Source organism: Erythrobacter sp. JB3-1, assembly GCF_057364995.1.
The window spans coordinates 2692344-2749208 of sequence record NZ_CP200289.1 but is presented as its reverse complement, the minus strand read 5'-3'; the positions used below and the strand labels follow the sequence as shown (position 1 = coordinate 2749208).

Genomic DNA, 56865 nt, shown 5'->3' with positions numbered 1-56865 from the left:
AGATCATTGATATACATCTTGTTGATCTGCGGCGGGACGGTCAGCTGCGGAATTTCATGCACTTCATCGGTGGTTGGGGCGTAATGCACCAGCTCCATCATCTCTGTGCGAAGCACGACGGAACCTTTTGAAGTCGCGATGTTTTCGCCAAGCTTAAAGGGGCGCTTATCAACCTGGCTGACCATGCCCTTATTGTTGACCAAGTCATTGTAAGCGTTCTGCAAACCCTTGATCAGCGACAGGCCGCCTGAGTTGATCAACTGCTTTTGCGCGATCGGATTTCCGATCAACGAATTGGTCGGCGCAAGGCCGTCTAGAATGATGTTGGAGATGAAATTGGCGCGGTTGCGTTCGAGTTCGTCAAGCTCCAATTCTTCAAGCCAGCTACGCATCCCTTTTTGCACTGCCAGATAATATTGCGCGCCCGCCTTAAAAAACGGATTGAACTGCCATGCGGGGTCCATGAATCGCTTGTCTTTTGGGTCTGGCGCCAGCTCGCTCTTGCCGGTCATGATCTTGACCATGTCTTCGCTCATGTTTTGAGCATGCTTCATCAGACGTTTTGGATCAGAGGCGGTCTCGCGCAGCAATAGAGCAACCGCACCAACAAAATCTTCGCGCGCGACGCCGATCAAGGGGCCCAAGGCATTGGTTGATTGCGCCGCTTCGTTCTCAAGCTTTACCGTGCTGTCTGGCATCTCATCCCCTTTATTGGCTTCTAAAGAGCCTTTGGTATGGTATTATCACTATATTCCGCTGCACTCTAACCCAATGTTTAGCGTGGGCAAGAGCGGGCCTTAGTAACTGCCATTAGCGTGAATGCAGAGCGGCTTAGAAGAATTTCAACCATTCTGGGTTAGCTCCCGGCCCCTAAGCGAATTTACGCAAACTGCGTGCATGTTCAAAAGGGGCAGTCACTCCAGTGGCCGGATTGTTTTTCAAGCTTACAAAATCGGCAGAAGTGTCAGAGCAAGAGGTGCCAGAACCGGCACCTTTGCGGCCGATCAGCGCGAGTGATTTGGAACGCCGTGTCGAACTGCTCGATAGCTTGGAAAGCGCTGGTCTCGGGTGGTTTTGGGCAAGCGATTCCAAGGGGCGGCTAATCTACCTCTCCGACGCAGCGACGCAGCAGCTTGGCCTTGAAGAAGGGCAGAGCGCCATCGGCATGCCGTTGGCAGAGCTGTTTTTGCCTGATAATGATCAAGCAGCCGAAAGCTCTGAACGTCCACTCAAATTTGTGCTCGCCGCGAAAAACTCGATTAGTCCAATGACCGTTCGGCTTGCCGGGACGCAGGGCGAGGTTTGGTGGGAAATTGCGGCCAAGCCGCAGTTCGACGAGAACGATCATTTTACCGGCTATCGCGGCAGTGCCAAAGATATCAGTGCGACCCACCAAAACCGGCGTGACGCAGAAAAACTCTCGAAATTTGACTCGCTAACGGGCTTGGCTAACCGCTACCGGATGACGAAGCAGCCGACTTCGACACTCACCGCCTTCCGTTCTGCGAAGCGCAGTGTAGCGCTCATGATGCTGGACCTTGATCGGTTTAAACAGGTCAATGACACGATGGGCCATCCCGCTGGCGATGAGCTTCTGAAACAGGTGGCTGCGCGGCTTAAGCGCTTGATTGGTGATCGCGGTGAAATAGGCCGTTTGGGCGGGGACGAATTTCAGGTCATCCTGCCCGACATTGATGATCGCGGCGTCTTGGGCGACCTGGGACAGCGTGTGATCCAGATGCTGTCGCAGCCTTACTCAATCAACGGCATGCGCGCGGTTATTGGTTCGTCGATGGGCATTGCAATCGCGCCCTATGATGGCATTGATGCAGACGAATTGGTGAAGGCTGCTGACTTGGCGCTGTACTCAGCAAAAGGGGAAGGGCGCGGGCAGTACCGGTTTTACTCCAGCGATCTTAAAGAGGGCGTGAAGCACCGCCACCGGATCGAAGAGGATCTGCGCGACGCAATCGCCAAAAACGAACTGCAAATGCACTACCAGCCGATAGTCACCGCCGAAAAGCACCGGGTCGAGTGCATGGAAGCACTGATGCGCTGGGAACATAGCGAACGTGGTATGATTTCTCCCGGTGAATTCATCCCCGTTGCTGAGGATGTCGGGATCATTCGAGAGCTGGGCGAATGGGCGCTGAACGAGGTGTGCAATCAGGTCAAACTGTGGCCTTCGTCGGTGCGAGCTGCTGTGAATGTTTCGGCGGTGCAGTTTGCTTCTGACGACTTCGTCAAGATTGTTCGTCAGGCGCTCCTCGCTTCTGGCGTCAATCCTGCGCAAATTGAGTTGGAAATCACCGAGAGCGTGTTCGTGGGCGATCTGGAACGGACTTTCCGCCTGTTCCGCGAACTGAAAGAGCTTGGCGTGAAATTGGCGCTTGATGATTTTGGAACGGGGTATTCCTCGCTTAGCTATTTGCGCGATGCACCGTTTGATAAAATCAAGATAGATCAGAGCTTTGTTCGGGGTTGCTCAGCCGATGATAACAACAATGCTGCGATTATTGCGGCCATTGTGAGCCTCGCAGAAGCGCTCAATATGGAGACGGTCGCGGAAGGCGTTGAGAACAAAGACGAGCTCGCGATGGTGCAAAAACGCGGTGCCAGTCACCTACAGGGCATCTTGTTTTCCCGTGCTGTACCAGCACAAAGTGTTTTGAACCGGTTTGAACGTGGTGAATTTGAATATGAACCTCAGGGGCCAGAAAAGTACCGACCGGATCGCCGGACGGAATTCCGCCGAATTGGTCTGATCCACGATGATCACCGTTACAAAGTGATGCTTCGTAACCTATCGAAAACCGGCGCGAAGATTGAAGGCTTGCTGGACGTGCCGCTCGACACGCAGGTCGTGCTCGATTTTGGCGGTGGGCAGCTTGCTGTGGCTACTGTTCGGCGTTCCGAGGGCTTTAGCCAAGGGGTCGAGTTTGAGACCCCGCTTATCAATGATGGCGCGGATGGCCTGTGCACGCGGCACCGCGTTTCACCGTATCAAATCGAGGCGGTAGGGCGGCCACTCACTTCGCTAGCCAAAGATGCGTATGCCGCCTTGGCTGGCAATGTGACAGGGTCGAGCAAGGCCTTCATCGAGGTCGATATTAGCGGGACCTCGGGCGTCGCAGCCTAACAGGCCATTAAAATCGCACGACTGATTGCAGACCTTTTCGATCATAGTTTGCCGGAATTAACCATGAAACCCAGCGTTTACCCGTAGCCGCCTTTTCATGACCCCGAAGCCTTGGTTAAAGCGGACTAAACTGGAGCGGAAAATCACTCCTTGAATTAACTGTTTCCTAAACGCCTACCCCCCAATCCCGGCCTATGAATGCGCCGGTGAAACCACTGTATTTGGAGTCTGAGGAGCAGGGCGATGATCGTCCGCATTCCGTGCGTGGTGATAAACCTAATCGCACTAGTGATGACCGGCGCGGGCTAGAGCGCGTGCGGACCTCGATTGCGCCAGCGACAGTGCGTGAAGAGGCAGCCGCCAACACTGAGCACAGCTATTACCTACCACCTCGGCCGCGCGCGATGGCAGGTTTTCTACTGATTGCGTACATTATTGCAGCAGCCATCGCAGGCGCGGTTCCGCTTGGACCTTGGGCGATTGTTGGCGCGATTGTTTCGATTGGTTGCTTCGCCGTCGGGGGCGCTCTTTCCGCATTCGAACGGCGCGATGAAACGCCTTACTCCATGCGGCTTGGGGTGTTGCTGATGGGAGTCGCCATTCCAATGCTGAGCGCGGGAACGGTGCTTGGCCTGTGGGTTCTCGAAGGGCTTGCGTGGCAATGGGCGGTCGGCACGATCGTCTGCATCCATGCGGCCTGCGCCGCACTGTTCGGGATGCGGATCGTCTCATTGTTCACCGCGAAGTTCGGCGTTTGGGCTGGTTTCGCCTTGATCGATCCAAGCCCGTTGACATTCTCGGCATTGGCTGGCGCGGCCATCGTTTTGATGCTGGTGGCGCGGTTTGAATGGCTAAGCGCCCATCGCCGGCAGGTTGCGAGAGAAGCGCGGGAGCGCCTCGCCTCAAGGGCCGAGGATATCCTGCGCAGTTTTGAAGAAACTGGCCAAGGGTGGTTTTGGGAAACCGACAGGCGCGGCCTGATCAGCTATATCTCGCCATCCGCTGCAGACATTATCCAAAAGCCGGTTGAAGATATTCTGGGCCGTCCGCTCAGCGCGATTGTCGATATGACCTCAGGGCCGACGGGAGCAGAGCGGACCCTGTCTTTCCACCTGTCTGCGCGCTCCCCTTTTAACGAGGTGGAGCTGCGCGCAGCAGGGATAGCGCCGGAGCGCTGGTGGGCGTTAACCGGTCGGCCAGTCTACGACAGTTTCAAGAACTTTTGCGGTTTTCGCGGCCACGGCTCTGACCTAACCGAGCAGCGTCGCAGCGAGCAGCAAGTTTCGCGCTTGGCGCATTATGATAGCCTCACGGGCCTCGCCAATCGGATGCAAATGTCCCAGACGTTGGAGCGGATCCTGGGTTCGCCGCGGGAACGTGATCGGGCGTGTGCGCTTTTGATGCTTGATCTCGATCGCTTCAAGCAAGTCAACGACACCTTGGGCCATCCCGCGGGCGACGCATTGCTGAAACAAGTGGCCCTGCGCCTAGAGCGCACGGTGGGCAGCAAAGGGCGCTGCGGCCGATTGGGCGGTGACGAGTTTCAAGTTATTATTCCGGGCCACAACTCACGCGAATTACTGGGTGACCTCGCCACACAGATTATCGAGGCACTCTCTCAGCCATACTCGGTCGAAGGCCAGAGTGTGGTCATTGGAGCCTCCGTCGGGGTCGCAATTTCACCTGAGCACGGCTTCTCTAACGAAGAGTTGATCCGCAATGTCGACTTGGCTCTCTATGCGGCGAAAGACGCGGGGCGGGGCACGTTCCGTTTCTACGCGGCTGATCTGCATTCCGCCGCCGAGGCGCGCGCGCAATTGGAGAAAGACCTGCGCGAAGCGATTGCGCAGGGGCAATTGCAATTGTTCTATCAGCCGGTCGTGTTTGCCGGGAATGAGAAGATCACCGGCTTTGAGGCCCTGCTACGTTGGCACCATCCAACCAAAGGCTGGCAATCTCCCGGAAAGTTCATCCCAATCGCAGAGGACGCGGGCCTGATCGACCAGATCGGAGCGTGGGCGCTGCGCACAGCCTGCGCTGACCTAGCGCGCTGGCCTGATAGCATTCGCTGCGCCGTCAATGTCTCTCCGCTGCAATTCTCAAACCCCGAATTGCCGACGATTGTCGCCAATGCATTGGCGCATAGCGGCATCGAGCCATCACGGCTTGAGCTGGAGATTACCGAGAGCGTTTTCCTCAACGACAGCGCAGGCACGGAAGCAATGTTCGCGAGCCTTAAACGGGTCGGCGTGCGACTGGCGTTGGATGATTTTGGCACCGGCTACTCGTCGCTCGGCTACCTGAAAAAAGCCCCGTTCGATAAGATCAAAATCGACCAGAGCTTCGTTCGCGGCGCCACCGAAAAGGGCAGCCGCAACGGCGCAATTATTGCCTCCATCACCAGCCTGGCCGAAGCCCTGCGGATGGACACAACGGCAGAGGGCGTTGAAACATTGGACGAGCTTGAACTCGTCAGGCAACTTGGTTGCAGCCATGTGCAAGGGAACATCTATCACAAGGCTCTGAACGCGAATGACGCGGGGGAGCTGGTGGCCGGCGATCTTGCAATCAAGGCGGAGGGACCGCGCGCTGCCCGTGCCCCTCGCAAGGTTTTGCTGCGCCGAATTCTGGTCAGCTATGATGGGAACCGCATCCCGGCGACACTGCGTTCAATTTCTGAGGGCGGGGCGATGATCGATGGGGTCTGGAACGTGCCAGAGGGAACACTGATCAAGATCGACTTTTCCAAGGACCGTTCAGTTAAGGCGCAGGTGCGCTGGGCCAGAGAAAGCAAGATCGGCGTGGAGTTCGCGTCACAATTACAGCGCGCGCTGGATGGCAGTTTTGATGTACTGCGCGAGGGTTGATTGGTTGGCAAGCACACCGGGGAACATGCGCCTGCCTGTTAGGGCTATAGTAACTATCACGGTTTACACCTTAGTTAGCAGATAGTGTTTGCCGTTCGAGCAAATTGAAGAGGAATGCAAAAGTGGCCCTGAAGGGTTTCTTGTCATCGATGGGGGGAACTGGCTCGGCGCGCAGCAAGCGTGAACGTGTGGTTTCTGCGCTTTCCGATGACGAAAAACTGGCGATGCTCGAGGACTTGGAACATTCCGGATTGGGTTGGTTCTGGGCTAGTGATGCGGATGGCAACCTAACCTATCTCAGCGGCGCTTTGGCCGATTGTATTGATGTTCCGCTGGAAGAGCTGATTGGGCAGCCGCTGGCGAGCGTCTTCAATCCGCGCGACGGGGATGGGCGGACAAAATCGCTTCCCCTTGTGCTTGGCGCGCGCAAATCGTTTTCTGGTTTTGTCGTCGAAGCGGCCAGCGGAAAGACCAATGCCGTGCTGCGTTTGGCTGGCAGGCCCGTCGAAGATGATCGGGGGCGGTTTACCGGCTTTCGCGGAACCGGCGCGGATATCACGCAAGAATTTCACCACGAGGAAGAGACCTCACGGCTCGCCAAATTCGATTCTCTAACAGGCCTCGCAAACCGCCACCGGATGGCGCATATCATCGAGTCCACGCTGACGGCGTTCCAGGCAGCTAAGCGCAATTGCGCCATACTGATGCTCGACCTTGATCGCTTTAAGCACGTCAACGACACGCTCGGCCATGCGGCGGGTGATGAATTGCTGAGGCAGGTTTCGGCGCGGCTCCAACGCTCGATTGATCACGAGTGCGAGATTGGCCGATTAGGCGGGGACGAATTCCAAGTCCTGCTACCTGACATGGATGATCGCGGCATCTTGGGCGAGGTCGCAATGAAGATCATTGCGATGCTCAAGCAGCCCTATTCTCTCGAAGAAGGGCGCTGCGTCATCGGGGCGTCGGTGGGCATCGCCATCGCGCCGCATGACGGCGTGACCCGCGAAGAGGTGGTCCGCGCAGCAGATCTTGCTCTCTATGCAGCCAAGAACGGTGGGCGCGGCCAATACCGCTTTTTCTCAGGCGAACTTGAAAACGAAGCCATCTTCCGCCGCCGCCTTGAAGAGGGTCTTGGCGAGGCGGTGCGCGAAGAACAGCTCTTCCTCAAATACGAACCGATCGTTGCAGCCCAAGGCATGAACGTGGAGTCGCTAGAGGCGCATATCTGCTGGAATCATGCGCAGCGCGGCGAGATCGACCAAGATGAGTTTGCCGGGATCCTTGAGGGCTCCAGCCAGAATGTAGAAGTGGGCCGCTGGGCGATTGAGCAGGCTGCACGCGATGCTGCAAACTGGCCCGAAACTGTGCGTGTTTCGGTCAATGTACCGGTGCAATTGTTCAATTCAGAGGGCTTTGTCGATGGCGTCGCCGATGCTCTGAAAGGGGCGGACATTGCGGCCGCTCGGCTTGAGCTGGAAATACCCGAGGCGGTTTTCTTCGGGGACACGGATGGTGTCGACCGGACCTTGGCCGCTTTGTTTAAGCTAGGTGTCCAGCCGACGCTTGATGAATTCGGCAGCGGCTATTCTTCACTGGCCTACCTGCGCCGCGCGCCTTTCGATACGATCAAGATAGACGAACGCTTAATCGCAGAAGCCTCGGATAAAGATGGCCGAGAGCTGGGCCTGGTGAAGGCGATTGTCGCGCTGGCTGGTGCGCTGGACATGAACACTGTCGCCAACGGCATTGAGTCTATGGAGCTGCACCGGGTGCTGGGTGAATGCGGTATTTCCTATCTGCAGGGGCCGATTTACTCCGATCCGATCGCGATCGATGCTGTGTTTGATGCGTTGACTGATGAAGCGTGGAATATCGAACCTGACAGCGACCGGACCAAGCGTGCGCGCCGCCGCACGGTCTTCCGCAAGATCCAAGTGATCCACGATGATCACTCCTATGAAGTCACCTTGCGCAATCTGTCCAAGACCGGCGCTTTGATTCAGGGGCTGGCAGAGGTTCCTAAAGGCACGCAATTCGTCGTCGATCTAGGCGGCGGCCAATTGGCCGTGGCGACCGTGATCCGCTCAAATGCTGACACCCAAGGGCTCGAATTTGAACAACCACTGATCGACGATGGCTCGGGCGGGCTGTGCACGCGCAACCGGGTCTCTCCCTATGCGTTGGCCTCTGCCGGTGCGCCCTTGGCTGCGCTCTCGCAAGGGAGCTATAAAGGCATGGAAGGCGGGATGCTTGGCCAAGGCGGCGCAAGTGTGCCGCAGTTCGGCTATGCCAACACACCGAGGCCAGAAGTGGCCTAAAACCTGCGGGTTTTGCACGCTCTTTTGGGAGTGTTGCGATTTTCGCGAATGACATGGGCAGCGCGGCCCGCTAATTGGCACAGCCAATGACTGACCTTTCAAAAATCCGCAATTTCTCAATTATCGCTCATATCGATCACGGGAAGTCGACTCTGGCCGACCGCTTGATCCAATTCACGGGCGGGCTGACGGCGCGCGAGATGTCTGAGCAAGTCCTTGATAACATGGACATTGAGAAGGAGCGCGGGATCACCATTAAGGCCCAGACCGTGCGCCTTAATTACAAGGCGAAGGACGGCGAGACCTATCAGCTCAACCTGATGGACACGCCGGGCCATGTCGATTTCGCGTACGAAGTGAGCCGCAGCCTGGCCGCGTGCGAAGGCGCCTTGCTGGTCGTGGACGCCGCGCAGGGGGTGGAGGCGCAAACCCTCGCGAATGTCTATCAATCGATCGAGCATGATCACGAGATCGTGCCCGTCATCAACAAGGTCGACCTGCCCGCCGCAGAGCCAGAACGCGTGCGTGAGGAAATCGAAGAAGTCATCGGCCTTGATGCCTCCGAAGCGGTCATGTCCAGCGCGAAGACCGGCATCGGGATCGAAGACGTGCTGGAGGCCGTCGTCGCCAAAATCCCGCCGCCCACCGGAGAGCGTGACAAGCCGCTGAAGGCGAGCCTCGTCGACAGCCGGTACGACCCCTATCTTGGCGTGGTCATCCTGGTTCGCGTGATCGAGGGCTTCCTCAAAAAGGGCCAGAACATCACCTTTATGCAAGGCGGCACGCAGCACCTTGTCGACCGCGTCGGCTGCTTCACCCCGAAGCGTGAGGATCTGGAGGATCTGGGCCCGGGCGAGATCGGTTTCATCACCGCGCAGATCAAAGAGGTGGAGCAGGCCCGCGTGGGTGACACGATCACCACGGTGAAGGGCGGGGCGAGCGAGGCGCTGCCCGGCTATAAAGAAGTGCAGCCGGTGGTGTTCTGCGGCCTGTTCCCGGTCGATGCGGCGGATTTTGAGAAGCTGCGCGAGAGCATCGGCAAGCTTCGCCTCAATGACGCCAGCTTTAGTTTCGAGATGGAAAGCTCCGCCGCATTGGGCTTTGGCTTTCGCGCGGGCTTCCTTGGCCTGCTGCACCTGGAGATCATCCAGGAACGCCTCAGCCGCGAGTATGACCTTGATCTGATCACCACCGCGCCGTCGGTCGTTTACCGCCTGCAATTGGGCAAGACGAAGAACGAGGACGCGAAGGAAATCATGCTGCACAATCCCGCCGATTGGCCGGATGTGAACCGCATTGAAATGATCGAAGAGCCGTGGATCAAGGCGGTGATTTACACCCCGGATGAGTACCTCGGGGCGATCCTGAAACTGTGCCAGGACCGGCGCGGGGTTCAAACCGATCTGACCTATGTCGGTGGGCGCGCGCAGGTGACCTATGAGTTGCCGCTAAATGAGGTGGTGTTTGATTTTTACGACCGTCTCAAATCAATCTCGCGCGGCTATGCGAGCTTTGATTACGAGCAGATTGGCCTGCGCGAAGGCGACCTCGTGAAGATGAACATTCTGGTCAATAATGAGCCGGTTGATGCCCTGTCCCTGATCGTACACTCCGGCGTCGCGGAAGAGCGCGGCCGCGGGATGTGTGAACGCCTGAAAGACCTGATCCCGCGCCACTTGTTCAAGATCCCGGTGCAGGCCGCGATCGGCGGCAAGATCATCGCCCGCGAGACGATTTCGGCGATGCGCAAAGACGTGACCGCGAAATGCTATGGCGGCGATATTTCCCGCAAGAAGAAGCTGCTAGAAAAGCAGAAAAAAGGCAAAGCCAAGATGCGCGAGTACGGCAATGTGAGCATTCCGCAGGAGGCGTTTATCGCTGCGCTGCGGATGGGGGAAGAATAGCGAAGGCGCCTAACGCCGGAGCTTTCGTTGAAAGCGACAAGTTAGAAGCCGGTGCGCGTTAGCGCATCGCGTATTCCGGCCGACCTCGGCGCGCAGCGTCGAGGATCGACGGGGCGGGCCAGCGGAGCATTTGGCCTTAGGGCAAATGCGAAGCCGGGCCGCGACGGAGAAGGCGAAGCCCCGCGCCATCCGTCATCCCGAACTTGTTTCGGGATAACCTTCTCAGCAAGGCGCCACCCGATGTTATCCTGAAACGAGTTCAGGATGACGTTTATTATTGATTGGGCTGTCATGCCTGTCCGAGACGGAGAAGGCGCGTGAGCTTAGACAATTGACCTACTTAGTTTCCGTTCGCCCTGAGCCTGTCGAAGGGCTGTTTTTACTTTTGTTGCGCTCAGCCAGAAGAAGTGCAGTGCTTCGACAAGCTCAGCACAGACGGTTTTGTGTTGGTCGCTGATCGATCAACATCAAACGCGTAACGGCGCGTGACTAAGTAAATGACAAGCGTCTGGCGCAATAGTTAGCTAAAACTGTGGATTGAGTATTGTTGGCACTTGAAGAACGAGAGTGCCAATGCAATCCAATCTATAGACGTGAATTGGGGATCGAGCGGTAACTCGACCCCCGTTTCACCCACCGGTTTCCTGAGCGGTTGCGGTGGATGGTGTCCCGTGTTCGGGATGTCTTGCCTTTGGCAACGACACTGACAGCCAGTCAAGCGACCGCTTGTTTTACACAAGGTTGTACACATGGCTAACTACAGAATTACCCACAGTCGTAAAGATGGAGCTGACGCTGACCGGCGCATGGATGGCTTTATGATTGAGGGACAGGGCTACTTTGAGATTGATGACGTAATTCGATTTGTGAAAAATCCGGAAAATCGCTTTACCGTGACCGCCTTTGGAAGGGTTGTGCGGGTTGAAGTCCGGCGCCATACGAACTCAGGGCGGGAATTTCTCACAACTGAGGGCGATGGTTTTCCGCCGAACAACCTTCTTATGCTTCCTGATTGTTGAGGGGCTTGAACATGAAATTCACTCACTATGATCTTGGCCAACAAGATCGAGGAACGACTGTTGAAGTGACGTTGACGGCAGGAGCAAATGTTCGATTGATGGATTCAGCTAACTTAGCGAAATACAAGCGAGGCAAAGCACACCGCTATGCTGGCGGTTTGGTCAAGCGGTCACCACTTAGACTGACAATTCCTCGTTCAGGTCGTTGGCATGTGACGGTTGATCTTGCCGGTCTTCGTAACAACACGCGTTCATCAATAAGGATTTTGCCAGGAGCGTTACCGACTGCAAATGAGGCTCCACTTTCTAGCGTACCAGGCCTTCTCAGAGAAGAGCCTATGCTGGCTGGTAAAGAAAACAGGGCGTATGACGTCTTTATTTCACATGCTTCCGAGGATAAAGAAGAGGTTGTAAGACCTTCGGCTCATGCCCTTCGCGAAGCTGGTTTAAGTGTTTGGTATGATGAATTCGAGCTCAAGATCGGCGATAGTTTGCGTCAAAAAATCGACCAAGGTCTGGTTGCCAGCCGGTTTGGGGTGGTGGTTTTATCGCCTCGATTCTTGGCCAAAGGTTGGACCAACTACGAACTTGATGGGATTGTCACACGGAGCGTCGACGGGCAGCAAGTTATGTTGCCAATCTGGCATGAGATCACAAAGAAGGAGGTTATCGACTTTAGCCCATCATTGGGTGACAAGGTGGCAAGAAACACTGCTACGTTTACTGTCGAAGAAATAGCAGATGAAATCGCTGACTTTGTTCTGTCAGATCAAACGGATTCAGAAAATTCGGCTTAAGACGCCCGCTCAATCAGCTCCAGCGCCGCCTTTGGATCAGCATCTACCATTCCCAACAGCGTCCGAGCAGGCGCATCGGGTGAACGGCGGTTTTGCTCCCAATCGCGCAAAGTCGCGACGGGCACGCGCAGTTTGTCGGCGAACTTCACTTGGCTAAGTTTGGTCTTGGCCCTGATAGCCTTCACATCTGGGCCAGCGGCAACGCGGCCCTTGGTGGTGTCGCCTTGAACGAAGGCGATTGCGTCCTTCAGACCGGCGGCAATTCCGGCAAAATCTTCGTCCTTCATGTCCTCAACTCCTTCTTGAGCCTTGTGGTCAGCGCCTTAAACAGTTTTTCCTGTTCATCGGTCAGCGTGTCGTCATCCTTTTTGTCGAGCACCCACAGCAGGAAGACCGGGTTGTCGCGGTCGGCGAAAAAGCTGAACACGCGATAGCCGCCGCTCTTACCAGAGCCATACTTCGCAACCCGACCTTTGCGCAGTCCGCCGGTCTTTCTGATGACCTTTCCATAATCCGGCGTGCGGGCATATTCGTCATAGATTGCAGCCAGTTCCTGCGGTGAAAGGCCCAGCTTTTTCACGCGTGCGGTGAAGGCCGCTGTTTCGACCACCGTATGGATTGGTGCTACGCTCATGATGAGAGCTATACGGCCATGCCGTAGCTATTTCAAGACAAAAGTATACGGCATTGCCGTATTAGCGCCTTGGCCTTTTTGGTACGCCCTTCGACAGGCTCAGGGCGAACGGGAGTGTGTGTCTGTTGCGGGCGCCCGGTCGGGCTTGTGGTCTGCGAAACGCGGAGCGATCAGCGCTATCCAACACTCAGGCCGCTTTGATATCGCGCAGCTGCGCTCTCATTTTCCTACTCCCACGCAGGGCGCTATGGCGCGGGTATGCGCTTGCATCTCAACCTGGATCGGAAAAAGCGATTAGTCAGCCGCGTTGTGATCGATTGGAATTTTGGCCTAAGACTGTGTTCCAGCCGTTCCAAGTGTGGCTCACGTGCGGTGAGCCGAGGCCCATGCGGATATGCGAGAGATGTGCATGAAGTGTGGTCTGCGGCGTCAACTTCACTTGGCGTTCACGTAAGGCGCGGTTATAGGGTGGGATATGACTAACGCCCCTGATAGCGCTCGCTCTTTCGCCCGTATCCTCCGCAAGTCTGCCATGTTGGCGGGTATTGCCGGTGCCACCCTGTTTACCACGGCGTGTGGCGGCGGCTCTGCCAATGAAGACGTGGCCTATGTCGCGCGGGATGTGGAATCGCTCTATGGCGAGGCGAAGCGGCGTATGGATAGCGGCAACACGCTGCTCGCCGCGGCGCTGTTTGACGAGGTTGAGCGGCAGCACCCCTATTCGCCATGGGCGCGGCGGGCGCAATTGATGAGCGCTTTCAGCTACTACGTGGCGCGGGATTACAACAAGGCGATCCAGAGCTCGCAGCGGTTCCTGTCGATCCACCCGGGCAATAAGGATGCGCCCTATGCGTATTACCTGATTGCGCTGTCCTATTACGAGCAAATCAGCGATGTGAACCGCGATCAGAAGATCACCGAGCAGGCGAAGACGGCCCTGCGTGAGGTCAACCGGCGTTTCCCGGCGAGTGAATATGCGGCCGATGCGCGGTTGAAGCTGGACCTGGTGGATGATCACTTGGCCGGCAAAGAGATGGAAATTGGGCGGTACTACTCGCGCTCTGGCCGATGGCTGGCGGCGAATCTGCGGTTCCGCAATGTGCTGGAGAACTTCGATACGACCAGCCATGCGCCGGAGGCTTTGTACCGCCTGACGGAAAGCAGCCTGGCGCTGGGCGTGCCGAATGAAGCGGTGAAGTATGCGGCTGTGTTGGGGGCGAACTATCCTGGTGATGAGTGGTATGAGAAGGCCTATGAGCTGGTTCAAGACCACGCAGCGGGCGTTTCGCCAAGCTGATCGGTCGGCAGGTGCGGGCTCGGGGCAATCCCTTAGGTCGCTGCTAGCTTAGCATTAACCAAATGTCATCCGCTGTGCGTTAGAGCGCGCGGCCATGAGACGTTCGTTTTGCTTGAACCTATTCGCGCCGCTGTTTGCTTGTCTGGCAACTGCCGGCTTTGCTGCGCCTGCCGCCGCGCACCCTGATCACGGATTGGTCGGCGGGGCTGAGGCTGGTCCAGGCGAAATCCTCATCGGAGGAATGCTAGATGGGCGCCGCGACGGCGTGAAGTTTGATGGCATTGCAGTAACGATCAACGGCGCACCCACGGAACTGGCCAAAGATGGACATTTCACCGCCGCCGTGCCGATCGCGCCCTATTACCGTGTCGACATCAAAGGCGAGCGCATTTTCACCATGGTGCAAACCTTCGGCAATGCAGAGCTGCGCGATGTGCGCTGTGAGTGCCTGTCGATCCCGCCGATTGAGCTGGTCGCGCGCAAGAAGGGCCGCATTGAGCTGTTCTTTGGCGGCGATAGCATGGCGGGAAGGCGCTATTTCTCCGCCCCGCGCGGTGAGAAAGCTGTGCTCGATAAGGTCACGCTCGACAGCGATCTCGATCAGCTGTTCACCGCCATCAAGCCCTATCTTGAGACCAGCGATCTCGCCTCTATCAATTTGGAATCTGTTGTCGCGGACGAGCAACCTGGACCTCCCGCACCGAAAAAGTATCTGTTCTTCTCGCCGAAGGGTTTGACGCATGCTCTGGCGCGCGCAGGGATCGATCACGTATCGCTCGGCAACAATCACACCGCCGATTACCGCGATGCCGGGCTGAAAACGACGATTGATGCCTTGGACGCCGCCGGTGTCGCATGGTCTGGGGCGGGGATGGATGTGACCGAGGCAGAACGCGCCTCTCGCTTCGATCTCGCTGAGCACCAGCCGGGCATTTATGGCTTTGTCGGATGGCGCGGCACATGGACGCCAAACCAGACGGCGACCGAGACCAAAGGCGGTGCGGCCTGGGGTAAGCGCAGCGATGTTGAGCGCGTGACTAAACGTGAGCGACGTGCTGGATATGTCCCGATCATGCATTTCCACGGCAATCTGGAATATGCCGACCGGCCATCAGAACTGTCGCTCCCACGCTTTCGCGCTGCGATTGAAAAGGGCTCTCCGCTGGTCATCGGCCATCACCCGCACGTGACCCATGGGCTGGAGATTTATCGCGGCGGCCTCATCGCGCATTCGCTCGGCAACTTCCTGTTCGATCAGGAGCATCCGCATACCCAGGTCACCTATGCGTTGAAAGTCTGGCTGGAAAAGGGCGAGTTCCTGCGCGCAGAGGCAATCCCGCTCAACATGCTGGACTACCGCCCCGTTCCGGCGACCGGCGGCATGCGGCAAGCGGTGCTGACCCGGCTGCACTGGCTGTCAGAAGAGATGGGCACGGTGCTGGCGCAGACCGGTGGTCATTCCGCGGTTTGGGCCGAGCGTAGGGGCATTGAGCGCCCGCAATGCCGTTTCCCCAAAGAGTTCAATCTAGTGCATTTCGCGCCTGCCTGTATGAGCGACCGGGGCAGTTATGGCCGCAATATGATCCCGCGCGGGGACTTTGAAAACACCCAGTTTGAGCTGGCCGGTGACCGCTTCTGGATGTCGCGCAATGCCGCGATTGATTTCCGCACCCGCGCTAATGGCGAGGGCTATATGGCGCTGCTCCCTGATGGCGGGCCGAAGCTGCCTTATCTCTATTCACGCTCTTACATTCGCGATGTCTATGCGACCCGTTTTACTCTGCAGAGCAAGATCAAATTGCCGCGCGATGCCGAGGTGGAATTGATCGTGAAAGAACGCCCACAAGAAGGGGCTGCGCCATCATCCTCTATTCGCGGCGTGTCTCTTGGCATGCTGGAAGTCAGTGGCGGTGATTGGCGTGATTTGAAGTTCGATTTCAACCGACCAGAAGAAGCCAATGGCGCAGCGCGCGCATTCCGCGTGATCCTGAAAATCCGATTCAAGGATAAGCGGGCTGCTGGCGACAAGACCATTGAACTTGATGATTTCGAGCTGATCGAATGGCCTGACGAAAACAGTCAGAAAGATCCAGCGCAGGCGTGGCGGTGGACCCATTATCAGCCCAATATTTCACGCGCTGAGAGCGTCACGGCTAGCCCGTCTGCTGGCGAGTAAAACTCAGCCAAGAACCTCGGTCAACGCACGCAGCGCAAAACAAGCTGTTCGTTGTCTCAGCTCAGCAGGTGACGCGCGGCATTTGAGCGGTTAGAAAACCCGCTGAAATGCTGACCCGTCTGTCCATCCGCAATATCGTGCTTATCGAGGCGCTTGACCTAGAGTTCACGCGCGGCCTTGGCGTGCTCACGGGCGAGACGGGCGCGGGTAAGTCGATCTTGCTCGATGCCCTCGGCCTCGTGCTGGGCGACCGGGCAGAGACCTCTTTGGTGCGTGCGGGCGAAGCCAAGGCCAGCGTCACGGCCAGCTTTGAATTTGGCGCGTTCCCTGCTGCTATCGCGGCCATTCTGGATGAGGCTGATATAGAACTGGAGCCCGGCGAGCCGCTGATTATTCGCCGTCAGGTTAAGGCCGATGGCGGTTCCAAAGCCTTCATCAATGATCAGCCCGCTGGCGTTGCTTTACTGCGTGAACTTTCTGCATCTCTGGTGGAACTGCACGGCCAGCATGATGATCGCGGTCTGGTAAACCCGCGCGGGCACCGCGCTTTGCTAGATCGCTATGCCGGGACGGATCTCACTGGGCTGGAGCGCGCATGGCAGGCATGGGCCAAGGCAGAGGCGCAATTGGCCGAGGCGCGCGGATCGGTGGAACAGGCCGCTGCTGATCAAGAATTGCTGCTCGCCCATTTGGCCGAACTGGCCGAGATTGAACCGCAGGCGGGCGAAGAGGTTCGCCTCGCAGAAACTCGCGCTGCCATGCAAAAGGGCGAGAAACTGTCCGGCGATTTGGAAGAGCTGCGCCATATTTGGGAAGGCTCAGATTCGCCGCTCGCATCTTTGCGGGTGGCCGCCCGCAAGCTGGACCGGATCGCTGGCGAGCACCCCTTGCTGACCGAGGCTTTGGCGGCGCTCGACCGCGCAGTGATCGAGGCCGGTGAGGCGGAAGACCGGATGATGGAGGCGGGCAATGCTCTGGTCCATGATCCGCAAGCTCTGGACGACGCTGAGACGCGTCTGTTTGAGCTGAGGGCGATCGCGCGCAAGCACCGATGCGACGTGGACGACCTGCCAGGGCTGATGCGCGATATGCGGGCACAGCTAGATGCGATCGAAGGCGGTGAGGCGCAATTGGACGCGCTGGAAACGGCGGCCCGCGAGGCGCGTGAGGCTTATCTAACCAAAGCGGAAAAGGCGCATGCTGCGCGGCTCAAAGCGGCCAAGAAACTGGACAAGGCCGTGGCAGCAGAGCTCGCCCCGTTAAAACTGGATGCGGCGCGTTTCCTAACGGCGGTTGGCAAATTGCCCGAGGAAAAATGGGGTGCGGCCGGAATGGACAGCGCCGAATTCCTGATCGCGACCAATCCGGGCGCCGATTTTGCGCCGCTCAACAAGATCGCATCGGGCGGCGAATTGTCGCGCTTCATCCTCGCGTTGAAAGTGGCCTTGGCCGAGCAGGGCGGGGCCGCAACGGTGATCTTTGACGAGATTGATCGCGGCGTTGGCGGCGCGGTGGCGAGCGCGATTGGAGAGCGGCTCGCAAGGCTGGCCGACGACGAGGGGCAATTGCTGGCCGTGACGCACTCACCGCAAGTCGCCGCACGCGGCGGGCAGCATTATATGATTGCGAAAGCCTCCAACGGCACCGTCACCAAGACGTCGGTCTCGAAACTGAGTTCAGAGGAAAGAAAGGAAGAGATCGCAAGGATGCTGTCAGGCGCGGAAGTGACCCCAGAGGCCCGCGCGCAAGCAGACCGTTTGTTGGAGAACGCATGATGGAAGGCGTGAAACCTAAAATGAGCGGCCTGCAAATCGTGGTATTGGTAGCGGGTGTTGTAGCGATCTTGGGTGCGACAGTGTCTTGGCTCGTGGTGACCATGGTCAACTCGCACTACAATCCCATCGATGCGAATACTTGGCCGACTTATGCGATAACGACCGCGATGTGGCTTGGCTTTTCCGGTGTTGTGGGATGGCTGATGCTGCGGCTCGCTCGCGGATATGCGTCGGCTAAAGGCTGGGCTATCGCAGGCTGCTTTGGTGCGGCGCTCTTGATATTGTCGATGTTTGTTCTGGTTGATTGAGTCTTGCAGTGAGCCCTGACACTTTCCAATACGATGGAGTTGCGTGATGCAGCGGCGTGAATTTGCAGGCCTTGCTGCATTGTCCTTGTTGGGCGGGTGCTCAACCAAACTTTTAGGAGCTCAACACTTGGAAGAAATGTATGGCTTGATTGCCCAAATGAAAACCGCCGACGGTAGGCGTGAAGAAGTCATTGCGGCCTTACTCGAAGGCACACGCGATATGCCAGGCAGCATCGTCTATATGATCGCCGAAGACCTCGACGATCCCAACTCAATTTGGATCACCGAAGTTTGGCAGACAAAGACGGATCATGCGAACAGCCTCCGGCTGCCTTCAGTCCAGGCCGCAATCGGCAAGGCGCGCCCGCACATTGCCGGTTTCGGAACGCGGGTAGAGACAAAGCCTGTCATAGGAGCCTGAATTGGCCAACCTCTCCGAAGCCGATGCAGCCAATGAGCTGATGCGCTTGGCGCGCCTGATCGCGAAGCATGACAAGCTTTATCATGCGCAGGACAATCCTGAGATCACCGATCAGGAATATGATGCGCTGGTGCGGCGCAATGCGGACTTGGAAGCGGCGTTTCCGCATCTGATCCGCGACGATAGCCCGTCCAAAAATGTTGGCCACCAAATTGCTGCCTCACCGCTAAGTAAGGTGACGCATGAGGTCCGCATGATGAGCCTCGACAATGGTTTTTCGCGCGAAGAGATCGAAGAATGGACCGCGCGGGTGCGGCGTTTCCTGTCGCTCGATGACTCCGAAATCATGGGCTTTACTGCAGAGGACAAGATCGACGGCCTGTCATGCAGCCTGCGCTATGAGGGCGGAAAATTGGTGCGCGCGGCAACTCGCGGTGACGGGCAAGTGGGCGAAGATGTGACCGCCAATGTGCAGCATATCGCCGATATTCCGCAGGAACTGAGCGGCGATGATGTGCCAGATGTGTTCGAAGTGCGCGGCGAAGTCTACATGGAAAAGCAAGCCTTTGCTGCGCTCAATGCTGCGCAGCAAGAGGCAGGTGGTAAGCTGTTCGCGAACCCGCGCAACGCTGCTGCTGGCTCGCTGCGTCAGAAGGATGCGAGCGTTACCGCGAAGCGCGTTTTGCGGTTCTGGGCGCATGGCTGGGGCGCGGCTTCAGCAGTTCCGGGCTCAACGCAAAGTGAGGTGGTGGAAATCTTGCGCCGCTGGGGCTTTCCGATATCGCCGCTGTTCAGGCGGGTTGAAAGCACGGATGCTTTGATCGCGCATTATGAGAAGATTGGCGCGGCGCGTCCGGACCTCGATTACGAGATCGATGGCGTCGTCTACAAAGTCGACCGGCTCGATTGGCAGGGCCGGCTTGGCTTTGTCGCCAAGGCTCCGCGCTGGGCTCTCGCGCATAAGTTCCCGGCGGAGCAAGCGCAGACCACTTTGGAGGCGATCGACATTCAAGTCGGGCGCACTGGCAAGCTGACCCCTGTTGGCAGGCTGGCCCCGGTTCTGGTCGGCGGGGTGACGGTCACCAATGTGACGCTGCACAACCGCGATGAGATTGCGCGTCTCGGTGTGCGACCGGGCGACCGCATTGTGGTCCAGCGCGCCGGTGATGTGATTCCGCAAGTGGTCGAAAATCTGACCCGCGATGCGGAGCGCGCCCCCTTCAATTTTCCCGATGTGTGCCCGGAGTGTGGCAGCGAGGCCGCGCGTGAAGAGGGCGAGGTTGATATGCGCTGCACCGGCGGCCTCATCTGCCCGGCTCAGCGTACACAACGGCTCGAACATTTCGTTAGCCGCAAGGCGATGGATATTGATGGGCTAGGCGAGAAGACGATCGCGCAGTTTTTTGATCTGGGATGGCTCGAAAGTCCGGCTGACATTTTCCGTCTAAAGGATCGCCGTGACGACATACTTGCGTTGGAAGGCTGGCAGGAGAAGTCGGTCGATAACCTCATCGCATCCATTGGGGCGAAGCGCGAACCCGATGCAGCAAAACTGCTGTTTGGTCTTGGTATTAGGCATGTCGGTGAGGTTACTGCGCGTGACTTGATGAAGGCCTTGGGTGACATCAATATGCTGCGAAATGCTGCGCAGCAATTTGCAACATACCGCAGCGAAAATCCGCTGGAAGAGGACGAGAAACCATCCCCCTTCAAGGCCCGAATGGATAACGCAGCGAAAGACATTTTCGGCGTCAGCGACGGGTTCGGCGCGACGGTCGCGCATTCGCTCGCAGACTTCTTTCACGAGCCGCACAATGTCGCGGTTTGGGAGGATATGCTGAGCGAGGTTTCACCGCCGCCCTATGTTGTCGAAACCCTCGACAGCCCAGTTGCGGGGAAGACCGTGGTCTTCACGGGCAAGCTAGAAACAATGAGCCGTGATGAAGCCAAGGCGCAGGCCGAACGGCTCGGCGCGAAGGCCAGCGGTTCGGTGAGCGCAAAGACCGATATTCTGGTCGCGGGACCAGGCGCGGGATCGAAGCTGAAGAAGGCGCAGGAGCTTGGCATCGAAGTGATGGACGAGGCGGGCTGGGCCGCGATTGTGGCGGCAGCGGAATAATGGATATTTGCAACTTCACATTTGTAAAACGAATGGTCTTTGGCTTCGGGGCGCTGTTCATCGCATTCTCCAGCGCTGCTATTGCTCAATCGCAGGTCCAAGCCGACGACAGTCCTGAGGTTTTGGTTATTCCATTCGAACCGACTCTTAATGAGCCGCTCGCCTATACCGTTGTGATTGAGAAGCGTCGCCGGCGTGGAGATAGTTCCCTTACATTTGAGCAAGAGCTCATGTTTGAGCGATTGGGAGAAGGATACTTAGCCCATATCGATGTCTTGGCTCTATCAGTAAACGGAACGAGGCTCGATCTCGCAGTGGATCAAGCGCTCGATCAGTTACCGCCTGCCATTCGACCTTTCATCATGTCGGTAAAAATGGAACTCGATGAGTTTGGTGAACCAATCCGGTTGAGAAATTGGGAGGAGTTCAAATCTCTTCTCGTTCAATTACCTGATTTTGCAATGAAAGAGGCGGGGGTGAAAGAACGAGAGGCTGCAGAACTAGCAAATGAACTCATATTCGGTCCGATCGTGTCAGCTTCGGCTGAGGATGCCCCAGCAATCATCGTGCAAGGTTGGCCAGAAATCTTAGGTTATGGCGGTACCGAGCTGGAAGGCGGTGAAATCTACGAAACGGATACTGCGATTGAAGGAGGCCTGTTGTCTGTTCCGGTTGCCGCAACGGCTCAGTTGTCGATGCGCCTTACCGATAATGGTCATATCCGGTTTGAGCAAACCGTTAGGCCAGACCCAGATCAGCTGAAGGATGCTATCACTGGAATCAGGTCTAAATTTGAAGTTTTGGCTGACACCGCAGAGAATGACTCCATCGAAAAACTAGAAATGGTCGATGAGTTGGAGGTTGTTTTTGACGCCCTCACTGGGGTGCCTATTCGCGCTGTAATAAATCGAGAAACGGTCATCGATGAAACCATCGTTTCTGGCGATACCATTACGATAAGTCAGATTGAGAAATGACAGACTTCCTAACTCAAGCGCACCCGCAAGCTCTCCGCATCGCTGAGCAACTCCGCGAGCGCGGTGAACGTATCGCCGTTGCGGATGGTGCGACCGGCGGGCTGATGTCGGCCAGTATGCTTAGCGTGCCGGGCGCGCTTGATTACTTTGTTGGCGGCGGGGTTGTCTATTCCTTCCGCGCTCGCGACGTCCTGTTCGATCTTCCGCGCGACGCATACAAAGGTATGCGCGGAGCGAGCGAGGAATATGCTCTGCTTCAGGCGCGCGCCATTCGAGACAATCTAGGCGCAGATTGGGGGATCGCGGAAAGTGGCTCTGTCGGTGGCAGCAAGCACCCTAGCGGCGCGCCATCGGGGCGCAGCTGCGCAGCGTTAGTTGGACCGGATAGCGAGCACACTCTTGTGCTGGAAACTGGCAGCGAAAACCGAATTGAAAACATGCAGGCCTTCACCCGTAATGCGCTCAATCTGCTGGAACAAACGCTCGCCGCGTAAAACTTTTTCGCGCAGTCTGTCGAATCTGACTTGCCAGTTTCGTCTTCTCATCAGAGCCTCGCCGCAGTGGTGCGGGCCGCAAAGGAGAAGACCCCATGCAATATATGTTGATGATCGCCGAAGATGAGAGCTTCTATCAAGGTGATGACGCCGAAAAGCGGATGGAGGAAACCATCGGTAAACACATGGCCCTGATCGAGGAAATGGAAAAGGCGGGCGCCTATATCGGTGGTCACCGTTTACAGGATGCGGGCACCGCGACGACGATTAAATACACATCGGGCGAGGGCGTATTGCATGATGGCCCGTTCGCCGAAACGCACGAAGAGCTGGGCGGCTATTACATCATCGAGGCGGCCGACCTGGACCGCGCGATTGAATGGGCGCGCAAGATACCCGTGCCCGGCAATGGTGCAGTCGAGGTTCGCCCTATTTGGCAGGATTGATTTGCCGGATACGCGCAGCAGTATCGGTGCCGAGATAGCAGGCGCGCGGCCAAGGGTGATTGCCGCCCTGGTCGGGCAATTTCGCGATATCGATCTGGCAGAAGATACCTTTGCCGAGGCTGCTGCGACGTTTCTGGAAAAAGGAGTGTCGGCGGACAATGTGCCAGCGTGGCTGTTCACCGCGGCGAAGCGTAAGGCGCTGGACGCACTGCGCAAACGTGCGGCGCAGGCAAAGCATGCTGCCGATGAGGCGCAGGTGAGCGAGATGAGCAATGTGATCCAACTGCCCGAGGCGATACCGGACGAACGGCTGAGGTTGATCTTCATTTGCTGCCACCCAGCGATTGCTTTGGAGGCGCGCACGGCGCTGGCGCTGAAGGTGATTTGCAGATTGCCGGTGCCCGAAATTGCGCGAGTTTTTGTCAGCAGTGAAACGGCAATGTTTCAACGCATCACGCGCGCGAAGGCGAAGATCCACAAAGCGGGCATTGCATTTGAATTGCCGCCGCGAAAGGCTTGGGGGGAGCGGCTTGATCCAGTGCTGCTGACTTTGGAGCTCGCTTATACTGTCGCTTATCAGGATGCTGCGGCGGAGCGTGACGGAGAACTGGCGGGCGAGGTTGTTCGGCTCGTCAACATGGTGGCCGAATTGCTCCCACAGGAACCGGAGGCCTTGGGGCTTGCGGCGCTGGTTGCGTTGGCACGATCGCGAGAAGCGGCGAGGGTGGATGACGCTGGGGCGATGATCCCCCTGTCTCAGCAGGATTGTAGGCTGTGGGGCGGCGCGCTGATCGAACATGCGCGCGGTTTGCTCGATCGCGCATCCGAGTATGCGCGGACCGGGCCCTACCAAGTGATGGCCGCCATTCAGTTGTGCCATGCGCGGCGTAGCGTGGATGGGAAAACCGATTGGGCGGCGATTGTGAAGCTGTATGATGCGCTGATGATGATGCGTCCGGGCGCGGTTGTAGCGCTCAATCGGGCGGTTGCATTGTCGCAAGTGGAAGGCGCAGCCGCAGGGCTGGCTGCGTTAGAGGAACTTCCGAGAGATAAGCTCCAGTTATTGAGGCCCTATCATGCGGCGCGGGCGGATATGATGATCCGATTGGGACGTGATGAAGAGGCGAGGACGTCTCTAAGCGCAGCATTGAAGCTCGATCCGCCCAGCGCTGAGCGGCAATTTCTGGAGCAACGCTTGGCGACGCTCCGCTAGAGTTTAGCGCTCGCCCAGTTCCGTGCGGTGCACCGGGAGCCATTTCATCACTCCGCCAGACATCGGCGTCCAAAGCCCTGTGCGAATGCCTGCCATCGCGAGCCGGTTGCTGGTCCATTGGTTGCACGTCTGCTTGAAGTTGTAGCGTGGGATCGCGGTGTAATAGGCATCCTGGCTGAACGTGTCGCGCTCATAGTCGCGAAAGGGATCGGCACCCAACGGCGGCAGGTCCGCTTCGATAGCTTCGACCAAGGCTTTGTATTGTTCGCCCGACACCCGAATCGCGCGGCGTTCTTTATCGAGGGGTGGATTGTTATAGCGGCTGACGCGGATCACGCCGGGCCCGCCAACCGTTGCAATCCTGAGCGCACTGGAAACCGACAGGTCAGAGATTTGCGGTATCTCCATCATCGCTTGCCTGTCGCCAAATCCAATCGCGACATGGGTCGGCTCGCCCGTGCCCAGCCATTCATTCGCGTTCGGAAAGGTCTCGCGCCAATCCTTATGCGCATTGGCAATCGGCAGCACGAATTGGGTGTGTACGCCATTGGTCTCGACCATGATGGTGACCGGGTCGGCGATGGGTTCCTCGGCCGGCACGCCGCGCGGGATCATGGAGCCAAACCATGCGGTGAGCAGGAACAATGTGAGTGCGGCGGCCACAGCGATAAGCGCATATTTTAGCGCTCGGCCAATGCGGGGGAGCACTTTGCTGGCCATTAGGCGCTGCGCCGCCTCAGCCACAGGATCGACCAATCGCCTCGGATCAGACGCGCAGTCAGGCGAAAACCTGCGCGGCGATAGGCTCGGCGAATGCCCGGCTCTTGCGTGGTCAGCAGGCCAGCGAGCAAAACGCTGCCGCCCGGCGGGACTGAGGCGGCGAAGTCGGGTGCGAGCTCGGTCAGTGGACCAGCCAGAATATTGGCGATCAAGAGGTCATAAGGTGCGCGGGCGCTGAGCAGCGCGTCATCCATGCCATCAGCGATTACCATCGCCATTTCGCCGGGGCGCGGGCCAAGCCGCATTTTGTTGAGCGCGGCATTGTCCTCGACCACCTGAACGCAGACGGGATCGATATCGGATGCGGTTGCGCGCGCGGCGGGCCAAAGCTTCAGCGCTGCAAAACCTAGCAGCCCGGTGCCCGTCCCGATGTCGGCGATATTGCGCGCGTTCATGCCAGTGCCCTTCATGGCGGCGAGCATTTCTAAGCAGCCAGCGGTGGTCTCATGCTGGCCAGTGCCGAAGGCTTGTGCTGCGGGAATTGCGAAATTGATCGCGGATGGGTCTGGCGCAAAGTCGGGGGTGTGAATGTGAAATGGCCCCGCGCGGATTGGCTCGACGCCTTGTTGGCTCAGCGTCAGCCAATCTTGATCGGGCAGTTTCTCAACCGTGATCTTCGGCGCTTTGCCAGAGAACAGATCGGCGAGGGCGCTTGTCTGGGGTGCGCCGGGCTCGCTCGGATACCATCCCTCCAGCACCCATTCCTGCGGGCGATCCTCGGCAATTTCGCGGCCAGAGATGACGAGATCAAAATCCCAATCATCGAGCTCATCATGCGTCAACAGAGCAGCTTGCACGACCTTCTTCGGCGCGAAGGCCGAGAGTTTCCAACTGGTACTCATTCAGCGGCCTCTTTGGCGAGGCGGGCATCAAGATCGCTGTGTTTTTTGGCGGCATATTGGGCGCAGGGCGCTTCCATAGCCAGCAGGCCGCCCTTTTCAAACCATTGGAACAATTGTCCATGAGACGGATGCGCGGCGATCAAGATGTCGCAATCTATCGCGGCCAAACGAACGAGGCCCGCACGGTACTTTGCGACGTAATCGGGGTGATCGGAGAAGCGATATCCATCTGCGCTAACCGGAGAGAGGCTGTCGGCGTAGACGATGGTTTTGCAAACTTCGTTCTCGCAGCTTTCCCATTCCCAGCTGAGCGCTCCGGGCGTGTGGCCTGGGGTGGCAATGGCGCGGACTTTCAGCCCTGCTTCATTGAGCATGTAAAAATCAGACGCTTCATCACAAACCTGCTTTTCTCCCTTTAGAACATTTAGCTTTGCGACTGTTCTCATGGGGTCGTGCATGCCGAATTGTGGATCATTCTGACTTGCTTCACCTGTAAGCATCAAGACAGGTGCTGCTTCTGGTGAAGTGAAAACGTTAGCGCCTGTGATCTTCTCCATTTGTGCCATTCCACCGACGTGGTCGAAATGCTCGTGGGTGTGAGTGATTGCCTTGATGTCCGTTACTGCGAATCCGAGACGTTCGATATTTCGAGCAACCACGCGAGCGCCTGCATCTGTGCCTGTGTCGATCAGAATGTGTCCCGCATCTCCTGAAATTAGGATCGCAGAAATGCCACATGTGCCGACGTAATATGAGTTGCCATGAACCTTGAACGGTGGGGCCGGCTTGTCCCATTCATCCCACGGCTCGCAGGCGTCGAGGAATGCCTGTTGGTCGGCGGGGAGCCGAGAAGGCTCTTCTTCATTCGCGAGCGAAGCCGAACACGCCGCAAGCAACAACGGGCCCGCGATCAAGCACAATTTACCGAACATAGCTTGCTCCATTCGCGTCGATCACGGCGCCGGTCATGCTGGGTGGGGCATCAAGCGCGCAAAAGGTGATGATACGCGCGATCTCTTCTGGCTGAGCGACCTTGCCCAGAGGAATGTCTTTCAGCAGCCTGTCGCCGCCGCGCGATTCCAGATAGTCTCCGGCCATCGCCGTATCTGTAAAGCCCGGAGCTATCGCGTAGCTGAATATGCCCTCGCTCGCATAGGCGCGGGCGATAGTTTTGTGCATGGCCAGCATCCCGCCCTTTGCCGCTGCATAATGCCAATGCGCTGGAGAATCGCCCCGGTGTCCTGCGCGGCTAGCGACATGCACTATGCGTCCTGTGGTACCCGTGTTTTGCCAATGGCGCACCGCAAAGCGGGAAAGCTGGGCAGTCTGCGGTCAGGTTAATGCGCAGGGTGTCTTCCCATCCGTCGAGCCAGGCAATGTCAGAGCCATCCAGAGGATTGGCGTCAAACAGTCCTGCATTGTTGATCAGCACATCCACCTTACCACCAGTCTTCTCCAGCATGGCGTCCCATAGAGCCTGCGCTGCGCCGGGGTCGGTGAAGTCTGCGGCAATCGTCTGATCATCGCCGCTGCGGGTTGCGTGGCCGGTCACTTTGGCCCTGCGCGCGGTCAGCTCATCTCGGGCAGCCGCGCCGATCCCGCGGCTCGATCCGGTAAGGAGAATGTACTTCATGCAACACTCTATCCAAAACTTTGCACCGGGAGTCGAGCGCTCACCGCTTGTCACACGCGATTGTCACGTTAAGTGGGGGGAACGAAATGTATGGGATCATAAAATAATGGCGAATAGACCGCTTTCCCCCACTTGCAGATCTGGCGCTGGGGGCCGCACATGCTGGTTTCGATTCTGCACCGGGCATCCGGCGATGGCTTGGCAGTTGTTGGACTGGCCGTGCTCGTGTGGTGGCTCGGCGCGCTGGCCAGCGGGCCAGAGGCGTATAACGCGTTTCACACCGTGGCGACTTCGCCGTTTGGCTATGTTGTGCTGGTCGGCCTGACCTGGGCGTTCTTCACCCATATGATGAGCGGCCTGCGGCACTTTGTGCTCGATATTGGCGCTGGCTACGAGCTGAATGCCAATAAGATCTGCTCCATCGCATCGCCTATTCTAGCGATCCTCCTCACTGCGGCCTTCTGGGCCTACATGCTGACGAAATAGAGGCGCAGACATGGGTAACGGAACTTCACTCGGAAAAGTACGCGGTCTCGGCTCTTCACATGCCGGCGCGCATCACTGGCTGCTGCAACGCTTCACAGCGGTCGGCAATGTCGTCCTAACCATCTGGCTGGTGGCCAGCATCATGCTGCTGCCGGACCTCGGCTATGCCACTGTCAGCAGCCGGATCGCTCAGCCTGTCCCCGCCACTGCGATGATCCTTCTGGTGATCTGCACATTCTGGCACGCGCGCCTGGGTCTTCAGGTCCTGATCGAAGACTATGTTCAAAACAGCGGCACCAAATTTGGTCTGATCGCTGCACTCAACCTTGCTGTCATTGGCGGCGGTGCCTTCGCTATCTTTAGCGTCGCCCGGCTCGCCCTCGGAGGAGCCGCCTGATGGCTGATTTGAATTCTTACAAGATTATTGATCACACATATGACGTCGTTGTTGTTGGCGCTGGCGGCTCAGGCCTGCGCGCAACGATGGGCGCGGCGGAAGCTGGCCTGCGCACGGCGAACATTTCCAAGGTTTTCCCAACCCGTTCGCACACCGTTGCAGCGCAAGGCGGGATCGCGGCATCGCTGGGCAACAACACGCCTGATCACTGGTCATGGCATATGTATGACACGGTGAAAGGTGCCGATTGGCTGGGCGATCAGGACGCGATTGAATATCTCGCGCGTGAAGCGCCCGCCGCTGTCTATGAGCTAGAACATGCTGGCGTTCCGTTCTCTCGCAACGAAGACGGCACGATTTATCAGCGCCCGTTTGGCGGTCACATGCAAAACATGGGCGATGGCCCGCCGGTTCAGCGGACCTGCGCCGCGGCCGACCGTACCGGTCACGCCATGCTGCACGCGCTCTATCAGCAGAGCCTGAAATATGACGCGGACTTCTTTATTGAATATTTCGCGCTCGACCTGATCATGACGGGCGAGGGCGGCGATCGCAAATGCGTCGGCGTGATTGCTCAGTGTCTTGACGATGGTACCATCCACCGGTTCCGCGCGCAGAACGTTGTGCTGGCAACTGGCGGTTATGGCCGCTGTTACTACACGGCGACCTCGGCGCACACTTGCACCGGTGATGGCGGCGGCATGGTCTTGCGCGCTGGCCTGCCATTGCAGGACATGGAATTCGTTCAATTCCACCCGACCGGCATTTATGGCGCGGGCGTCCTCATCACTGAAGGCGCGCGGGGCGAGGGCGGCTACCTCACCAATAGCGAGGGCGAACGCTTTATGGAGCGCTATGCGCCATCTGCGAAGGATCTCGCATCGCGCGACGTCGTCAGCCGCTCTATGGCGCTGGAAATGCGCGAAGGGCGCGGACATGGCGCAGATGGCGATCACATTCACCTACACCTCGATCACATTGATCCGAAGGTCTTGGCCGAACGCCTGCCGGGTATCACCGAGAGCGGCAAGATTTTTGCTGGCGTGGACCTAACCAAGCAGGCTCTGCCTGTGACCCCGACCGTGCATTATAATATGGGCGGCATCCCCTGCAATTATCACGGCGAAGTTGTGACCATCGGCCCGGACGGCAATCCGGATCACGTGGTTCCTGGCCTATTTGCAGTGGGCGAGGCGGCCTGTGTGTCTGTCCACGGCGCAAACCGCCTAGGCTCAAACTCGCTGATCGATCTCGTGGTGTTTGGCCGCGCCACCGGCCATCGTCTGCGTGACATTACAAAGGCGGGCGCAAGCCAGCCCGAGCTGCCCGCAGATAGCGCCGAGTTGGCGCTCAGCCGGCTTGACCACTTCCGCTATGCGCAGGGCGGTTCACCAACCGCACAAATCCGCAGCGAAATGCAAAAGGGCATGCAGAAACACGCCGCTGTGTTCCGCGACAGCGCGCTGCTCGAAGAGGGCGTCAAAATCCTTGCCGAACAGAACAAGCGCATGGAAGACATCCACGTGTCCGACCAATCGCTCGTCTGGAACAGCGACCTGATCGAAACGTTGGAGCTCGACAATCTGATGTCACAGGCCAATGTGACGATGGCGAGCGCGGCGAACCGCAAGGAAAGCCGCGGGGCGCACAGCCACGAGGATTTCCCGGATCGCAACGACAAAGAGTGGATGAAGCACACCATCACATGGTTTGATGGCTGGGGCGGCGGCGCCAAGGGTAGCGGCAAAGGCGATATGAAGATCGGTTATCGTCCCGTACACGAATACACGCTGACCGACGACGCGACCTACATTGAGCCAAAGGCTCGGGTGTATTGATTTATGACCGGCGACCCCTTCGGCGCAATTCTTCTAAGGGGTCGCCGCTCTTAGCTCCTCAAGAGCTTTTTTGGCCGAAGCGCTGTCCGGATCGCGGGCCAACGCCTCTTTGTAGCTTTTGATCGCGTCTGCGGTACGCCCAGCTTTGCGGTATCCCTCACCGAGGCTGTCATAGGCATTTGCCGAGTTCGGATAGCGCGCGACATTCCATTCAAAGAATGAAACGGCGGCGGCAAATTGCTCTTTGCTCATCAGGCCATAGCCCTCTCGATTGATGCGGGCCTCCGACAGGTCATAATCCTCTGCTTTATCGCCTAGCGCGTCATAGGCGGTCACCATTGCATAATGGCCATCGCGCAGCAGGATCGGGGTAAGCAATTCTGAAAGACGGCGCTTGGCCAATTGCATCGGCTTGCCATTCAGGACTTGCATCAAGTCCCGGCCCATTGGGATAACCACACTGCCGTTGTTGGTGTTGTTCAAAACAACCACGAAATCGCGGGTCGCCTCGGATCGCAGGTAATAGCTCTGGTAGCCGGGAATACTGCCGGTGTGTCCATTCAAATCCAGCGTTTTGCCATCTGGTATCCGCAGTTTTTCAACTCCCCAGCCAAAGCCGTAGGGAAAGTCCGCCTTCACCGACATCATTGAACGCCGCATTGGTTCGCTGATGATGCTATCGGAATAGAGTGCAGTGTCGAAACGCAGCAGATCGCGGGCCGATGAGTAGATGCTGGCCGCCGCAAAGAATATGCTTGGGTCAGTGGGGATCGGATAGGTCAATTCACCGGTTGGCTTTTTCGCATAGGCCGTCGCAAGATTGAGGAGAATCGCGCCTTGCGTGTACGATCCGGAGGCCGCCATTCCGGCAGGATCAAAGATGCGTTCCTGCAAATTTTCGGCATAACTTTTGCCCGTAACTTCTTCGACAATAATGCCGAGCAGAATGAAGCCAGCGTTGTTATAACGCCATTTCGTGCCGGGTTCTTCTAGCAAAACCGGCTTGATTGAGTTTTGAGCCAACTCACGGGGCTCGAAGGACAGGCGTGCGGTTTCCTGCCACCAAGGGTCATTGAAATTCCCCGGAATGTCTTGCATGCCAGAGGTGTGACTGAGCAGTCTGTTCCACGGTGATGTCAGAGACCTCGGTCTCGGCGTATATATCCGGTAGGTATTGTCCCAGTGTTCCGGATAGTGAGAGAACATCCGCCTCTACCAGGCTTAAAACCAATGTAGCAGTCAAAGGCTTGCTCAGAGAGCCAATGCGGTATTTCGAAGTCGGCGTATTGGCGACGCTCCATTCGACGTCGGCAAATCCATAGGCGGCTTCAAGCAGGATTTCTCCGTCTCGTGCGACCAGCACTGTGCCGCTAAATCCTCTGTTCTCGGCATAGCTATCTGCCAAGGCCTTAAGGTCGGATGCAGTTGATTGATCCTCTGCCTGGGCCGTGACCGCGCTGAAACAGAATAACAGGGCGCACAATGCCCGCACAATTTTCGCCATATTCGCCCCAGCCCCAAATTTGTTTACAGGTGTAATCGACTGGGTAACACGGGATGCAGGAGGGTCAAGGCCGCCTGCCGCGCCGGAGTGCTTGACGGGGAAGCTCGAAAGCCGCAGCTTGAGCCTCATATGAAACGGGGCACATCTTTCCGAATCGCGGTCGCGGCGCTCGCGTTGGTGGTCGCTGGGCCAGCCTACACGCAGAGTAATTCGGACAGCGTCAGCAATCCCAATCAGCCGCCGCCGCACACCAAGCCGTGGCCCAATTTCGCCAGCGGCACCAGTCCAGCTGCGATCAAGAACAGCCTGTTGGAATCGCCAGAGTTTGAGCGCGAGAGCTCGCCTGCGGTTTTGCTGCGCGAGCGGCGTAAGCTCGATGCCGCTTTCAACGCGCTTCAGCCCAACCGCTCTGGCACGGTCGATGCCTATGTGCTGACCGTAGCACTGGATAGCGACCTGGTGTTTGCCCGTGAAGCGCGCGAGGCCGCCAAGGTGCTGTCGCGGCGATATGGCGCGGCGGGGCGTACGATCACGTTGGCCGGGCCAGATGGCACTAGCAACGAATTGCCCAAGGGTTCGATCAGCGCGTTTCTCTCGACCCTCGCCCAAATTGCCGAAGTCATGGACACCAGCGAAGATGTGCTGGTGCTCTATACGACCAGTCATGGTTTGCAGCATGGTTTGGCCTATCACTACGGCGACACTGGATATGGTGTGCTGTCGCCCGATCATTTTAAGGCGGCGTTGGAGGAACTCGGGATTGAGCGGCGCATCCTGATTATCAGCGCGTGTTATGCTGGCGTGTTCGTGCCCAAGCTCGCGAGTGAGAACACAGCGATCCTAACGGCGGCGGCGGATAATCGCACATCGTTTGGTTGCCGCGCGGACAATGACTGGACGTTCTTTGGCGATGCGCTGATCAACAATGCGCTGCGCAAACCGCAATCCTTGGCCGACGCGTCGAAAGCGGCGAACCGCTCAATTGCGGGGTGGGAGGCGAGGGCGCGTGTGCTTGCTTCTTTACCGCAGACGCAGATTGGGAAGGGGGTAGGCGAATGGATGCCAGCGCTGCGAGTGCGCACGCCTCAAAGCGCGGGCACTCCGGTTGGTCGCCCAGCGATCAGCACTTTGGGGCAAAGCGAATCTAGGCAGCCGGCTCGTCGACCTCGGTAGGCGCGCGCCGCGCCTCGACGATAGTGACGGGTTCGGCCAGCATTTGGCCCTTCATCCAGCCTTCGCCTTTTGCCGGATCGATTGGAGCGGCATGGATCGCCTCCACCACGTCCATCCCATCGGTGACATAGCCAAACACCGCGTAACCATTGCGCCAGACCGGATCGTCTGACGTCGGGTTTGCGTCGAGCCCGGTTTGATCGCCGAGCATGATAGAGAAATCCCCATTGGCCGTGCCAGGTTCGCCCATTGCCATCGACAAAGCGCCGCGCGTGTGGCTGAGTCCGGTGAAAGTGGTCGGTTCGTGCTCGATACCGTCAAGCACGCGCTTCGGATCCCATTGGGTGCCGCCCTGGATCAGGCCATTGGGCTGTTTGCCCCAATCGAGCGGCATGGCACGGTAGAAGACGGTGCCGTCAAAGCGGTCCTCATCAACATAGCGCAAGAAGTTTCCCGCTGTGATCGGCGCGCGCTCTGTCTCCAGTGCGATGGTGATCTGGCCAATTTGGGTTTCCAGCACAACGCTAACCGTTTCAAACTGAGGCGCGGGCTCAGGCGCGGTCAGCGTGTCTTCCAGTTCCTGAGCTTGCGCGCCCATGGTGATGAGGATTGTGGCGGTGGCGAATAGTGATTTGATCCATGTCATTCGTCGGAGGATATCGCAGTCTGATCGAAGGGCAAGGGGCGGAGCGTAATGTTCATCCAGCCTTAATGTTTACAAACGTAATCGCTAAGACTACAGACGTAATCGAGAGCGGGAGGCTCACGTGACACAGTCCGAAAACGAAAAACCAACTGGCAATTCTAAGCCTGAGCGGATCAGCGATGCTGAGCATGCCGTGATGGAGGCCTTATGGGAAGGTGGCACCTTAAGCGCCGCCGATGTCTGCGATGCCGTTTGCGAACCACGCGGATGGAGCCTCGCCACAGTCAAAACTCTGCTCTCTCGCTTGGTTGGCAAGAATGCCATTGCGGCGCAGCCAGACGGCCGCCGCTTTCTCTACAGCCCATTGATCGCGCGGTCTGACTATGTCGGCGGCGAATCCCGCCGCTTGGTCGACCGCCTTTTTGGCGGCAGCGCGTCCTCTTTGTTTGCGCATCTGGCGGAACAAGAGGCGCTGAGCGAGGAAGATCTCGCGGACATTGAAGCTCTACTCAAGGAGTTGAAACCATGATGGATTGGCTACTTGATACCCTGCTGTGGACCGCCGGATTGATCGCGTTGGTCCTGCTTATTCGCCGCCCCGTTGCCCGTTGGTTTGGGCCGCAGATCGCTTATGCCCTATGGGCGATCCCGGCCTTGCGCTTGCTGCTGCCGCCGGTGGAGCTGCCTGCATGGCTGAACCCTGAGCCACGTGACGCTGCACCCGCTGAGAACCTTGCGGATAGCAGCGCGTCCGAGGCGGCTTCTGGTGATTTCCTATTTACGATTGTCCAACCCCAAGCTCCTGCTGCGACTCTGGGGCGGTTGGACGCGGCGCCCGGCCTGCTAATGCCGACAACCCCGATGCCGATCCTTGAGATTGGCATTTCGGTATGGCTGGTTGGCGCCGCCCTTTTCTTTGGCTGCGCTTTACAGCGTACTTCCGCTTGCGGCGCGAGCTGCTGGAGGATGCACGCGAGGTGGGCCGCTATGGCCGCGTCCGGCTGCTTGAAACCTCCGGTACCAGCACGCCGCTCGCCTTTGGCGTGGTCGATCCGGTCGTGGCGCTGCCGCATGGCTTTATGGCGCAGGCCGACATCACAGCGCGCAATCTGGCGCTGGCGCATGAGCTGTCGCACCATTCTGCCCGCGATTTGCTCGCCAATATGATTGTTCAACCCTTGTTCGCTTTGCACTGGTTTAACCCGCTTGGCCGCTATGGCTGGCTGGCGATGCGGCGCGATCAAGAGGCGGCCTGCGATGCCCGGGTGATGGCTGAAAAAGCCCCCGAAGAGCGCGCAGTCTATGCCAACCTCATTACCACTTTCGCAGCAGGGCCCAAGTTTGCATTGGCCGCGCCTATGGCGTGTCCGGTGCTGGGTGAGAAGTCGATTATCCACCGTCTAAGGAGCCTGAAAATGTCCAATATGTCCTCGCGCCGCCGGATCGCTGGCCGCGTAATGGTGGGGGCCGCTGTCCTCGCGCTGCCGCTAACCGCATCGATATCCTATGCGGAAGGCACCGTGCCCGCCGCGCCGTCGGCTCCTCTTGCGCTGGGTGCCCCATTGCCGCCTGCACCGCCAGTCCCGCCTACAATGCTGCAAGCAGCCGCTATCGAAGCGATTGATCCAGGTGCGAGCCAGGAACAGCTTGGTGCGATCGAAGAAGAGATCGAGCGGGAAGAAGAGCGTATTGAGTTAGAAGTCGAACGCGCTGAGGAATTGGCTGAACGGGTGGAAGAGCGTACAGCAAGAGCCCAGGAGCGTGCCCAAGAACGGGCTGAGCGTAGCCGCGAACGTGCTGAACGCGGCCGGGAACGCGCAGAGCGCCGTCAAACGCGCAGCATTCAAATTCGTCGCAGTGTGGGGTCGAATAGCCCTCTCAGCGACAAAGAGGTTGAGGAGATCATGGTCGATGTCCGCCTCGGCCTTGCAGAAGCTGACGCAGCGATTGCCGAAGCTCACCGCGAGATCAAGCTGGCCCATATCGATATCAAAGACGCGACGACCAAGGTGAAAATGAAATGCCGCTCCGGCCAGGATGAGCCTGCTGAGGTTGTCGAGCACAGCAATGGTCGATCCACTGTCTACCTCTGCCAAGCTAAAGTGATGGCAAAGGCCCTCGAAGGTCTGCGTGAGGCGCGCGAGGCGCTGGCAGATAATGCCGAGATTCAAGGCAATCTGCGCAGCCAGCTGCTCGATACTTTGGATGAGCAGATCCGTAGTTGGGAACGCACCAACCAGAGCTGATCCAAGCAGTTAAACGCTGGGTTAAAGCCCTGGACGAAATCTGAAATAATAGAACGGCGGGCACCTATTTTGGGTGTTCGCCGTTTCCTTTCAGTCGGTTCATATGCAATTCAGTTCGTCGCCTTCATTGCACGTTTCATCGTGCGACAGGAGGGCGAGATATGGCGAAAGAACGATCCCCAGGACTGAAATTACTCTTTGCGGCCATCATCGGTATGGCGTTGACTATACCTTTGTTGGCTGTCTACGCACTGGTCTATGACCGGGAAAATCAAGCGGACATCGCGCAGCGATCCATCACTGAGGGCTGGGCAGGGGCACAGGTGCTCGCCGGGCCGGTGCTGGTCGTGCCTTACAATGAAGAGCGCGTCACCAGTGAGGTTGTGAACGACCGCACTGTGTCGCGCACCATTATCGCTCGCGAGTTGCTATATATCTCTCCGGAGAAGCAAGACATCGCAACGGCAATTAACCCCGAGATCAAAGCTCGCGGTTCAATCCACAAATCGGTGATCTATGATGTTGCGCTTTCGGGTACGGCAGCTTTTGCATTGCCGAGCGACCTAGACCGGTTCGGCGTTGAGCCAGAGCAATTGCTGCTGGATGAAGCGGAAATTCGTTTTCCGATCTCTGACCCACGCGGCATTCAAACCGATGCAGAGATGGCCATCGGGGGCCAGGCCATTGCCCTGCGCCCAGGCCTCGGCACAGGCAGCAATGGCAGCGGTATGCACGCATTCCTTGATTGGACCGGTAGCGAGCCTTTGGCCGTAGAGTTCAATTACAAGCTGCGCGGCAGCAGCGCGATCAGCATGGTGCCGCAGGGCAAGGAAACCAATTGGTCGGTCGAATCGGAATGGCCTCACCCAAGTTTCACGGGCACTTTCTTGCCCGGTGACGAAACGGTCGAGATCAGCGATGCGGGCTTCAAGGCCAGTTGGTCGATCTCGAACCTCGCGCTTGGTCAGACCTTGGTGCGTAACACCGAGGCGCAGTTGCCAGGGCTCAATCCGCGTGACCGTTTCTCTGCCCATTCGAATGATGGTAGCGACGTGAGCATCGCCACGATCCGCTTGGTTGAACCGGTTGATCTTTACAGCCGCGTCAATCGCTCGGTGAAATATGGCTTCCTGTTCATCGGCTTCACGTTCCTCGCCTTCCTGATGTTCGACATCGTGGGCGGTGCGCGTGTGGCGGCGGCGGAATATCTGCTGAGCGGGGCAGGGCTTGTCCTGTTCTTCGTAATGTTGCTCGCCTTTTCCGAGATGCTCGGGTTCATGATCGCTTATCTGATCGCGAGTGCTGCAACCATCGGTCTGCTATCGGCTTACAGCGCGGCAATCCTCCGCAGTTGGAAACGGGCGAGGGTCATCGCGGCTCTGCTGGTTGCGCTATACGCGGGCCTCTATGTGCTGCTGAACCTAGAAGAATGGTCGCTGGTGATCGGATCAGTGCTGCTGTTCGTTGCACTGGCAGGCATGATGTACGCGACCCGTCAGATCGATTGGTCCTCTGCGGTCAAGTCTGACGATCCAGCACATGCCGTCCCGGCGGAGGCGGCTGCGAGCTAAGTCGCACGCGCTTTAACCGACAAACATTTCGGGGCCGGAACGGGTAAACCGCTCCGGCCCCGATTGGTATTGGGAGCTATGAAAAGCTTGGCTCAGCCAAAGTCGAAATAGACATTGCAGACATCGCTATCTGCGCTGTCGAGACCCCGGCGCAGGGCCTCCATGCGTTGCTGGCTGGTGCCGTGCGTGAAGCCTTCTGGATTGATCCGTTGCCCAGCATTGCGCTGCAAAGTGTCGTCGCCAATTGAGGCGGCTGCACGCATGCCTTCTTCCAGATCACCGCGCTCGATCAATTGGCGGTTCTTGCCCGCCCAGACCCCGGCATAGCAATCAGCCTGCAATTCCATGCGCACCTGCAATTGGTTGCGATTGCCCGGATTCTGCTGCTGCGCGCTGCGCACCTGCGTGGCAAGGCCTGTGAGATTCTGGATATGGTGCCCGTATTCATGCGCGATCACATAGAGGCGCGCAAAGTCGCCGCCCGTGCCGGACATGCGAGCGAGTTGATCATAGAAACTGGTGTCGATATAGATACCCATATCGGCAGGGCAGTAAAACGGGCCAGACGCGGAACTGGCGCTGCCGCAACCGCTCGTGTCTACGCGGCCTGTCTGGAACAGATCAAGGAAGGGCTGTTCAAAGGGTATACCAGCGCGGGCAAATTCCTGCTCCCATGTCTCATTCAAGGATGTGAGCGCTGCGCAGGCCTCGGTCGCGTATTGGCTGCTGGAGCAGATTTCCTGCTCGCTGCGCTGACCGGCTTGCGTTTGCGATTGCGGGCTTTGCTGCTGTACGCCTTCGACCACGCCCAGCATTTGTCCCGGATCAACGCCAAAGACGATCGCACCAATCGCAACGATCACAATCGTGCCGCAGCCCATGCCGCCAGCCCGTCCGCCCGGCATTCTGCGCCCGCCGCCATTGCTGGAGCGGACTTTGATCTTGGATGTGTCGAACGGATTGAGCCGCATTATGTTTTCCTCCCTGGTCCAGATCGCGCGATCCCGCTGCGCCTAGACTGCATTTCGCACATTGCTGCGCTGCGGTCTGCATAAATGCTGGACAGGGCCGCCTGCAATGGCAAAAGCTTGGGTCGACACAAACTGCAGGAGTTACCGATGTTCCTTAAGGGCAAACGCGCGCTGATCACGGGATCAACCTCCGGGATTGGCTTGGCCGTCGCCCGCGCGCTTCATGCAGAGGGTGCAGAGGTAATCCTCAACGGCTTTGGCGACGAGGCAGAGATTGCCGCGCTGCGCGAGGAATTGAGCGCGGATTACAGCGGTGCTAACCTTCTCGATGCCAGCGCGATTGAGGCCATGATGGCCGAGGCGGGTACGGTGGATATTCTGGTCAACAATGCCGGGATGCAGCATGTTGCTCCGGTTGAGGAATTCCCAACCGAGAAATGGGATCAGGTGATTGGGCTCAATCTCACCGCACCCTTTCATACCACGCGGCTTGCCGTTCCGGGCATGAAGGAGCGTGGGTGGGGCCGGATTATCAACACGGCGAGCGCGCATTCGCTGACCGCCTCTCCGTTCAAGAGCGCGTATAACGCCAGTAAGCATGGCATCGCCGGCTTTACCAAGACTGTCGCGCTGGAGCTGGCGCAGACCGGAGTGACAGCCAATTGTATCAGCCCCGGCTATGTCTGGACGCCGCTGATCGAGGGGCAGATCCCCGACACGATGAAAGCGCGCGGGCTGACCCGGGATGAGGTGATCAACGATGTCCTCTTGGCAAAGCAACCCACGAAGAAATTCGTACAGCCAGAGGAAGTTGGCGCGCTTGCGGTCTTCCTTTGCCGTGAAGAAGCGGGCAATGTGACCGGAGCTAATTGGAGCATAGACGGAGGCTGGACCGCCGAGTGAGCAAAGCAGGGGCGCAAACAGGGGCGAGGCTAGCAGGTCTTGCAAGAGCATGCGTGGTGGCCGCCCTTGGGCTGGCGATCAGCGCCTGTGTCGGCTCGCCCGTGGCCAGCGTTTCCAAGGCGGAGCGGGCGCAAATCGCCGCCAGCATGACGCGCGATATCAATGTCCTCGCCAGCGACACCTATGGCGGGCGCAAGCCTGGAACCGATGGCGAGGTCCTGACAGTCAATTATATCATAGATCGGTTTCAATCCGTGGGACTGGAATCGGGCACGAATGATCCCGGCAATCCCTGGCGCGCCCCAGTTCGCTTGATCAGCACGCAGCCGAGCGAAAGTTCCGTTACGCTAAGTTTCGGAGCCCGGGACGTTGAATTGCCTGCGGAAGTCGCTGCTGCCTACACCACCCGGCAATTGGCCCTGGTTGAGGGTGCAGATGTGGTTTTTGTTGGCCGTGAGGCAACACGCGTCCCCGAGGAGCGGGTCGCAGGCAAAGTCGTCTTGATGCTGGACGAGGACGGCGTCAGCGATGCGCGCCGCGAGATACTGTTCGCCAAAGGCCCCGTGGCCATCATCACAGTGCTGCAGGATACCAAATCAATTGCAGACCAGCGTTTTGTGCGTGAGCGGGAACGCTTCATTCTTGCGAGCCGTGAAGGGCAGGAGCTGCGCGCTTTCATCACCAATTCTGTAATGCTTGGGTTGTTGGGCGAGGATCGCTGGGACGAGCTGCTGCAGGCTTCTGATGAAGATGAATTCGAAGCGATTGATCTTACCATGGCGGCCACAATCGAGGCCAAGTCAAAGCGGCGCGAGTTTAATTCGTTCAACGTGATTGGGCGTTTACCGGGCACGCGAACCGCAGATGGTGCTGTTTTGCTGCTCGCGCATTGGGACCATTTGGGAACCTGCAGGACCGGAGCCGATCAGGACAAGATCTGTAACGGCGCGATTGATAACGCCAGTGGGATCGCCCTGATCATTGAGCTTGCCCGCCGTCTCAAAGAAGCTGGGCTACACGATCGCGACATCTATGTGATGGCCACGACGGCTGAGGAAGCAGGCCTCCTCGGTATCCGTGCTTTCACAGAAAAGCCCTCCATTCCGCTCGATAGCATTGTTGCCGCCTTCAATTTCGACAGCGTCGCGCTCGCCCCGCAAGGCAGCCCGGTTGGCTTCATTGGGGAAGGGCGCACTGTCCTTGATGAGGTTGTGATGGATGTACTGAATGATGCGCGCCGAAAGCTGGGCAGCCGTGAAACAGCGGAAAGCTTCATCCAACGCCAAGACGCCTGGGTCTTGCTACAGGAGAACGTCCCCGCACTTGTCTTATCGACGACATTCGGCTCGGAAATCACGCTCGGGCCGTATCTTGAGGCCGATTACCACCGCGTCTCAGACGACATCGACAAAATAGAGCTCGGCGGAGCGATTGATGACCTGCTGCTGCACGAAGAACTGGTCAAAAGACTGGCCGATACGGAGGTTTATCCAACGCCTTAAGCAACAAGCTGAGGATTAAGAGCGCTTTTCGCACCCGCACACCCTAGCGGATTGGGTGAAGTGCGGTTACATGGGCCGCCACATCAATCATGCTATGACTTAGAAAGTGGCACTTATGGACATCCCACTTGGCCTTACATTCGACGACGTGTTGCTGCGTCCGGCCGAAAGCGATGTGCTGCCCTCGATGGCGATCACGCAAACTCAATTGACGCGCGGCATTGCGCTCAACATTCCTATTCTTTCCGCTGCGATGGACACCGTGACAGAGGCGGATATGGCGATTGCCATGGCGCAAATGGGCGGGGTCGGTGTGCTGCACCGCAATCTGGAACTCCCCGATCAATGCGCCGCCGTTCGCGCGGTGAAACGCTATGAAAGTGGTATGGTCGTCAATCCGATCACCATTGGTCCGGACGCAACGCTCGGCGATGCGCAGGCTTTGATGGATCTGCACAAGATCAGCGGCATTCCCGTAACGGATGTGTCGGGCAAGCTCGTCGGCATCGTTACCAACCGCGATGTGCGTTTTGCGGAAAATCCCGCTCAGCCTGTGCGCGAGCTGATGACGACCGAGAATCTAGCAGTTGTCCCGCTTGGCACAGGTCAGGAAGACGCCCGCCGTCTGCTCCACGCTCGCCGGATAGAAAAGCTGCTGGTGGTGGATGATGATTACCGCTGCATTGGCCTGATCACGGTCAAAGACATTGAAAAGGCAGTCAATTACCCAGATGCGACGAAGGATGAATCTGGACGCTTACGTGTGGCCGCTGCTACCACGGTGGGCGACAAGGGCTTTGAGCGCACAGAGGCCCTGATCGACGCAGAAGTCGACGTGGTGATCATCGACACGGCACATGGGCACAACAAGGATGTGGCCCGCGCGGTTGAGCGCGCCAAGGCGCTATCCAGCACGGTTCAAGTTGTGGCTGGCAACGTTGCCACGGCGGAAGCGACCCGGGCGCTGATCGATGCGGGCGCGGATGCGGTGAAGGTCGGCATTGGGCCGGGATCAATCTGCACCACGCGCGTTGTTGCAGGTGTGGGCGTTCCACAGCTTTCCGCCATTATGGACAGCGCAGCGGAAGCTGCCAAATCCGGCGTTCCAGTGATCGCCGATGGCGGCCTGCGGACCAGCGGCGATGCGGCGAAAGCGCTTGCCGCGGGTGCTTCCACCGTAATGATCGGCTCTATGTTGGCCGGTACAGCGGAAAGCCCGGGCGAGGTGTTCCTGTATCAAGGGCGCAGCTACAAATCATACCGCGGCATGGGTTCTGTCGGCGCGATGGCGCGCGGCAGTGCAGATCGATATTTCCAGCAAGACGTCTCTGCGATGAAGTTGGTCCCTGAGGGGATCGAAGGCCAAGTGCCGTTCAAAGGCCCGGCGGCGGACGTGGTCCACCAATTGGTCGGCGGCATTAAGGCGGCGATGGGCTACACCGGTTCTGCCACCATTCCTGATCTGCGTGAGCGCGGCAAATTCGTTCGCATCACCAATGCCGGTCTCTCTGAAAGCCACGTTCACGATGTGGCGATCACCCGCGAAGCCCCTAATTATCCGACGAGGTAAGCAATGGAATTGGTTATCCCCTTCATGTTGTTTCTTCTCGAAACTCCACTTGATGATCCGTCACGCGCTGAGCTGACGCGCCATCCGTTTCTGTTCGCCAGCGAAAAGGAATGCCAGAAGGCGGCTCAGGAATTTGAGGCAACAGTTCCCGCGATAAAACCAGCAGAGCCGGTAACACTGAAGTACTTCTGCAAGCCTGTGCCCCAGTCACCAGAATTTGAGCGGCTGTTTGCAGAAATGGATGAAAATCGCGCTCGTGCTAAAGCGATAAGCGATTGAGGCCCGCAGCGCGCGTTCAAGCAGCCATCGAACTGCTCGATACAATCATCGACTGCGCCCGGCGTAAGGCCGCCCCGGCAGACCGTTTAATCTCGGAATATTTCAAGGCGCGGCGCTATGCTGGCTCCAAGGATCGGCGCGCCATTCGCGAGCTGGTCTACCGCGCGATCCGCCTGTGCGGGCCAGTTCCCAAGAATGGGCGAGCAGCGATGCTTGCTCTGGGGCAGGAAGATCCTGCGATCCTCGAGCTGTTTGATAGCTCTGATCATGGCCCGGCTAAAATCCGAGATGGCGAAAAGTTCGCCAAGGCCGGTGTCGCACCGGGATGGCTGATCGAATTGCTCTCACAAAGTGGAATTACCGGCAAGGCCGCAGAAGCACTGCTCGGCCGCGCGCCGCTCGACATTCGCGTGAATTCGCTGAAGGCTGATCGTGACACGATTGAGTTGCCTGAACCGAGTGAGAAACTGGCTTCAGAACACGGCCTGCGCTTTCCCTTCGGCACTCAGGTGGAGCAATGGCAGGCTTACCGCGATGGTCAGATCGAGGTGCAAGACCACGGCAGCCAGCTGGTGTGCGAAGCACTGGCGGCGAAACCCGGCGATACCATAGTTGACTTGTGCGCGGGCGCAGGCGGCAAAACGCTCGCTCTTGCGGCAAAGCTGGGCAATGCAGCCTCACTTGTTGCTTCCGACACAGACAAACGCAGGCTTGGTAATCTGGCCCCGCGCGCGGCCCGCACGGGCGCAGAGGTCGATCACATTGTCTTGCTCGATCCGGGTAAGGAAATGGAGGCCTTGGCCCAGTGGACTGCGAAGGCAGACCATGTGCTGGTCGATGCGCCGTGCTCTGGCAGCGGAACCTGGCGGCGTAATCCGGAAAGCCGTTGGCGTTTGGACGAGGCTGAGCTTTCTCGCCTTAACGAACTACAGGACCATGTACTCGACATTGGTGCACAACTGGTACGTCAGGGCGGTTCTATGGTGTTTGTCACTTGCTCGCTGCTTGATGCGGAAGGCCCGCACCGGATCAAAGCCTTTCTCGAAAGGCACGAGGGGTGGACGGCCAAGACACCCGAACTGGCGCTGGGCACACCGCGCGGTGACGGCCTGCGCCTAGACCCGTTCCAACACGGCACGGACGGATTTTTTGTCGCAAATCTGGAATATGCGTGTTAGCGATTGCCACATGGCTGAGCCCCAAACTTCCCGCTTAGCCTCCTTTAAGGAGACGCTCATGCGCTTTGCGCCCGCTGCCGCTGCACTATCGCTCGTTTTCACTGTTTCTGCGAGCGTCATTAGCGCGCAGGATTATGAGCCTGATGCACGCGCAGCCGCTCTGGTTGCGCAAGGGCAAGCAGCGCTTAAGGCTGACGATCCGCAGGCGGCGATTGATGCTTACGAGGCCGCATTGGCAGTTGATCCGGGTTATGTCGGCGTATTTATCGAACTGGCAAATGTTGCCCGTTTCGAAGGGCTGCAAGGTAAGGCGATCCGTTATTACCGCGAGGCATTGGTGCGTGATCCCGGCAATTTTGCGGCTATGTCGGGAGAGGGCGAGGCACTGGTAGAGAAGGGCGCGCTGGAGAAGGCGAAGCTCAACCTAGCGCAGCTGCGCAGCCTGTGCGGCGCGAATTGCCCAGAGACGGTAGCGCTACAGACCAGCATCGCAACCGGCACCCAAGCGCGGCTCGCGGCGGAAACGGCCGGTGTTGAAGACGGCGTCGCGCAAAATTGAGCGTCACTACGCTATATTAGCGGCGTAAATTCTTCCACCAAGGCCGCGTAAACGTCGCGTTTGAAGGATACGATCAGCTCCGGCAATTGCGCGGGTTCAATCCATTTATAGCATTCAAATTCCGCCGGTTCGTGCGCGTTTAGATTTATATCTGCCTCGCTCCCCAAAAACCGGCCAAGGAACCAATGCTGTTCCTGCCCGCGATATTTGCCCTTCCATACCTTGCCGAGCAATTCGGCTGGCAGATCATAGCGGTGCGTGGTCGCTGAGCGCGCAATCACCTCGACCAGTGCCGCTCCAATGCCCGTTTCCTCCTCCAGTTCGCGCAGAGCCGCCTGCTGCTCGTCCTCGCCCTTATCGATTCCGCCCTGCGGCATTTGCCATGCGCCCAGCGTTTTGGGATCGCGGTTAGCATCAATCCGCTGGCCCACAAAGACATGGCCATCGGCGTTCACAAGCATAAAGCCAGCACAGGGACGATAGGGCAGATTGCTCATGTGGAGGTTCCTGCAAGCATGTGTTTCATGGCGGCGAAGATCCGCTCCAGATCGGCTTGAGCGCTGGGCACGGCACCGCGCAGATTGGTGAAGGAATGCGTGACGCCTTTGACCTCGATCAGCATATGATCTGCGCCTGCCTGTGACAGGGCAGCGCCGTAATCCCGACCGGAATCGCGGATCGGATCAAGGCTGGCAGTGACCAGAACGGTTGACGGAGCCGCCGTGTGACCACCCAGAATGGGGAAGGCGCGCGGGTCATTTCGGTTTGGCTGGTATTGCGCGTCGAAGAACTCGACGGCGGCCTTGGTAAGTACATAACCGGTCGCAAATTCCTCGATGCTGGCCGATCCCATCGCGTCACTGGCCAGCGGGAAGATCGGCACTTGCAGTACCACCGGAACATCGGCCGGGTTTGCTGCCAATTGCTGGCCCATCACGATTGCGGCGTTGCCTCCAGCGCTATCGCCAATCGTGATCAGGCCTGTCGGTGTGAGGCTCAGTTCTGACGGAGCCGACGCGACCCAACGCGTTGCCGCCTCGCAATCCTTAATCGCCGCGGGGAAGGGGGCCTCTGGCGCGCGGCGATAATCCACGGCCACAACCGGTAAATCCATCAGATGCGCGATTTCCGTGCAGAGATTGTGGTGGGTGTCGAGATCGCCAATCACATAGCCTCCGCCGTGATAGAACATGATCACTGGGCCGGCCTCGCGGGTCTCCCGCGCATCATACAACCGCAGGCCGATATCGCCCGCTGGACCGGGGCAGGTGAGGTCGCGGATCACCGCCAGGTCACGCGCGGGTCTATCTGCCATAGCATGCAACGCGCCATAGCCTGCACGCGCTTCCTCCAGCGTCATGTTGGCGATGGCTGGGCCGTTTGCGGCGGCCAATGCCTCCAGGAATGCCTTCATATCGGCACGGATAAACGGTGCGGTTGCACTCATAGTGATGTCTCGTCCCAAACTTTGTCAGGTCTTGCGTTAGTCTGCTCTGCGCGGTTTTTCCACTCGCAAACAAAATGTTCTAACGGTAAGGTGCAAACATAACGGGGGATGGGTCAGTGATCAGATATATTGAAGGCGGAACGGTCCAATATGCGACCGAAGAAAACCGGCTGCTCCTGCGAGAAAACCCTGAAATCAGCTTAATGGCGAGGGTTTTCGGCGGGCTTGGCGGCGTTGCGTTCTTGTCAGTTGCCGTCCTTTTTTGGTCGATGGAGGTGAACAATGCCGATGAATTTACCCCATGGCTCAGGATTGTTCTGTGCGCTGGATTGGCCAGTATAGCCGTTATCTTGGCCAAAGGATCTTTATCCCCCGAAAATCGATTGAAGAAGTAGATTTGGATGCAAATGCGCGTGAGCTGCGGGTGAGTAAGGTCAATCCTGCTGGGAATGCCAAGCTTCGCCATACGGTGCCGTTTAAGGACATCAAGCGCTTCTATGCCGGATCGGAAGGAAGCGCCGAACTGCACGAAACAGGCAGCACCGTTCTCTACATGGAAGGCGAGGGCGGGCCAAAAAATGGCGCCTTGATGGTTGGCAGTGTCATGGAACTGGAACTGCAAGCGCGAAATTTGAACAAATTGCTGAATGCCCCGGTATCAGCGAGCGGGGCGAATAGTGAGGCGCAAGGGTCTGCCGCGTCACGGGGCCAAGGCTTCGGTAGAAAAGGCGCATAGTTGGATAATCTTACACACTCTCTAGTCGGCGCATTGCTGGGCCAGGCGGGGCTTAAGAAGAAAACTGGGCTCGCAATGCCTGCGCTCATCATTGGGGCGAACTTGCCCGACGTGGATGCGGCGTGCTTCTTCTGGCTTGACGGGCAGGAGCATCTTGGGTTCCGGCGCGGCATTACGCATGGCCCGCCCGCATTGGTGTTGCTGCCGCTGATACTGGCGGGGCTGCTATGGGGATTCGACCGGTGGCAGGAAAAACGTGGAAAGCGGCCTGAGGGTCGCCGCCCGGTTAGCTTCAAATGGCTTTTCTTGCTGAGTTTTATCGGCTGCCTGACGCACCCAGCGCTAGATTGGCTGAATGTCTATGGCATCCGCTTGCTTGAGCCGTTCTCCTCGCAATGGTTCTATGGCGACACTCTATTTATTATCGACGTGTGGCTGTGGGTGCTGATGGGCTTTGCGACGTGGTTTTCATTGCGCCGCGAGAAGAAGGGCGGGGATTGGATCAAACCCGCGCGCGTCGCGATAGCGGTGGCGCTGGCGTACATTGGGCTGAATGGGGCGATTACTCAACGACACCTACCACATGCAGCTGATCAGCAAGCAGCAGAAAGTACGGTGATTGCTAGCCCTGTCCCATTTGCGTTTTGGGGACGCGACATGATTTCTGGTAAGAACGGAAAATACTCACTTTTTGAGTATGATATTGACCGGGATTATGACGTCTTTTTCATCAATTTGGTTGGCCAATGTGCGCTTGGGCCAATTCGACAAGGGGCGAGAGGTAATCCGCAGGCTGAAGCCTTCCTATTCTGGTCACGCGCACCCTTTGCCGAGCGCGCCAAGGACGGTTCTGTAATCTTACGCGATGCTCGTTTCTATGATCCACTTGCTCGAGATCGTTTTGCGGTCGCCTTGCCGAATGTTCAGTGTGAAGAACCTCCCACTTCGTCACCCTGAACTTGTTTCAGGGTCCATCCCCATCGCACTCGATTATTTAAGAGAATTCGATGGATGCTGAAACAAGTTCAGCATGACGACGTTGGTAGTTCAGACCCGTACAGGCTGAGCCCGTCGAAGCCCTGTCCTTCTTGTAAGAAAAACGGACGTGAAGAAACGCAGCCCTTCGACAAGCTCAGGGCGAACGGAGGTAGTTGGTGAGTTCCCCACAAATCGTCTGGCTGAGGCGTGATCTGCGCATGGCCGACAATCCAGCTCTGTACGCAGCCGCGCAGCAAGGCCCCGTCATTGCCGTCTATGTGCTCGATGATGATTGCGCGAAGGGCCATGCCTATGGCGGGGCATCGCGTTGGTGGCTGCATCACTCGCTGGAGAGTCTGTCGAAATCGCTTGGGTCCCGCAATGCGCGGCTGATCCTGCGGCGCGGCGAGGCGGTGGAGGAGCTGACTAAGCTAGTCGAGGAAACTGGCGCTGAGACTGTCCATGCCAATCGCCATTACGAGCCGTGGTGGCGCAAGGCGCAGGGGGCGCTCGCTGAGAAGCTCGACCTTCAGCTGTATGATGGCAATTATCTGATGCCGCCGGGCTCGATCACGACCGGCTCTGGCACGCAGTACAAGATCTACACACCGTTTTCCAAAGCGAGCCTAGCGCAATTCCCGCCGCGCGACGCTCTGCCAGAGCCAGAGACCTTGTCTTCGCCAGATGAATGGCCCGCCAGCGATACGCTCGAAGATTGGCGGCTGCTGCCGACCAAGCCCGATTGGGCGGGCGGTATGCGCGCGTTCTGGGAGGTTGGCGAGGCGGCCGCGCATGAGCGGCTCGCATGGTGGGAAAACCACGTCGAGGATTACGATGAGGCTCGCAATCTCCCCTCGGTGGAGAAGACATCGCAGCTGTCCCCGCATTTGCACTTTGGCGAAATATCTCCGGTGCAGATCTGGCATGCACTGAAGCATAAGCGTTCTGACGGGTGGCGGACCTATGAGAAAGAATTGATCTGGCGCGATTACGCACAAAACGCGATCGCGCAATTCCCCGCCTATGCCAGCACGAATTACCGCGAGGATTATGACAAGCTGAAATGGCGCGATCCGCATTCTGACAAGGCCGCCGCGCGCGATCTCAAAGCCTGGCAGGACGGCAAGACCGGCTACCCAATTGTCGATGCCGGGATGCGGCAATTGTATCAGACAGGATGGATGCACAACCGCGTGCGGATGATCACGGCTAGCTTCCTGATTAAGCACTTACTGATCGATTGGCGCGAGGGCGAGAAGTGGTTTTGGGATACGCTGGTTGATGCCGATTACGCCTCTAACGCGACGAATTGGCAATGGACCGCCGGAACAGGTGTCGATTCCAACATGTTCGTGCGGATCATGGCGCCGCTCAGCCAGTCCGAGAAGTTCGACAGCGCGGCCTATATCCGCGAATATGTGCCGGAGCTGGCAGACCTTAGTGAGCCGTACATTCACGACCCTGAGGAGCATGGCTGTCTGCCCAAAGCTTATCCTGCAAAAATCATCGGCCACAAGGAAGCGCGCGAGCGGGCGCTGTCGGCGTATAAGGCGATGAAGGGCGAATAGAGAAACGCTTCGTGCCATTCGCACCCTTGTCCTTAGCCGGCTCATCCTACTAAGGTTGCGGTTCGAAAACAGTTTGAGGGCAGGGCACAAATGACGATTACAAAGACACTACTCAGTGGGATTGCTGCGCTTGCGATTGCAGGATGCTCGGCGAGCTATAGCGGCCCGGTCGAGACCCCTGCGGCGGCTCTCGAACCAGTGCAGTTAGTCACTCCGCCAGAGCGTGATCCGTTGGAACTGCAAGTGCTGTTTTGGGACAATGAGATCCGATCTGCGCGCTTCCGGGAAATGGAAAACTGGTTTGCGGGGCATGAAGTGCCTGCCTCCGCCAATCCGCGCGAGCTTCCCGAGGGAGCGCCTCTACCGACCGAACTCCAAGCTGAGATTCGCGAATTGATGACGCAATCGGGCGCTTCTGGTGTGATAGTCATCAAGAATGGGACAACACGCTTTGAGGGCTACGGCCTCGACCTGGGTCCAGAAGACCGCTGGACCAGTTTCTCCGTCGCCAAGAGCTTCACCTCGACCCTTCTGGCTGCCGCCATTGCTGATGGCTTTATTGGCAGTTTGGATGATCCCATCACGCAATACGTGCCAGGGCTGGTGGGGTCATCCTATGACGGCGTGACCGTAAAGCAGCTCGCCACCATGACCAGCGGTGTCGACTGGAATGAAAGCTACACTGATCCGACCAGCGACGTGGCGCAGATGAACCGTTTCGTGCTTGAGTATGGCGCAGACGCGATCGTTGCGCAGATGAAGGAATTGGGCCGCGCGGCAGAACCGGGCACGAAGTGGAATTACAGCACGGGCGAGACGAACTTGATCGGCATGGTGGTCGAGAATGCTATCGGACTGCCACTTGCCGAATATGCGCAAACCAAGATCGTTGAACCCGCTGGATTTGAAGGCGGACTGTTCTGGATGACAGACCCGCGCGGCGGCAATATTGGCGGATGCTGCCTCTCGCTGCGCCTGCGCGATTATGCCCGGATGGGACAGTTTGTGCTGGGTGGCGGCGATGGTGTCGTGCCGGAAGGCTGGTTCGCCGATGCAGGCGCACCGCAGGTCGATTTTGGAAACGGCGGCTTTGGATACGGCTACCAATGGTGGACCTATCCTGGCGGGAATTATGGGGCCCAAGGCATCTTTGGACAGTCCATCACTCTTGTTCCATCTGAACGGCTGGTGCTGGCAGTGGTGAGCAACTGGCCAACAGCAACCAGCGGCGAATACCGCACCAAATGGGGCGGTATTGCGGCTAAGATTGCAGCAATTGATTGAGCGCTAGGCGCCGCGATTACCGGCGGTAGACGCCGGTCTCGCTGTAGCGTTGCAGGATATTGTCATGCACGATCGGGCTGAGCAGCTCGTTGAAAGCGCAGCCGACGACGCAATTGTCCCACCACACGACTTCGCATTGCAGCGATTCGAGGCCGGGCAGGGTTAGCCAGCACATTTGGCCTTCGTGCATGCGATTGATCGATGCGGCGGAGAAGCCAGAGATCGACAGGTCGTGGACGACAGATTGAAACGCGCGGCCACCCGACGCCCGCAAAGTTGCCGGAATCGTGAGCTTTGTGCGCGGTGAGCAGCGGTCTTCTTGCGCTGCCAATGTGTAACGGTCGTGTTCGGTCTGCATGGGATGCGTACCCTCATATCCAATCAGCTTGTGGTCTCTTGCCGGTCGGTCTTGATGCGCAAGTTCACCGCCCAACGTTAAGGGCGCGTTACCGGACATGGTTGCCAGATATTTACCAGAGGCGCGATGCAGTCGGTGCGGACGCAAGGCTACCGGCGTTCGAAAGCAGGCTTATCGAACGATTTGAGATGCTTGTGGGCGGTGTCGCCTAGTCCACGCGTTCGCGGTGGCCAGTCTCAAAGTCCTCGGTGAGCAGTGCCGTGATGCGGTCTGCGACAACCGTAGGCTCTTTCACTGTCTCAGGATTCTCGCCCGGATAGGCCCGCGCGCGCATTTCTGTGCGAGTCGCACCGGGATCCAGGATAGCCACGCGGGTGTTGCCGAGTTTCTCGACTTCCGCTCCGTAGCTCAGGAGCAGATTGTCAAACGCCGCCTTGGTCGAGCCGTACGCGCCCCAGAATGGGCGAGGGCCAGCGCCAACGCTGCTGGTCAAACCGACAATGCGGCCTGCTTCGGACTTCTTAAGCAAGTGGTCAAACGCAGCGAGCAGGGCCTGCGTCGCGACGACATTGGTCACCAGCGCCTTGTTGTAAAGCTTCGGATCAATCTGCGTGACTGGTGACAGCTCTGGTAAATAGGCGGCTGAAATAATGAGATAATCTAGCGAATCCCAGCGGCCAGCAATGGCACCAGCTAGGCGCGTGACAGCATCTGGCTCAGTCAAATCCACCGGGGCAATCGTCGATGTCCCGCCCGCGTCGTGGATCGCATCCTCTATCGCTTCGAGCGCCTTCACTTTGCGGGCGACCAGAATCACATGAGCACCGGCCGCGGCCAGAGCCTGCGCCGTGGCCGCGCCAATTCCGCGGCTAGCGCCCGTAATAAGCGCAGTTTTACCGCTCAGCGGTTTGTCCTGTGACATGTGATTCTAGGCCGCTTTGTGATCAGTGAATGGCAGTTGGGCTGGCTCATACTCACCCATATCAAGGTCGGTGAGCGTCGTTGGATAGTCCCCAGTGAAGCAGGCATCGCAGAATTGCGGGCAGGCTTTGTCGCGCCCCTTGGCCCCGACCGCGCGGTACAATCCGTCAATCGAGATGAAGGCGAGGCTATCGGCCTTAATGAAATCGCGCATCGCCTCCGGCTCCATGCGGGCTGCGAGCAGTTTGGAGCGTTCCGGCGTGTCGACCCCGTAGAAACGAGCTGTGCGCCGTGGGCGGGCTTGCGACGCGGAAATGCACCTCGCTCGCGCCGGCTTCGCGCATCATCTCAACAATGCGCAGGCTAGTGGTGCCGCGCACAATCGAGATCGTCGATCAGCACGATCTTCTTACCCTCGACGAGACCGCGATTTGCGTTGTGCTTGCGCTTCACGCTCGCATGGCGAGCCGTATCGGACGGCTGAATGAAGGTGCGCCCCACATAGTGGGAACGGATAATACCGAGCTCAAAAGGTAGGCCTGAGGCGTGCGCATAGCCGATGGCTGCCGGAACGCCGCTGTCCGGCACGGGGATTACCAAATCGACATCGCAGGACGATTCTTTGGCTAATTCAGCGCCGATGGCTTTGCGCGCCTCATAGACGCTGTGCCCAGCAAAAATGCTGTCTGGGCGGCTGAAATAGACATGTTCAAAGATGCACGGGCGCGGTTTGTGATCGCCAAATGGGCGGATCGGTTTGATCTCTCCAGAAAAATCAACCTGGATCATCTCGCCTGGTTCAACCTCTCGGATCAATTCTGCGCCGACGACATCAAACGCCACGCTTTCGCTGGCAAAGACGACGGCGTCGCCCATTTTGCCCATCACCAACGGGCGAATGCCCAGCGGATCGCGGCAGGCAATCATACCCTCTGGGGTCATAACGATCAGAGCGTAAGCGCCCTCAACCAATCGCAATGCATCGATCAAGCGGTCCGCCACCGTCGGATAGCGCGAGGTTGCAACCAGGTGGATGATCACCTCGGTGTCAGAGGTCGATTGGAAGATCGAACCGCGCCCAACGAGGTCCTTACGTAGTGCCTGAGCGTTGGATATGTTTCCGTTGTGCGCCACGGCGAAGCCGCCGCTGGCCAGTTCTGCATAGAGCGGCTGAACATTGCGCAGGCCGGAGCCACCAGTGGTCGAATAGCGCACGTGACCCGCCGCCATTCCGCCGGGAAGCTCGTCAATTGCTTCTTGCGTAGAGAAATTCTCCGCCACTTGGCCTTGGCCGCGCCGCGAGAAAAAGGTTTCGCCATCAAAACTGGTGATGCCAACGGCCTCTTGCCCGCGGTGTTGCAGTGCATGAAGCCCCAGAGCCGTGGCCGCCGCAGCGTCGGAGGAATTGATCGCTCCGAAGATGCCGCACTCCTCGCGCAGGGTATCACCATCTTCATCGTGAAAGGGGTGCGTGAAATTCATCGCCGATCCTGCCTAAAGCGCCGCTGCTGGATGGGGCCTCAATGACGATGTTACAGCTCAATTACAAGCGATAAGGCAGTGCGTTCACCGGCCTTTTTCACACAAGCGCGTGGTCGGCATACATTGCGCCGCCGCCCCGGCGCGCTTACAGGCTTCGTTAAGCCTTAATTGATCAGAGCTTTAATCACTTTGTTTCTAACGCCTTTTGAATGGATGATCGCCAAACGCTACCTCTTGCCGGGCAAGGGGGAGGCCTTCATTGCGCTCGTCGCCGGAATATCGGTGGGCGTGGTGATGCTGAGCGTCGCCATGCTGGTCGTCGTGATGAGCGTGATGAACGGGTTTCGCGCAGAATTGCTCGACAAGATCACGGGGCTTAATGGCCACGCGATTGTGCAGGCTTACAATGATGATCTGGGCGATTGGCAAAGCGTGCTGGAGGATGTGCGCGCGACACCTGGCGTGGTCGATGCCTCTCCACTGATTGAAAAGCCGCTGATGGCCTCATTGAATGGTCGGGTGAACCTGATCTTCGTGCGCGGCAACACAGCTGAAGATATCGAGGGACTGGCGGAAACGGTAGTTCAGGGCGATATCAGAGACTTAATTCCCGGTGAGCGCCGCATCGCCATAGGCTCCCGTTTGGCGCAGAACATTGGCGCGGGGGTTGGCGACAGCCTGACGATAATCAACCCGCAAGGACGCACGACGCCGTTCGGCACCTCAATCCGGCAAGTGGATTACGAGGTCGTCACGATCTTTGAGGCTGGCATTTACGATTACGACGAGACCTTCGTGATCATGCCAATAGCCAATGCTCAGCAATTGCTGCTGATGGGCGATAAGATCGGGATGATCGAAGTGACGGTGGAAGACCCAGATAAAGTCGGCTCCATCTTAGCGCCGGTGCAGGAAAAGCTCGCCGGGCGTGCGGTCGTATCAGATTGGCAGACGATCAATTCCGCTCTGTTTGAGGCTCTGCAGGTTGAGCGTGTTGCGATGTTCTTTGCGCTTAGCTTCATGGTGCTGGTGGCCGCTTTTAATATCCTTTCGAGCCTGGTGATGCTGGTCCGCGCGAAGACGCGAGACATCGCGATTATGCGCACGATGGGGGCAACCCGGCGCAGCCTGCTCAAGATATTCGTCACCACCGGCTCCACGGTCGGAGTGATCGGAACCGCCGCTGGATTGGTACTCGGGTTTATCATCCTCTATTTCCGAGGGCCAATTGTGACATTCATCGCTTGGTCCACTGGTCAGCAGATTTGGGACCCTGAGGTGCGTTTCCTCTCCACCCTGCCTTCGCGCACGGACCCATGGGAAGTGGCGGGCATTGTCGCACTTGCACTGATCCTAAGCTTCCTAGCGACACTATATCCTGCTCTGAAAGCCTCCAGCACGGACCCGGTACAGGTGCTGCGATATGAGTAATTCCGGCGTTTCACCAATTGCCTCACTCAAGGGGTTGAAACGCAGTTTCACTCAGGGTGAGCAAACCATTGAAGTTCTGCGCGGCGTTGATCTCGACATTATGCCGGGTGAGATCGTCGCTCTTCTAGGCCCATCAGGCTCCGGCAAATCGACCATGTTGCAAGCGGTTGGCCTACTTGAAGGCGGATTTGAAGGCTCGATCGCGATTGCCGGGACCGAGGCAAGTAAATTGCCAGCGGACCAGCGCACCGCTTTACGGCGTGATCACCTTGGGTTCGTCTATCAATTTCACCACTTGCTGCCCGATTTTGACGCGCGCGAAAACGTGGTGATGCCGCAAATGATCTCTGGTCAGGAACGCGGCGCGGCTGAGGCGCGCGCCGATAGCCTGCTAAGCTCACTCGGCCTTGAGCATCGCCTAACTCACCGGCCCAGCCAACTTTCTGGCGGGGAGCAGCAGCGTGTTGCCGTTGCCCGGGCGCTCGCGAACCAACCGACCTTGGTGCTAGCGGATGAACCCACCGGAAACTTGGACGAGACGACCTCCGACCGTGTATTGGGTCAGTTCCTAGAGCTGGTTCGCGGCGAGGGCAGCGCAGCTCTCGTTGCGACACACAATGAACGTTTGGCCGCCCGTATGGACCGGGTTGTGAGGTTGCATGACGGGGTGCTCGAATAAGGGAAGTACGTTATGAGCATTTTTCTATCCGCGATGGTATTGGCTTCGGTTCAGAGTGCACCGGAAAATTACGAAGTCCCTCCGCCAATGGAGGTCTCTCTGCCCAAACCACCCCCGGTTTGTGCGAGTAACCAGCAAGCCCAGTTCGATTTTTGGCTCGGTGAGTGGGATGTTTTCCCCAGTGGTTCAGACGAACTTGTGGGACACAGTAAGGTCGAGCGCATCCATAGTGGGTGCGCTGTCAGAGAAAACTGGATGCCATTGGACGGGCGGACCGGGAGTAGCCTCAATAGCTTCGATCCGCGAACAGGCCAATGGCATCAGACTTGGGTGGGCTCATCGTCGCTAAGAATTGAGTTTGCCGGTGGCTTTTCTAGGAATTCAATGGTTCTAACCGGCAATTGGCCGATGATGGGTGCTCCGCACCGCCTGGTGCGCATGACATTCACTCCTAGTGAGGACGGAAGCGTCCGTCAGTTTGGGGAAGCCTCGACGAACCACGGAGTTTCATGGCATTCATTTTTCGACTACACATATCGGCGAAGGGAACCGAGCTAGCCATGACCACAATCGCTGATTTTAAAGTGACCACCAATCGCGGCGAGGAATTGGACCTAGCCGATAAGAAGGGACAGGTCCTACTCGTCGTCAACACCGCCAGCAAATGCGGCTTTACCCCGCAATATGACGGTCTGGAGGCGGTCTTTCAGAAATACAAGGACCAAGGCTTTGAAGTGCTTGGTTTTCCCTGCAATCAGTTCGGCGCTCAGGAACCCGGCAATGCCGAGGAAATCCAAGAGTTTTGCAAACTCAACTTTGGCGTAACCTTCCCGCTGATGGAGAAGGTGGATGTCAACGGCTCTGACGCGTCGCCGCTATTCGACTGGATGAAGAAAGAGGCGCGCGGGGTAATGGGCACGACCGCGATCAAGTGGAATTTCACCAAATTCCTGATCGATCATGAGGGCAATGTCGTGAAGCGCTATGGTTCTGCAGACAAGCCGGAGTCGATTGCGAAAGACATCGAAAAGCTGCTCTAATTCTGACATCACAGGCATCGTCATTTCCTCTTTCGCGAGGATGACAGGGGAGAGAAAGCTGTGGATTGCCGCTTGGCCTAAGCGAGGCTGCTCAGCATAGTGCCAAGATGGCATTTGCTCCGTTCATCCCGCTTCGCGTTCTATCGTCTTACTCCATGCTGGAAGGGGCGATTGATCCCAAGGGGATCGCGAAACTGGCTAAGGAGCGCGGCTTTCCTGCCATCGCCATTTGCGATCGTAATGGCCTCTATGGCGCAGTGATGTTCGCCTCCGCCTGCAAGGCTGAGGGTGTGCAGCCGATTATCGGGACTTTGCTGGGCGTCGCGCGGCCGAGCAATGATGAGCGCGAGCGGACAATCGTGGATTACCTGCCGTTGTTTGCTCAGGATGAGGCGGGCTATGACAATCTGTGTCACCTCGTCTCAAAGGCGCACCTTGATCGCCCGCTGGAGCTGGACCCGCATGTCGATATGGCAGAGCTGGAAGGGCGGACCGATGGACTGATCGCGCTTACCGGAGCGGGCGAGGGCGCACTCACGCGGCTCTTGGCGGAAGAACAGACCGAAGCGGCGCACTCGCTTTGCGACAATTTGCAGCGTCTTTTCCCGCAGCGGCTTTATGTGGAGCTCGCGCGCAATGGTGATGATGCGGCTGCGAAGGCTGAGGAGGCTCTTATTGAGCTCGCCTATGCCCGCGATCTGCCGCTGGTCGCGACAAACCCATCGAATTTTGCCGACCCGCATATGCACAAGGCGCATGATGCAATGCTGTGCATTGCCAATTCGACCTATATTGAGAACGAGGATCGCCCGACCTCCAATCCGCAGGCCTTCGTAAAATCGGCGCCGATGATGGATGAGCTGTTTGCCGATGTTCCAGAGGCGATGGCGAACACTCTGGTGTTGGCCCAGCGCTGCGCCTTTGCCCCGCCGTATCGTGACCCGATTCTGCCCAGC

General features: G+C 58.0%; 51 protein-coding genes and 3 pseudogenes (2 of these 54 running past the window's edge). 38 read left to right on the top strand and 16 right to left on the bottom strand.

Going from position 1 to position 56865, the window contains the following annotated elements; genetic code table 11:
• Window positions 1-698, bottom strand: the start of a protein-coding gene (locus AC0V6M_RS13065; RefSeq protein ID WP_486139236.1) for a PHA/PHB synthase family protein. It extends 1000 nt beyond the left edge of the window; the window shows 698 of its 1698 coding nt (coding positions 1-698); it begins with the start codon at window positions 696-698; its stop codon lies off the left edge, out of view.
• A 224-nt stretch (window positions 699-922) separates the two neighbouring features.
• Here AC0V6M_RS13065 and AC0V6M_RS13060 point away from each other — a divergent pair, with 224 nt between their 5' ends.
• The 6 genes from AC0V6M_RS13060 to AC0V6M_RS13035 all read left to right on the top strand — a co-directional run bounded on the left by AC0V6M_RS13060 (window position 923) and on the right by AC0V6M_RS13035 (window position 12047).
• Window positions 923-3139: an EAL domain-containing protein gene (locus AC0V6M_RS13060; protein ID WP_486139235.1), complete on the top strand. Its 2217-nt coding sequence runs from the start codon at window positions 923-925 to the stop codon at window positions 3137-3139.
• A gap of 206 nt (window positions 3140-3345) precedes the next feature.
• Window positions 3346-6006, top strand: a complete 2661-nt coding sequence (locus tag AC0V6M_RS13055) for an EAL domain-containing protein (RefSeq protein WP_486139234.1) — start codon at window positions 3346-3348, stop codon at window positions 6004-6006.
• 149 nt (window positions 6007-6155) lie between these two features.
• Window positions 6156-8327: a putative bifunctional diguanylate cyclase/phosphodiesterase gene (locus AC0V6M_RS13050; protein WP_486139233.1), complete on the top strand. Its 2172-nt coding sequence runs from the start codon at window positions 6156-6158 to the stop codon at window positions 8325-8327.
• Between the two features lie 86 nt (window positions 8328-8413).
• Window positions 8414-10231, top strand: coding sequence for a translation elongation factor 4 (gene lepA, locus AC0V6M_RS13045; protein WP_486139232.1), 1818 nt, complete (start codon window positions 8414-8416; stop codon window positions 10229-10231).
• Between the two features lie 749 nt (window positions 10232-10980).
• Complete coding sequence (locus AC0V6M_RS13040) at window positions 10981-11250, top strand: DUF3892 domain-containing protein (RefSeq protein ID WP_486139231.1); 270 nt, start codon at window positions 10981-10983, stop codon at window positions 11248-11250.
• An 11-nt stretch (window positions 11251-11261) separates the two neighbouring features.
• Entirely contained in the window at window positions 11262-12047 is a 786-nt protein-coding gene (locus AC0V6M_RS13035) for a DUF1883 domain-containing protein (protein WP_486139230.1), read from the top strand.
• Here the strand turns inward: AC0V6M_RS13035 and AC0V6M_RS13030 are convergent.
• Both AC0V6M_RS13030 and AC0V6M_RS13025 read right to left on the bottom strand, forming a co-directional pair.
• Window positions 12044-12334, bottom strand: a complete 291-nt coding sequence (locus tag AC0V6M_RS13030) for a helix-turn-helix domain-containing protein (protein ID WP_486139229.1) — start codon at window positions 12332-12334, stop codon at window positions 12044-12046. The two genes, AC0V6M_RS13035 and AC0V6M_RS13030, sit on opposite strands and share 4 nt — an antisense overlap.
• Window positions 12331-12681, bottom strand: a complete 351-nt coding sequence (locus AC0V6M_RS13025) for a type II toxin-antitoxin system RelE/ParE family toxin (RefSeq protein WP_486139228.1) — start codon at window positions 12679-12681, stop codon at window positions 12331-12333. Before AC0V6M_RS13025 ends, AC0V6M_RS13030 begins: the two co-directional genes overlap by 4 nt.
• 475 nt (window positions 12682-13156) lie before the next feature.
• Here AC0V6M_RS13025 and AC0V6M_RS13020 point away from each other — a divergent pair, with 475 nt between their 5' ends.
• The 10 genes from AC0V6M_RS13020 (at window position 13157) to AC0V6M_RS12975 (ending at window position 23907) form a co-directional block, all read left to right on the top strand.
• Window positions 13157-13978, top strand: a complete 822-nt coding sequence (locus tag AC0V6M_RS13020; RefSeq protein WP_486139227.1) for an outer membrane protein assembly factor BamD — start codon at window positions 13157-13159, stop codon at window positions 13976-13978.
• Window positions 13979-14072: 94 nt separating this feature from the next.
• Complete coding sequence (locus AC0V6M_RS13015) at window positions 14073-16154, top strand: CapA family protein (RefSeq protein WP_486139226.1); 2082 nt, start codon at window positions 14073-14075, stop codon at window positions 16152-16154.
• A 107-nt stretch (window positions 16155-16261) separates the two neighbouring features.
• Entirely contained in the window at window positions 16262-17929 is a 1668-nt protein-coding gene (gene recN / locus AC0V6M_RS13010) for a DNA repair protein RecN (protein ID WP_486139225.1), read from the top strand.
• Between the two features lie 20 nt (window positions 17930-17949).
• Window positions 17950-18237 (top strand): hypothetical protein, encoded by a 288-nt coding sequence (locus AC0V6M_RS13005; protein ID WP_486139224.1) that lies wholly within the window; start codon window positions 17950-17952, stop codon window positions 18235-18237.
• Between the two features lie 136 nt (window positions 18238-18373).
• The gene (locus AC0V6M_RS13000) at window positions 18374-18658 is read left to right on the top strand and encodes a putative quinol monooxygenase (protein WP_486139646.1); all 285 of its coding nucleotides are present in this window, start codon (window positions 18374-18376) and stop codon (window positions 18656-18658) included.
• Window positions 18659-18698: 40 nt separating this feature from the next.
• Window positions 18699-20777, top strand: coding sequence for an NAD-dependent DNA ligase LigA (ligA, locus tag AC0V6M_RS12995; RefSeq protein ID WP_486139644.1), 2079 nt, complete (start codon window positions 18699-18701; stop codon window positions 20775-20777).
• Complete coding sequence (locus AC0V6M_RS12990) at window positions 20777-21754, top strand: hypothetical protein (protein WP_486139223.1); 978 nt, start codon at window positions 20777-20779, stop codon at window positions 21752-21754. The genes ligA and AC0V6M_RS12990 overlap by 1 nt, the downstream gene beginning before the upstream one ends.
• Window positions 21751-22248 carry a CinA family protein gene (locus tag AC0V6M_RS12985; protein ID WP_486139222.1) on the top strand — a complete coding sequence of 166 codons (498 nt, stop codon included), beginning with the start codon at window positions 21751-21753 and terminating at the stop codon, window positions 22246-22248. Before AC0V6M_RS12990 ends, AC0V6M_RS12985 begins: the two co-directional genes overlap by 4 nt.
• 95 nt (window positions 22249-22343) lie before the next feature.
• Window positions 22344-22694 carry a YciI family protein gene (locus AC0V6M_RS12980; RefSeq protein WP_486139221.1) on the top strand — a complete coding sequence of 117 codons (351 nt, stop codon included), beginning with the start codon at window positions 22344-22346 and terminating at the stop codon, window positions 22692-22694.
• Window position 22695: 1 nt separating this feature from the next.
• Entirely contained in the window at window positions 22696-23907 is a 1212-nt protein-coding gene (locus AC0V6M_RS12975) for an RNA polymerase sigma factor (RefSeq protein ID WP_486139220.1), read from the top strand.
• Window positions 23908-23910: 3 nt separating this feature from the next.
• Here AC0V6M_RS12975 and AC0V6M_RS12970 read toward each other — a convergent pair whose 3' ends face one another.
• The 4 genes and pseudogenes from AC0V6M_RS12970 to AC0V6M_RS12955 all read right to left on the bottom strand — a co-directional run bounded on the left by AC0V6M_RS12970 (window position 23911) and on the right by AC0V6M_RS12955 (window position 27162).
• On the bottom strand, window positions 23911-24627 hold the full coding sequence (locus AC0V6M_RS12970; RefSeq protein WP_486139219.1) for a DUF2459 domain-containing protein: 717 nt from the start codon (window positions 24625-24627) through the stop codon (window positions 23911-23913).
• Window positions 24627-25529 (bottom strand): 50S ribosomal protein L11 methyltransferase, encoded by a 903-nt coding sequence (locus AC0V6M_RS12965; protein WP_486139218.1) that lies wholly within the window; start codon window positions 25527-25529, stop codon window positions 24627-24629. Before AC0V6M_RS12965 ends, AC0V6M_RS12970 begins: the two co-directional genes overlap by 1 nt.
• Window positions 25526-26461, bottom strand: a complete 936-nt coding sequence (gene bla, locus AC0V6M_RS12960) for a subclass B3 metallo-beta-lactamase (protein ID WP_486139217.1) — start codon at window positions 26459-26461, stop codon at window positions 25526-25528. The genes AC0V6M_RS12965 and bla overlap by 4 nt, the downstream gene beginning before the upstream one ends.
• A pseudogene (locus tag AC0V6M_RS12955) lies at window positions 26451-27162 on the bottom strand (SDR family NAD(P)-dependent oxidoreductase). Before AC0V6M_RS12955 ends, bla begins: the two are co-directional and overlap by 11 nt.
• 159 nt (window positions 27163-27321) lie before the next feature.
• Here AC0V6M_RS12955 and sdhC point away from each other — a divergent pair.
• Genes sdhC through sdhA form a run of 3 tightly spaced genes read left to right on the top strand, consistent with a single transcriptional unit; the run spans window position 27322 to window position 29883 of the window.
• Window positions 27322-27648: a succinate dehydrogenase, cytochrome b556 subunit gene (gene sdhC / locus AC0V6M_RS12950; RefSeq protein ID WP_486139215.1), complete on the top strand. Its 327-nt coding sequence runs from the start codon at window positions 27322-27324 to the stop codon at window positions 27646-27648.
• 10 nt (window positions 27649-27658) lie between these two features.
• Window positions 27659-28045 (top strand): succinate dehydrogenase, hydrophobic membrane anchor protein, encoded by a 387-nt coding sequence (gene sdhD / locus AC0V6M_RS12945; RefSeq protein ID WP_486139214.1) that lies wholly within the window; start codon window positions 27659-27661, stop codon window positions 28043-28045.
• On the top strand, window positions 28045-29883 hold the full coding sequence (gene sdhA, locus AC0V6M_RS12940) for a succinate dehydrogenase flavoprotein subunit (protein ID WP_486139213.1): 1839 nt from the start codon (window positions 28045-28047) through the stop codon (window positions 29881-29883). Before sdhD ends, sdhA begins: the two co-directional genes overlap by 1 nt.
• A gap of 33 nt (window positions 29884-29916) precedes the next feature.
• Here sdhA and AC0V6M_RS12935 read toward each other — a convergent pair whose 3' ends face one another.
• Together AC0V6M_RS12935 and AC0V6M_RS12930 are read right to left on the bottom strand one after the other, a co-directional pair.
• On the bottom strand, window positions 29917-30981 hold the full coding sequence (locus AC0V6M_RS12935; RefSeq protein WP_486139211.1) for a serine hydrolase domain-containing protein: 1065 nt from the start codon (window positions 30979-30981) through the stop codon (window positions 29917-29919).
• Complete coding sequence (locus AC0V6M_RS12930) at window positions 30953-31516, bottom strand: serine hydrolase domain-containing protein (protein ID WP_486139210.1); 564 nt, start codon at window positions 31514-31516, stop codon at window positions 30953-30955. The genes AC0V6M_RS12935 and AC0V6M_RS12930 overlap by 29 nt, the downstream gene beginning before the upstream one ends.
• On the opposite strand from AC0V6M_RS12930, the gene AC0V6M_RS12925 reads away from it, so the two are divergent.
• Entirely contained in the window at window positions 31517-32560 is a 1044-nt protein-coding gene (locus AC0V6M_RS12925; RefSeq protein WP_486139209.1) for a C13 family peptidase, read from the top strand.
• On the opposite strand, the gene AC0V6M_RS12920 is transcribed toward AC0V6M_RS12925, so the two are convergent.
• Entirely contained in the window at window positions 32532-33206 is a 675-nt protein-coding gene (locus tag AC0V6M_RS12920; protein WP_486139208.1) for a peptidylprolyl isomerase, read from the bottom strand. The genes AC0V6M_RS12925 and AC0V6M_RS12920 overlap by 29 nt on opposite strands.
• 121 nt (window positions 33207-33327) lie before the next feature.
• Between AC0V6M_RS12920 and AC0V6M_RS12915 the strand changes: the two genes are divergently transcribed.
• The 4 genes and pseudogenes from AC0V6M_RS12915 to creD all read left to right on the top strand — a co-directional run bounded on the left by AC0V6M_RS12915 (window position 33328) and on the right by creD (window position 37023).
• The gene (locus tag AC0V6M_RS12915; RefSeq protein ID WP_486139207.1) at window positions 33328-33735 is read left to right on the top strand and encodes a BlaI/MecI/CopY family transcriptional regulator; all 408 of its coding nucleotides are present in this window, start codon (window positions 33328-33330) and stop codon (window positions 33733-33735) included.
• A pseudogene (locus AC0V6M_RS12910) lies at window positions 33732-33977 on the top strand (M56 family metallopeptidase); the annotation flags it as partial. The gene AC0V6M_RS12915 and the pseudogene AC0V6M_RS12910, both read left to right, overlap by 4 nt.
• 119 nt (window positions 33978-34096) lie before the next feature.
• A complete protein-coding gene (locus AC0V6M_RS12905) occupies window positions 34097-35452 on the top strand; it encodes a M56 family metallopeptidase (protein WP_486139206.1) in 1356 nt (451 codons plus the stop codon).
• A 161-nt stretch (window positions 35453-35613) separates the two neighbouring features.
• Window positions 35614-37023 (top strand): cell envelope integrity protein CreD, encoded by a 1410-nt coding sequence (gene creD, locus AC0V6M_RS12900; protein WP_486139205.1) that lies wholly within the window; start codon window positions 35614-35616, stop codon window positions 37021-37023.
• 92 nt (window positions 37024-37115) lie between these two features.
• Here the strand turns inward: creD and ypfJ are convergent, their stop codons facing one another.
• Entirely contained in the window at window positions 37116-37994 is an 879-nt protein-coding gene (gene ypfJ, locus AC0V6M_RS12895; protein WP_486139204.1) for a KPN_02809 family neutral zinc metallopeptidase, read from the bottom strand.
• 147 nt (window positions 37995-38141) lie between these two features.
• Between ypfJ and AC0V6M_RS12890 the strand changes: the two genes are divergently transcribed.
• The 6 genes from AC0V6M_RS12890 (at window position 38142) to AC0V6M_RS12865 (ending at window position 43985) form a co-directional block, all read left to right on the top strand.
• Window positions 38142-38897: a 3-hydroxybutyrate dehydrogenase gene (locus tag AC0V6M_RS12890; RefSeq protein WP_486139203.1), complete on the top strand. Its 756-nt coding sequence runs from the start codon at window positions 38142-38144 to the stop codon at window positions 38895-38897.
• A gap of 56 nt (window positions 38898-38953) precedes the next feature.
• Complete coding sequence (locus AC0V6M_RS12885) at window positions 38954-40399, top strand: M20/M25/M40 family metallo-hydrolase (protein ID WP_486139202.1); 1446 nt, start codon at window positions 38954-38956, stop codon at window positions 40397-40399.
• 115 nt (window positions 40400-40514) lie between these two features.
• Complete coding sequence (gene guaB / locus AC0V6M_RS12880; protein WP_486139201.1) at window positions 40515-41969, top strand: IMP dehydrogenase; 1455 nt, start codon at window positions 40515-40517, stop codon at window positions 41967-41969.
• A 3-nt stretch (window positions 41970-41972) separates the two neighbouring features.
• Window positions 41973-42248, top strand: a complete 276-nt coding sequence (locus AC0V6M_RS12875) for a hypothetical protein (RefSeq protein ID WP_486139200.1) — start codon at window positions 41973-41975, stop codon at window positions 42246-42248.
• Complete coding sequence (locus tag AC0V6M_RS12870) at window positions 42245-43426, top strand: RsmB/NOP family class I SAM-dependent RNA methyltransferase (RefSeq protein WP_486139199.1); 1182 nt, start codon at window positions 42245-42247, stop codon at window positions 43424-43426. The genes AC0V6M_RS12875 and AC0V6M_RS12870 overlap by 4 nt, the downstream gene beginning before the upstream one ends.
• Before the next feature lie 58 nt (window positions 43427-43484).
• Window positions 43485-43985 carry a tetratricopeptide repeat protein gene (locus AC0V6M_RS12865; RefSeq protein ID WP_486139198.1) on the top strand — a complete coding sequence of 167 codons (501 nt, stop codon included), beginning with the start codon at window positions 43485-43487 and terminating at the stop codon, window positions 43983-43985.
• A gap of 11 nt (window positions 43986-43996) precedes the next feature.
• Here AC0V6M_RS12865 and AC0V6M_RS12860 read toward each other — a convergent pair whose 3' ends face one another.
• Complete coding sequence (locus AC0V6M_RS12860) at window positions 43997-44482, bottom strand: RNA pyrophosphohydrolase (protein WP_486139197.1); 486 nt, start codon at window positions 44480-44482, stop codon at window positions 43997-43999.
• Window positions 44479-45432 carry an alpha/beta hydrolase gene (locus AC0V6M_RS12855; RefSeq protein ID WP_486139196.1) on the bottom strand — a complete coding sequence of 318 codons (954 nt, stop codon included), beginning with the start codon at window positions 45430-45432 and terminating at the stop codon, window positions 44479-44481. The genes AC0V6M_RS12860 and AC0V6M_RS12855 overlap by 4 nt, the downstream gene beginning before the upstream one ends.
• Before the next feature lie 319 nt (window positions 45433-45751).
• Between AC0V6M_RS12855 and AC0V6M_RS12850 the strand changes: the two genes are divergently transcribed.
• The 4 genes from AC0V6M_RS12850 (at window position 45752) to AC0V6M_RS12835 (ending at window position 49998) form a co-directional block, all read left to right on the top strand.
• Window positions 45752-46168, top strand: coding sequence for a hypothetical protein (locus tag AC0V6M_RS12850; protein ID WP_486139195.1), 417 nt, complete (start codon window positions 45752-45754; stop codon window positions 46166-46168).
• Window positions 46169-47125: a metal-dependent hydrolase gene (locus tag AC0V6M_RS12845; RefSeq protein ID WP_486139194.1), complete on the top strand. Its 957-nt coding sequence runs from the start codon at window positions 46169-46171 to the stop codon at window positions 47123-47125.
• Window positions 47126-47322: 197 nt separating this feature from the next.
• The gene (locus tag AC0V6M_RS12840; protein ID WP_486139193.1) at window positions 47323-48714 is read left to right on the top strand and encodes a cryptochrome/photolyase family protein; all 1392 of its coding nucleotides are present in this window, start codon (window positions 47323-47325) and stop codon (window positions 48712-48714) included.
• 90 nt (window positions 48715-48804) lie between these two features.
• Window positions 48805-49998, top strand: a complete 1194-nt coding sequence (locus AC0V6M_RS12835; protein ID WP_486139192.1) for a serine hydrolase domain-containing protein — start codon at window positions 48805-48807, stop codon at window positions 49996-49998.
• 16 nt (window positions 49999-50014) lie between these two features.
• Here the strand turns inward: AC0V6M_RS12835 and AC0V6M_RS12830 are convergent, their stop codons facing one another.
• The 3 genes and pseudogenes from AC0V6M_RS12830 to purF all read right to left on the bottom strand — a co-directional run bounded on the left by AC0V6M_RS12830 (window position 50015) and on the right by purF (window position 52759).
• Window positions 50015-50356: a PilZ domain-containing protein gene (locus AC0V6M_RS12830; RefSeq protein WP_472645173.1), complete on the bottom strand. Its 342-nt coding sequence runs from the start codon at window positions 50354-50356 to the stop codon at window positions 50015-50017.
• Window positions 50357-50564: 208 nt separating this feature from the next.
• Complete coding sequence (locus tag AC0V6M_RS12825) at window positions 50565-51278, bottom strand: SDR family NAD(P)-dependent oxidoreductase (RefSeq protein WP_486139191.1); 714 nt, start codon at window positions 51276-51278, stop codon at window positions 50565-50567.
• A gap of 6 nt (window positions 51279-51284) precedes the next feature.
• Window positions 51285-52759 (bottom strand): annotated as a pseudogene (purF, locus tag AC0V6M_RS12820) (amidophosphoribosyltransferase).
• Window positions 52760-52972: 213 nt separating this feature from the next.
• Here purF and AC0V6M_RS12815 point away from each other — a divergent pair.
• From AC0V6M_RS12815 to dnaE, 4 genes are all read left to right on the top strand, one after another.
• Window positions 52973-54190, top strand: a complete 1218-nt coding sequence (locus AC0V6M_RS12815; protein ID WP_486139190.1) for a lipoprotein-releasing ABC transporter permease subunit — start codon at window positions 52973-52975, stop codon at window positions 54188-54190.
• Window positions 54183-54869 (top strand): ABC transporter ATP-binding protein, encoded by a 687-nt coding sequence (locus AC0V6M_RS12810; RefSeq protein WP_486139189.1) that lies wholly within the window; start codon window positions 54183-54185, stop codon window positions 54867-54869. The genes AC0V6M_RS12815 and AC0V6M_RS12810 overlap by 8 nt, the downstream gene beginning before the upstream one ends.
• Before the next feature lie 560 nt (window positions 54870-55429).
• Window positions 55430-55909 carry a glutathione peroxidase gene (locus AC0V6M_RS12805; RefSeq protein WP_486139188.1) on the top strand — a complete coding sequence of 160 codons (480 nt, stop codon included), beginning with the start codon at window positions 55430-55432 and terminating at the stop codon, window positions 55907-55909.
• Between the two features lie 107 nt (window positions 55910-56016).
• Window positions 56017-56865, top strand: partial view of a DNA polymerase III subunit alpha gene (gene dnaE / locus AC0V6M_RS12800; protein WP_486139643.1) — the 5' portion only. Its footprint extends 2655 nt past the window's final position; 849 of the gene's 3504 nt are visible here — the first part of the coding sequence; the start codon lies at window positions 56017-56019; its stop codon lies beyond the right edge, outside the window.

Excerpts from the sequence above, each read along its gene's own strand:
- AC0V6M_RS13050 (WP_486139233.1), top strand. The coding sequence starts at position 6,156 with ATGGGGGGAACTGGCTCGGCGCGCAGCAAGCGTGAACGTGTGGTTTCT.
- lepA (WP_486139232.1), top strand. The coding sequence starts at position 8,414 with ATGACTGACCTTTCAAAAATCCGCAATTTCTCAATTATCGCTCATATC.
- AC0V6M_RS13040 (WP_486139231.1), top strand. The coding sequence starts at position 10,981 with ATGGCTAACTACAGAATTACCCACAGTCGTAAAGATGGAGCTGACGCT.
- AC0V6M_RS13035 (WP_486139230.1), top strand. The coding sequence starts at position 11,262 with ATGAAATTCACTCACTATGATCTTGGCCAACAAGATCGAGGAACGACT.
- AC0V6M_RS13030 (WP_486139229.1), bottom strand. The coding sequence starts at position 12,334 with ATGAAGGACGAAGATTTTGCCGGAATTGCCGCCGGTCTGAAGGACGCA.
- AC0V6M_RS13025 (WP_486139228.1), bottom strand. The coding sequence starts at position 12,681 with ATGAGCGTAGCACCAATCCATACGGTGGTCGAAACAGCGGCCTTCACC.
- AC0V6M_RS13020 (WP_486139227.1), top strand. The coding sequence starts at position 13,157 with ATGACTAACGCCCCTGATAGCGCTCGCTCTTTCGCCCGTATCCTCCGC.
- AC0V6M_RS13015 (WP_486139226.1), top strand. The coding sequence starts at position 14,073 with ATGAGACGTTCGTTTTGCTTGAACCTATTCGCGCCGCTGTTTGCTTGT.
- recN (WP_486139225.1), top strand. The coding sequence starts at position 16,262 with ATGCTGACCCGTCTGTCCATCCGCAATATCGTGCTTATCGAGGCGCTT.
- AC0V6M_RS13005 (WP_486139224.1), top strand. The coding sequence starts at position 17,950 with ATGAGCGGCCTGCAAATCGTGGTATTGGTAGCGGGTGTTGTAGCGATC.
- AC0V6M_RS13000 (WP_486139646.1), top strand. The coding sequence starts at position 18,374 with ATGTATGGCTTGATTGCCCAAATGAAAACCGCCGACGGTAGGCGTGAA.
- ligA (WP_486139644.1), top strand. The coding sequence starts at position 18,699 with ATGCGCTTGGCGCGCCTGATCGCGAAGCATGACAAGCTTTATCATGCG.
- AC0V6M_RS12990 (WP_486139223.1), top strand. The coding sequence starts at position 20,777 with ATGGATATTTGCAACTTCACATTTGTAAAACGAATGGTCTTTGGCTTC.
- AC0V6M_RS12985 (WP_486139222.1), top strand. The coding sequence starts at position 21,751 with ATGACAGACTTCCTAACTCAAGCGCACCCGCAAGCTCTCCGCATCGCT.
- AC0V6M_RS12980 (WP_486139221.1), top strand. The coding sequence starts at position 22,344 with ATGCAATATATGTTGATGATCGCCGAAGATGAGAGCTTCTATCAAGGT.
- AC0V6M_RS12970 (WP_486139219.1), bottom strand. The coding sequence starts at position 24,627 with ATGGCCAGCAAAGTGCTCCCCCGCATTGGCCGAGCGCTAAAATATGCG.
- AC0V6M_RS12965 (WP_486139218.1), bottom strand. The coding sequence starts at position 25,529 with ATGAGTACCAGTTGGAAACTCTCGGCCTTCGCGCCGAAGAAGGTCGTG.
- bla (WP_486139217.1), bottom strand. The coding sequence starts at position 26,461 with ATGTTCGGTAAATTGTGCTTGATCGCGGGCCCGTTGTTGCTTGCGGCG.
- sdhC (WP_486139215.1), top strand. The coding sequence starts at position 27,322 with ATGCTGGTTTCGATTCTGCACCGGGCATCCGGCGATGGCTTGGCAGTT.
- sdhD (WP_486139214.1), top strand. The coding sequence starts at position 27,659 with ATGGGTAACGGAACTTCACTCGGAAAAGTACGCGGTCTCGGCTCTTCA.
- sdhA (WP_486139213.1), top strand. The coding sequence starts at position 28,045 with ATGGCTGATTTGAATTCTTACAAGATTATTGATCACACATATGACGTC.
- AC0V6M_RS12935 (WP_486139211.1), bottom strand. The coding sequence starts at position 30,981 with ATGCAAGACATTCCGGGGAATTTCAATGACCCTTGGTGGCAGGAAACC.
- AC0V6M_RS12930 (WP_486139210.1), bottom strand. The coding sequence starts at position 31,516 with ATGAGGCTCAAGCTGCGGCTTTCGAGCTTCCCCGTCAAGCACTCCGGC.
- AC0V6M_RS12925 (WP_486139209.1), top strand. The coding sequence starts at position 31,517 with ATGAAACGGGGCACATCTTTCCGAATCGCGGTCGCGGCGCTCGCGTTG.
- AC0V6M_RS12920 (WP_486139208.1), bottom strand. The coding sequence starts at position 33,206 with ATGACATGGATCAAATCACTATTCGCCACCGCCACAATCCTCATCACC.
- AC0V6M_RS12905 (WP_486139206.1), top strand. The coding sequence starts at position 34,097 with ATGGCTGGTTGGCGCCGCCCTTTTCTTTGGCTGCGCTTTACAGCGTAC.
- creD (WP_486139205.1), top strand. The coding sequence starts at position 35,614 with ATGGCGAAAGAACGATCCCCAGGACTGAAATTACTCTTTGCGGCCATC.
- ypfJ (WP_486139204.1), bottom strand. The coding sequence starts at position 37,994 with ATGCGGCTCAATCCGTTCGACACATCCAAGATCAAAGTCCGCTCCAGC.
- AC0V6M_RS12890 (WP_486139203.1), top strand. The coding sequence starts at position 38,142 with ATGTTCCTTAAGGGCAAACGCGCGCTGATCACGGGATCAACCTCCGGG.
- guaB (WP_486139201.1), top strand. The coding sequence starts at position 40,515 with ATGGACATCCCACTTGGCCTTACATTCGACGACGTGTTGCTGCGTCCG.
- AC0V6M_RS12875 (WP_486139200.1), top strand. The coding sequence starts at position 41,973 with ATGGAATTGGTTATCCCCTTCATGTTGTTTCTTCTCGAAACTCCACTT.
- AC0V6M_RS12865 (WP_486139198.1), top strand. The coding sequence starts at position 43,485 with ATGCGCTTTGCGCCCGCTGCCGCTGCACTATCGCTCGTTTTCACTGTT.
- AC0V6M_RS12860 (WP_486139197.1), bottom strand. The coding sequence starts at position 44,482 with ATGAGCAATCTGCCCTATCGTCCCTGTGCTGGCTTTATGCTTGTGAAC.
- AC0V6M_RS12855 (WP_486139196.1), bottom strand. The coding sequence starts at position 45,432 with ATGAGTGCAACCGCACCGTTTATCCGTGCCGATATGAAGGCATTCCTG.
- AC0V6M_RS12835 (WP_486139192.1), top strand. The coding sequence starts at position 48,805 with ATGACGATTACAAAGACACTACTCAGTGGGATTGCTGCGCTTGCGATT.
- AC0V6M_RS12830 (WP_472645173.1), bottom strand. The coding sequence starts at position 50,356 with ATGCAGACCGAACACGACCGTTACACATTGGCAGCGCAAGAAGACCGC.
- AC0V6M_RS12825 (WP_486139191.1), bottom strand. The coding sequence starts at position 51,278 with ATGTCACAGGACAAACCGCTGAGCGGTAAAACTGCGCTTATTACGGGC.
- AC0V6M_RS12815 (WP_486139190.1), top strand. The coding sequence starts at position 52,973 with ATGATCGCCAAACGCTACCTCTTGCCGGGCAAGGGGGAGGCCTTCATT.
- AC0V6M_RS12810 (WP_486139189.1), top strand. The coding sequence starts at position 54,183 with ATGAGTAATTCCGGCGTTTCACCAATTGCCTCACTCAAGGGGTTGAAA.
- AC0V6M_RS12805 (WP_486139188.1), top strand. The coding sequence starts at position 55,430 with ATGACCACAATCGCTGATTTTAAAGTGACCACCAATCGCGGCGAGGAA.